This window comes from Halosegnis rubeus, assembly GCF_009184545.1.
Classification (GTDB): Archaea; Halobacteriota; Halobacteria; order Halobacteriales; family Haloarculaceae; genus Halosegnis; species Halosegnis rubeus.
Genome location: NZ_QJOW01000001.1, coordinates 608,142 through 662,347, shown reverse-complemented (window position 1 = coordinate 662,347; position 54,206 = coordinate 608,142). Strand labels below are relative to the sequence as shown.

Annotated in this window: 58 protein-coding genes and 1 pseudogene (2 of these 59 cut by a window edge); 32 read left to right on the top strand and 27 right to left on the bottom strand. The window is 67.0% G+C overall.

The features are described from left to right. On the bottom strand, positions 1–391 hold the start of the coding sequence (locus DMP03_RS03525) for an ATP-binding cassette domain-containing protein (RefSeq protein WP_152119328.1). Its footprint begins 566 nt before the window's first position; the window shows 391 of its 957 coding nt (coding positions 1–391); its start codon is at positions 389–391; its stop codon lies beyond the left edge, outside the window. A 38-nt stretch (positions 392–429) separates the two neighbouring features. Further along, positions 430–843: an Lrp/AsnC family transcriptional regulator gene (locus DMP03_RS03520; protein WP_075936683.1), complete on the bottom strand. Its 414-nt coding sequence runs from the start codon at positions 841–843 to the stop codon at positions 430–432. Between the two features lie 101 nt (positions 844–944). Here DMP03_RS03520 and carA point away from each other — a divergent pair, with 101 nt between their 5' ends. Then, positions 945–2,003 carry a glutamine-hydrolyzing carbamoyl-phosphate synthase small subunit gene (gene carA, locus DMP03_RS03515; protein WP_152119327.1) on the top strand — a complete coding sequence of 353 codons (1,059 nt, stop codon included), beginning with the start codon at positions 945–947 and terminating at the stop codon, positions 2,001–2,003. A 58-nt stretch (positions 2,004–2,061) separates the two neighbouring features. Here carA and DMP03_RS03510 read toward each other — a convergent pair whose 3' ends face one another. Continuing rightward, on the bottom strand, positions 2,062–2,517 hold the full coding sequence (locus DMP03_RS03510) for a hypothetical protein (RefSeq protein ID WP_152119326.1): 456 nt from the start codon (positions 2,515–2,517) through the stop codon (positions 2,062–2,064). A gap of 132 nt (positions 2,518–2,649) precedes the next feature. Continuing rightward, positions 2,650–3,672, bottom strand: a complete 1,023-nt coding sequence (locus tag DMP03_RS03505; RefSeq protein WP_152119325.1) for a helix-turn-helix transcriptional regulator — start codon at positions 3,670–3,672, stop codon at positions 2,650–2,652. A 194-nt stretch (positions 3,673–3,866) separates the two neighbouring features. Here DMP03_RS03505 and DMP03_RS03500 point away from each other — a divergent pair, with 194 nt between their 5' ends. The 3 genes and pseudogenes from DMP03_RS03500 to DMP03_RS14875 all read left to right on the top strand — a co-directional run. After that, positions 3,867–5,711, top strand: a complete 1,845-nt coding sequence (locus DMP03_RS03500) for a hypothetical protein (protein ID WP_152119324.1) — start codon at positions 3,867–3,869, stop codon at positions 5,709–5,711. Beyond that, positions 5,708–6,259: a DUF7345 domain-containing protein gene (locus DMP03_RS03495; protein WP_152119323.1), complete on the top strand. Its 552-nt coding sequence runs from the start codon at positions 5,708–5,710 to the stop codon at positions 6,257–6,259. Before DMP03_RS03500 ends, DMP03_RS03495 begins: the two co-directional genes overlap by 4 nt. Positions 6,260–6,334: 75 nt before the next feature. Next, a pseudogene (locus DMP03_RS14875) lies at positions 6,335–6,409 on the top strand (PGF-CTERM sorting domain-containing protein); the annotation flags it as partial. A 20-nt stretch (positions 6,410–6,429) separates the two neighbouring features. On the opposite strand, the gene carB reads toward DMP03_RS14875, so the two are convergent. The 6 genes from carB to DMP03_RS03460 form a co-directional block, all read right to left on the bottom strand. After that, entirely contained in the window at positions 6,430–9,720 is a 3,291-nt protein-coding gene (carB, locus tag DMP03_RS03485; protein WP_152119322.1) for a carbamoyl-phosphate synthase large subunit, read from the bottom strand. Between the two features lie 131 nt (positions 9,721–9,851). Continuing rightward, entirely contained in the window at positions 9,852–10,079 is a 228-nt protein-coding gene (locus DMP03_RS03480) for a hypothetical protein (RefSeq protein ID WP_152119321.1), read from the bottom strand. A gap of 110 nt (positions 10,080–10,189) precedes the next feature. After that, entirely contained in the window at positions 10,190–10,720 is a 531-nt protein-coding gene (locus DMP03_RS03475; protein WP_152119320.1) for a DUF5815 family protein, read from the bottom strand. 37 nt (positions 10,721–10,757) lie between these two features. Next, on the bottom strand, positions 10,758–11,591 hold the full coding sequence (locus DMP03_RS03470; protein WP_152119319.1) for a hypothetical protein: 834 nt from the start codon (positions 11,589–11,591) through the stop codon (positions 10,758–10,760). Next, positions 11,592–12,011 carry a DUF7124 domain-containing protein gene (locus DMP03_RS03465; protein WP_152119318.1) on the bottom strand — a complete coding sequence of 140 codons (420 nt, stop codon included), beginning with the start codon at positions 12,009–12,011 and terminating at the stop codon, positions 11,592–11,594. A gap of 52 nt (positions 12,012–12,063) precedes the next feature. Beyond that, on the bottom strand, positions 12,064–13,320 hold the full coding sequence (locus tag DMP03_RS03460) for an NAD(P)/FAD-dependent oxidoreductase (protein ID WP_152119317.1): 1,257 nt from the start codon (positions 13,318–13,320) through the stop codon (positions 12,064–12,066). Between the two features lie 81 nt (positions 13,321–13,401). On the opposite strand from DMP03_RS03460, the gene DMP03_RS03455 reads away from it, so the two are divergent. After that, positions 13,402–14,592 (top strand): threonine synthase, encoded by a 1,191-nt coding sequence (locus tag DMP03_RS03455; protein ID WP_152119316.1) that lies wholly within the window; start codon positions 13,402–13,404, stop codon positions 14,590–14,592. On the opposite strand, the gene DMP03_RS03450 is transcribed toward DMP03_RS03455, so the two are convergent. Further along, positions 14,589–15,551 (bottom strand): transcription initiation factor IIB, encoded by a 963-nt coding sequence (locus DMP03_RS03450; RefSeq protein WP_123124202.1) that lies wholly within the window; start codon positions 15,549–15,551, stop codon positions 14,589–14,591. The two genes, DMP03_RS03455 and DMP03_RS03450, sit on opposite strands and share 4 nt — an antisense overlap. 219 nt (positions 15,552–15,770) lie before the next feature. Here DMP03_RS03450 and DMP03_RS03445 point away from each other — a divergent pair, with 219 nt between their 5' ends. Next, entirely contained in the window at positions 15,771–16,277 is a 507-nt protein-coding gene (locus DMP03_RS03445; RefSeq protein WP_152119315.1) for a DUF84 family protein, read from the top strand. Here DMP03_RS03445 and DMP03_RS03440 read toward each other — a convergent pair. Continuing rightward, positions 16,261–18,099: a flippase-like domain-containing protein gene (locus tag DMP03_RS03440; RefSeq protein WP_152119314.1), complete on the bottom strand. Its 1,839-nt coding sequence runs from the start codon at positions 18,097–18,099 to the stop codon at positions 16,261–16,263. The two genes, DMP03_RS03445 and DMP03_RS03440, sit on opposite strands and share 17 nt — an antisense overlap. A 251-nt stretch (positions 18,100–18,350) precedes the next feature. Here DMP03_RS03440 and dapA point away from each other — a divergent pair, with 251 nt between their 5' ends. From dapA to DMP03_RS03400, 8 genes are all read left to right on the top strand, one after another. After that, complete coding sequence (gene dapA / locus DMP03_RS03435; protein ID WP_152119313.1) at positions 18,351–19,241, top strand: 4-hydroxy-tetrahydrodipicolinate synthase; 891 nt, start codon at positions 18,351–18,353, stop codon at positions 19,239–19,241. Next, entirely contained in the window at positions 19,238–19,972 is a 735-nt protein-coding gene (gene dapB / locus DMP03_RS03430) for a 4-hydroxy-tetrahydrodipicolinate reductase (RefSeq protein ID WP_152119312.1), read from the top strand. The genes dapA and dapB overlap by 4 nt, the downstream gene beginning before the upstream one ends. Continuing rightward, positions 19,969–20,802, top strand: a complete 834-nt coding sequence (locus tag DMP03_RS03425) for a 2,3,4,5-tetrahydropyridine-2,6-dicarboxylate N-succinyltransferase (RefSeq protein WP_152119311.1) — start codon at positions 19,969–19,971, stop codon at positions 20,800–20,802. Before dapB ends, DMP03_RS03425 begins: the two co-directional genes overlap by 4 nt. After that, positions 20,799–22,019: a diaminopimelate decarboxylase gene (lysA, locus tag DMP03_RS03420; protein WP_152119310.1), complete on the top strand. Its 1,221-nt coding sequence runs from the start codon at positions 20,799–20,801 to the stop codon at positions 22,017–22,019. The genes DMP03_RS03425 and lysA overlap by 4 nt, the downstream gene beginning before the upstream one ends. A gap of 38 nt (positions 22,020–22,057) precedes the next feature. Continuing rightward, the gene (locus tag DMP03_RS03415) at positions 22,058–23,137 is read left to right on the top strand and encodes an endonuclease/exonuclease/phosphatase family protein (RefSeq protein ID WP_152119309.1); all 1,080 of its coding nucleotides are present in this window, start codon (positions 22,058–22,060) and stop codon (positions 23,135–23,137) included. 39 nt (positions 23,138–23,176) lie between these two features. Beyond that, entirely contained in the window at positions 23,177–23,683 is a 507-nt protein-coding gene (locus DMP03_RS03410; protein ID WP_152119308.1) for a PUA domain-containing protein, read from the top strand. Between the two features lie 151 nt (positions 23,684–23,834). Then, positions 23,835–24,233 (top strand): nascent polypeptide-associated complex protein, encoded by a 399-nt coding sequence (locus tag DMP03_RS03405; protein ID WP_152119307.1) that lies wholly within the window; start codon positions 23,835–23,837, stop codon positions 24,231–24,233. Next, positions 24,230–24,955: a methyltransferase domain-containing protein gene (locus DMP03_RS03400; RefSeq protein ID WP_152119306.1), complete on the top strand. Its 726-nt coding sequence runs from the start codon at positions 24,230–24,232 to the stop codon at positions 24,953–24,955. Before DMP03_RS03405 ends, DMP03_RS03400 begins: the two co-directional genes overlap by 4 nt. Here the strand turns inward: DMP03_RS03400 and DMP03_RS03395 are convergent. Further along, positions 24,948–25,484, bottom strand: coding sequence for a hypothetical protein (locus DMP03_RS03395; protein ID WP_152119305.1), 537 nt, complete (start codon positions 25,482–25,484; stop codon positions 24,948–24,950). The two genes, DMP03_RS03400 and DMP03_RS03395, sit on opposite strands and share 8 nt — an antisense overlap. A 40-nt stretch (positions 25,485–25,524) precedes the next feature. Then, positions 25,525–25,854: an RPA12/RPB9/RPC11 RNA polymerase family protein gene (locus tag DMP03_RS03390; protein ID WP_152119304.1), complete on the bottom strand. Its 330-nt coding sequence runs from the start codon at positions 25,852–25,854 to the stop codon at positions 25,525–25,527. A 96-nt stretch (positions 25,855–25,950) separates the two neighbouring features. On the opposite strand from DMP03_RS03390, the gene DMP03_RS03385 reads away from it, so the two are divergent. Then, the gene (locus DMP03_RS03385; RefSeq protein WP_152119303.1) at positions 25,951–26,994 is read left to right on the top strand and encodes a hypothetical protein; all 1,044 of its coding nucleotides are present in this window, start codon (positions 25,951–25,953) and stop codon (positions 26,992–26,994) included. Positions 26,995–27,020: 26 nt separating this feature from the next. Further along, a complete protein-coding gene (locus DMP03_RS03380; RefSeq protein ID WP_152119302.1) occupies positions 27,021–28,316 on the top strand; it encodes an MFS transporter in 1,296 nt (431 codons plus the stop codon). Between the two features lie 9 nt (positions 28,317–28,325). Here DMP03_RS03380 and DMP03_RS03375 read toward each other — a convergent pair whose 3' ends face one another. Then, positions 28,326–29,093, bottom strand: a complete 768-nt coding sequence (locus DMP03_RS03375; protein WP_152119301.1) for an enoyl-CoA hydratase-related protein — start codon at positions 29,091–29,093, stop codon at positions 28,326–28,328. A 90-nt stretch (positions 29,094–29,183) separates the two neighbouring features. Here DMP03_RS03375 and mfnA point away from each other — a divergent pair, with 90 nt between their 5' ends. From mfnA to DMP03_RS03340, 7 genes are read left to right on the top strand one after another with little or no spacing between them, the layout of a single operon-like run. Beyond that, on the top strand, positions 29,184–30,242 hold the full coding sequence (mfnA, locus tag DMP03_RS03370) for a tyrosine decarboxylase MfnA (RefSeq protein WP_152119300.1): 1,059 nt from the start codon (positions 29,184–29,186) through the stop codon (positions 30,240–30,242). A gap of 41 nt (positions 30,243–30,283) precedes the next feature. After that, positions 30,284–30,826 carry a YqaA family protein gene (locus tag DMP03_RS03365; protein ID WP_152119299.1) on the top strand — a complete coding sequence of 181 codons (543 nt, stop codon included), beginning with the start codon at positions 30,284–30,286 and terminating at the stop codon, positions 30,824–30,826. A gap of 48 nt (positions 30,827–30,874) precedes the next feature. Continuing rightward, positions 30,875–32,986: a methionine--tRNA ligase gene (gene metG / locus DMP03_RS03360; RefSeq protein WP_152119298.1), complete on the top strand. Its 2,112-nt coding sequence runs from the start codon at positions 30,875–30,877 to the stop codon at positions 32,984–32,986. Positions 32,987–33,023: 37 nt separating this feature from the next. After that, positions 33,024–33,272 (top strand): DUF7312 domain-containing protein, encoded by a 249-nt coding sequence (locus DMP03_RS03355; RefSeq protein WP_152119297.1) that lies wholly within the window; start codon positions 33,024–33,026, stop codon positions 33,270–33,272. Positions 33,273–33,309: 37 nt separating this feature from the next. Further along, positions 33,310–33,957, top strand: a complete 648-nt coding sequence (locus tag DMP03_RS03350) for an NfeD family protein (protein ID WP_152119296.1) — start codon at positions 33,310–33,312, stop codon at positions 33,955–33,957. A gap of 50 nt (positions 33,958–34,007) precedes the next feature. Further along, positions 34,008–35,171, top strand: coding sequence for an SPFH domain-containing protein (locus DMP03_RS03345; protein WP_152119295.1), 1,164 nt, complete (start codon positions 34,008–34,010; stop codon positions 35,169–35,171). A gap of 37 nt (positions 35,172–35,208) precedes the next feature. After that, the gene (locus DMP03_RS03340; RefSeq protein WP_152119294.1) at positions 35,209–35,826 is read left to right on the top strand and encodes a winged helix-turn-helix transcriptional regulator; all 618 of its coding nucleotides are present in this window, start codon (positions 35,209–35,211) and stop codon (positions 35,824–35,826) included. Here the strand turns inward: DMP03_RS03340 and DMP03_RS03335 are convergent. The 4 genes from DMP03_RS03335 to DMP03_RS03320 all read right to left on the bottom strand — a co-directional run bounded on the left by DMP03_RS03335 (position 35,816) and on the right by DMP03_RS03320 (position 37,754). Next, complete coding sequence (locus tag DMP03_RS03335; RefSeq protein ID WP_152119293.1) at positions 35,816–36,061, bottom strand: DUF7123 family protein; 246 nt, start codon at positions 36,059–36,061, stop codon at positions 35,816–35,818. The two genes, DMP03_RS03340 and DMP03_RS03335, sit on opposite strands and share 11 nt — an antisense overlap. 163 nt (positions 36,062–36,224) lie before the next feature. Next, positions 36,225–36,632 carry a TRAM domain-containing protein gene (locus DMP03_RS03330; protein ID WP_152119292.1) on the bottom strand — a complete coding sequence of 136 codons (408 nt, stop codon included), beginning with the start codon at positions 36,630–36,632 and terminating at the stop codon, positions 36,225–36,227. Between the two features lie 38 nt (positions 36,633–36,670). Next, a complete protein-coding gene (locus DMP03_RS03325) occupies positions 36,671–37,315 on the bottom strand; it encodes a YkgJ family cysteine cluster protein (RefSeq protein WP_152119291.1) in 645 nt (214 codons plus the stop codon). 37 nt (positions 37,316–37,352) lie between these two features. Next, positions 37,353–37,754, bottom strand: a complete 402-nt coding sequence (locus tag DMP03_RS03320; protein ID WP_152119290.1) for a pyridoxamine 5'-phosphate oxidase family protein — start codon at positions 37,752–37,754, stop codon at positions 37,353–37,355. A gap of 165 nt (positions 37,755–37,919) precedes the next feature. Here DMP03_RS03320 and DMP03_RS03315 point away from each other — a divergent pair, with 165 nt between their 5' ends. The 5 genes from DMP03_RS03315 to DMP03_RS03295 are packed head-to-tail and all read left to right on the top strand — an operon-like array spanning position 37,920 to position 40,970. Then, positions 37,920–38,192, top strand: coding sequence for a MarR family transcriptional regulator (locus DMP03_RS03315; RefSeq protein ID WP_075936722.1), 273 nt, complete (start codon positions 37,920–37,922; stop codon positions 38,190–38,192). A 24-nt stretch (positions 38,193–38,216) separates the two neighbouring features. Further along, on the top strand, positions 38,217–38,978 hold the full coding sequence (locus tag DMP03_RS03310) for an MBL fold metallo-hydrolase (protein ID WP_152119289.1): 762 nt from the start codon (positions 38,217–38,219) through the stop codon (positions 38,976–38,978). A gap of 45 nt (positions 38,979–39,023) precedes the next feature. Next, on the top strand, positions 39,024–39,935 hold the full coding sequence (locus DMP03_RS03305; RefSeq protein WP_152119288.1) for an RsmB/NOP family class I SAM-dependent RNA methyltransferase: 912 nt from the start codon (positions 39,024–39,026) through the stop codon (positions 39,933–39,935). Further along, positions 39,932–40,438, top strand: coding sequence for a DUF7122 family protein (locus DMP03_RS03300; protein WP_152119287.1), 507 nt, complete (start codon positions 39,932–39,934; stop codon positions 40,436–40,438). Before DMP03_RS03305 ends, DMP03_RS03300 begins: the two co-directional genes overlap by 4 nt. A 37-nt stretch (positions 40,439–40,475) precedes the next feature. Further along, on the top strand, positions 40,476–40,970 hold the full coding sequence (locus DMP03_RS03295; RefSeq protein WP_152119286.1) for a hypothetical protein: 495 nt from the start codon (positions 40,476–40,478) through the stop codon (positions 40,968–40,970). Here the strand turns inward: DMP03_RS03295 and DMP03_RS03290 are convergent. Together DMP03_RS03290 and DMP03_RS03285 are read right to left on the bottom strand one after the other, a co-directional pair. Then, positions 40,967–42,472 carry a DUF790 family protein gene (locus DMP03_RS03290; protein ID WP_152119285.1) on the bottom strand — a complete coding sequence of 502 codons (1,506 nt, stop codon included), beginning with the start codon at positions 42,470–42,472 and terminating at the stop codon, positions 40,967–40,969. The genes DMP03_RS03295 and DMP03_RS03290 overlap by 4 nt on opposite strands. Continuing rightward, positions 42,472–43,809: a DEAD/DEAH box helicase family protein gene (locus tag DMP03_RS03285; protein ID WP_152119284.1), complete on the bottom strand. Its 1,338-nt coding sequence runs from the start codon at positions 43,807–43,809 to the stop codon at positions 42,472–42,474. The genes DMP03_RS03290 and DMP03_RS03285 overlap by 1 nt, the downstream gene beginning before the upstream one ends. Positions 43,810–43,893: 84 nt before the next feature. On the opposite strand from DMP03_RS03285, the gene DMP03_RS03280 reads away from it, so the two are divergent. Further along, complete coding sequence (locus DMP03_RS03280) at positions 43,894–44,946, top strand: glycosyltransferase (protein ID WP_152119283.1); 1,053 nt, start codon at positions 43,894–43,896, stop codon at positions 44,944–44,946. Here DMP03_RS03280 and cynS read toward each other — a convergent pair whose 3' ends face one another. Beyond that, the gene (gene cynS / locus DMP03_RS03275; protein WP_197739281.1) at positions 44,947–45,396 is read right to left on the bottom strand and encodes a cyanase; all 450 of its coding nucleotides are present in this window, start codon (positions 45,394–45,396) and stop codon (positions 44,947–44,949) included. A gap of 89 nt (positions 45,397–45,485) precedes the next feature. Between cynS and DMP03_RS03270 the strand changes: the two genes are divergently transcribed. Both DMP03_RS03270 and DMP03_RS03265 read left to right on the top strand, forming a co-directional pair. After that, positions 45,486–46,733, top strand: a complete 1,248-nt coding sequence (locus DMP03_RS03270; RefSeq protein WP_152119281.1) for an NAD(P)/FAD-dependent oxidoreductase — start codon at positions 45,486–45,488, stop codon at positions 46,731–46,733. A gap of 30 nt (positions 46,734–46,763) precedes the next feature. Further along, complete coding sequence (locus DMP03_RS03265) at positions 46,764–47,063, top strand: hypothetical protein (RefSeq protein ID WP_152119280.1); 300 nt, start codon at positions 46,764–46,766, stop codon at positions 47,061–47,063. Here DMP03_RS03265 and folP read toward each other — a convergent pair. The 3 genes from folP to purH form a co-directional block, all read right to left on the bottom strand. After that, the gene (gene folP / locus DMP03_RS03260; RefSeq protein ID WP_152119279.1) at positions 47,051–49,450 is read right to left on the bottom strand and encodes a dihydropteroate synthase; all 2,400 of its coding nucleotides are present in this window, start codon (positions 49,448–49,450) and stop codon (positions 47,051–47,053) included. The two genes, DMP03_RS03265 and folP, sit on opposite strands and share 13 nt — an antisense overlap. A gap of 608 nt (positions 49,451–50,058) precedes the next feature. Beyond that, positions 50,059–50,379 carry a hypothetical protein gene (locus DMP03_RS03255; protein ID WP_152119278.1) on the bottom strand — a complete coding sequence of 107 codons (321 nt, stop codon included), beginning with the start codon at positions 50,377–50,379 and terminating at the stop codon, positions 50,059–50,061. A 31-nt stretch (positions 50,380–50,410) separates the two neighbouring features. After that, a complete protein-coding gene (gene purH / locus DMP03_RS03250; protein ID WP_152119277.1) occupies positions 50,411–51,988 on the bottom strand; it encodes a bifunctional phosphoribosylaminoimidazolecarboxamide formyltransferase/IMP cyclohydrolase in 1,578 nt (525 codons plus the stop codon). A 168-nt stretch (positions 51,989–52,156) separates the two neighbouring features. Here purH and purB point away from each other — a divergent pair, with 168 nt between their 5' ends. Further along, positions 52,157–53,536: an adenylosuccinate lyase gene (gene purB / locus DMP03_RS03245; protein ID WP_152119276.1), complete on the top strand. Its 1,380-nt coding sequence runs from the start codon at positions 52,157–52,159 to the stop codon at positions 53,534–53,536. A 29-nt stretch (positions 53,537–53,565) separates the two neighbouring features. Here purB and DMP03_RS03240 read toward each other — a convergent pair whose 3' ends face one another. After that, positions 53,566–54,063, bottom strand: a complete 498-nt coding sequence (locus DMP03_RS03240; protein ID WP_152119275.1) for a LabA-like NYN domain-containing protein — start codon at positions 54,061–54,063, stop codon at positions 53,566–53,568. Positions 54,064–54,100: 37 nt separating this feature from the next. Continuing rightward, positions 54,101–54,206: the 3' portion of a radical SAM protein gene (locus DMP03_RS03235; RefSeq protein ID WP_152119274.1), read on the bottom strand. Its footprint extends 1,598 nt past the window's final position; the window shows 106 of its 1,704 coding nt (coding positions 1,599–1,704); its start codon lies beyond the right edge, outside the window — the gene reads right to left on this strand; its stop codon occupies positions 54,101–54,103.

Genomic DNA, 54,206 nt, shown 5'->3' with positions numbered 1-54,206 from the left:
GGTCGTCAGCCACGTCGGCGAGTTCGACGAGATCGAGCAGGTCACCGATGCGCTCGCGGCGCTCTTCCCGGGAAAGCCCGTACATCCGGGCGTGAAATGCCAGATTCTCCGCCGCGGTTAGCTCCTCGTCCAACGCCGGCTCCTGGAACACGACGCCGATGCTGTCACGGACCGCGTCGCGCTCGCTTCGAATGTCGTAGCCGTTCACGGTCGCCTCCCCGTCGGTCGGCGTCGAAAGGGTGCACAACATGCCGATGAGCGTCGACTTGCCGGCACCGTTCGGTCCCAGCATGCCGAACACCTCCCCCGATTCCACGGTGACGGAGAGGTCGTCGACGGCCACGGTCTCGCCGTAGCGCTTACTCAACCCCGTCGTTCGTATCGCACTCATGACTGACTGAACGTTCAGTACCCGATTAACGGTGTCGGTCAGCCGAGCCGTTCGTTGAGGATGAGCCGCGTCTTCGTCGAGACCACGTCGTCGAGTTCCCGCGCCTTGGTGATGAGTTGGTTCAAGGCGCTGGTGTCGGTCGCGTCGACGACGAGGACGATATCCTCGTCGCCTGACACCTGCCAGACGTAATCGACGGCGTCCCAGTCGGCCATCGACTCCGAGACGGCGCGGGTGTCCACGTCGACGGCGACCCCGACCTCGACCATCGCCTTCACGTTGCCCGTTCGGGTGGCGACGGTGAATCGCTCGATAGCGCCCTCTTCCAGCATACGCTCGACGCGGTTGCGGACCGTCCCCTCGGAGGTGCCGACCCGCTCTGCAATCTCGGTGTAGGGCGTGCGTGCGTCTCGCCGCAGGATGTTCAGTATCGACCGGTCGAGGTCGTCCATTGAGGTGTGAGAGTTCGACCGGCAACACTTGATGGTTGCGAATTTCGTAGCTTCGCTTCGAACCGAACGATTAACAACGGTGCGAGAGTACGAGTCTCGTAATGGAAACGGCATACGTCGCACTGGAGAGCGGCCGTGTGGTGGAAGCCCGCAGCCGCGCACCGGGGACCACCCGCGGAGAGCTCGTCTTCACGACCGCCTACACCGGCTACGAGGAGTCGCTGACCGACCCCTCCTACGAGGAGCAGGTGCTCACCTTCTCGTACCCGCTCATCGGGAACTACGGCGTCCGCGAGGAGCGGTTCGAGTCCGACCGCGTCCACCCGCGTGCGGTCGTCGCGCGCGAACTCACCGACGACGTGGCCGAGTGGCTCACCGAGGAGGACGTGCCAGCAATCGACCACCTCGACACCCGCGACCTCGTCACCGGAATCCGCGAGGAGGGGGCGATGAAGTGTGGTATCGCCGCCGGACCTGACGCCACCGAGGCGGCCGCCCGCGAGGAGCTGTCGGCGTGCAAGGGGATGAGCGAACACACCGACATCGGCCAACAGGTCTCCGTCGCAAAGCGACACACGCACAATCCGAACGGAGACGGCCCTCACGTCGCGCTGGTCGACTGTGGCGCGAAAGGCTCCATCACGTCCTCGCTCGTGGAGCGTGACGCCGTCGTCGACGTGCTCCCGTACGACGCGACCGCCGCCGACGTGGAGCATCTCGACCCCGACATCCTGTTCATCTCGAACGGGCCGGGCGACCCGGAGAACTTCACCGCCGCCCACGCGCTCGTCGAGGAGTTCGTCGGCGAGGTGCCACTCGCGGGCATCTGTCTCGGCCAGCAGGTCATCGCGGGCGCGCTCGACGGCGAGACCGAGAAGATGGACTTCGGTCACCGCGGCGTCAATCAGCCGGTGCGTGACCTCCGGTCCGGACGCGTCGTCATGACGACCCAGAATCACGGCTACACCGTCTCCGAACCCGGCCAGCTCGAAGTGACGCAGGTGAACGTCAACGACGACACCCCCGAGGGGCTGGAGAGTGACGAGCTCGACGTGCTCACCCGCCAGTACCACCCCGAGGCGAATCCCGGTCCGAACGACTCGCTGGACTTCTTCGACGACGTGCTCGCGCTCGCCAAGGACGCCGAGCTGGCGGCGTAATCACTGTCGTCGGTCAGCACACGGAACGCGACGCAGGAAATCGCTTCTCAGGGGGCCGTTACTGAATCGAAAGCGTGCCCGTCGCCGACTGCTCGTCGTTGAGCGTCAGGTCGACCTCGTACTCGCCCGCCTCGTCGGGATTGTCGACGGCGGGGTACTCGACGACGACGACGTCTCCCTGCTGGAGTTCGTACCCGGTGTCGAGACCGATGTTGAACGAGTACGCGTTGTTGTTTGCACCGCTCACGTTCGATTCGTCGAACGACTCGTTGACGGTCCCATCGCCCGTCGTGTCGACGCCGAGCGACAGCTCCTCGTGTTGTGCCGACTGAAGCGTAAAGTGCTCGCGCGGATACTCGGCCGCGATCGAGGTCCACTCGGAGCCGGCGACGCTCTCACCGACGGTCATCCGTAGGGACTGACGGGAAGTCACACCGGCAGAGGGGTCCTCCGCGGCGACCGTCTCGTTTCCGCCGCCGCCGGGGCTCTCGCTGGTTCCGGAGCAACCCGCCACCGCTGCGGTCGCTGCCGCGGTCGCCGTAATGACGATTTCCGTCAATTCATACGCCACCGTTTCATAACGGGCGACACAAAAGGTCGGTGGGGGAGACATCGAGTGCGTCGCGACCGGCCGGCAGAGTCGCGGTCACTCCGTCTTGGAGAGCGAGACGACGTTCTCGCGTCCGATGCGAAGCTTCTCGACCCGCCCGTCGTCGGCCAGCTGCGAGACCACGCGAGAGGTCTTCGAGGCCGACCACTCGAACGCCTCCGCGATGTCTCCCTGTTTCAGCCGGCCGCCGTTGTCCGCGAGCAGTTGCTCGACCCGCTCACCGTCCGTGAGGGTCGGGTCCGACGCTGCCGTCGTCGTTTCCGCCCCGTTCGGTACTGGACCGGAACCGGGACCAGCGTCCGGCCGATCGGTCCCCGGCGGCTCGGCCCCAGTACTCCCGTCCCGACCGCGGTACAGATACACGCCGAGCGCTGCGGCGACGAGAGCGAGCAGACCGCCCAGCGCTGCGAGCGGTAGCCCGCCACCGCCGTCCGCCGTCCCCGTCGTCGTTTCCGCTGGGGCCGGTTCGAGCCGGAGCGCCGGGCGACCGTCACTGAAATCGCGCTGGCCACGCCACCGAACCGTGTCGCCGTCGCGGCTGTCGGGGGTCGGCTCGACCTCCGCGAGCGTGTACTCCGGCGGCGTCGTAACGACGAGCGTGTCGTTCTCGGCGATGAAGAAGCCCCCCGCGAACACGTCACCGACGGCGAGGACGTCCCGGTCGGCGGCTGCAAACTGCGTCCACGTGAACGAGTAGGTGACGACTCCCCACCGACGGGGGAGTTGGCGGATGTCCGTCGCGGCCGTGACGTTCCGTGCGCGCATCTCCCGGTCGGTCGCGGTCGCGCTCGACGCGACGACACCCTCGATGCGGGTTCGGAACGGCGAGACGTACTCGGAGGTGTTGGCTCTGAACCGCGACTGGAACTCCTCGTACGCGCGCAGCTCCTCTTCGGTTTCGAGCCGCGTTCGAACAGTGACCGTCCACTCGGCGTCGCCGTCCGGCTGGACCGCGATGCGCGTGACGGTGTTGTCGGCATCGGGCGTCTGCTGGACGCCCCCGACGACGATGGTGCTGGCCACGAGCAGCAGGGTTGCCACGACGACCAGCCGTCTCATAGCCGAGCTACTAACGTCCGAGATAAATATCTTGAGACGTGTGCAAGCAATTGAAATTCAGTTGATATATTTGGGAAATCAACACCGGGCGACGGGGTACAACCGTCTGCAAACGTCTGCAAACGTTCGAAATCGACCGCAAACTACCGCCAGCGTCGACCCGGTTGATATGGGTAGCGCTACTTGGGGGAGATATGGTTCGCAAACTGACCGCGACACTGTTCGCGATGCTCATGCTCACCGCAGGGGCCGCGGGCGGTGTGGGGGCAGTGACCCCGTCGGACGCATCGACCACAGACCAACTGACCGAGCTGCAACAGGACGACAACAGCAGCGTCAACGTCACGACCGGCCAGCAGCTCTCGACCGTGCTGGCGGTGACGAGCGACGACGTACAGAGCGAGGTCGAAGAGACCGAATTCGAGGTGGAGTACGACAACGCGAGCGAGGAGGCGCGTGCACGAGCGCTCGCTAACCGAGCAGCCGCGCTCGAAGAGCGGACAAACCGCATCACCGACGCCTACGAGACAGCCACCGAGGCCTACGAGGACGGCGAGTTGACGAAATCCGAGTACGCACAGCGCATCGCGACGCTGAACTCTCGAGCGTCGAACCTGCTCGCCTCCTACGACGCACTGTCGGAGCGCTCGAACGCGTTCTCGGCGCTTGAACTCCGCGCGGCGGGGTTCAACGAGTCGGCGCTCGACGGCGCGGTCGATAGCCTCGACAGCGTCAGCGGCACGGGCGCGTCGGCGCTGCTCCAGCAGTTCACCGGCGAGCGCGAGGGCGAAGTCGAAATCGAGTCGGCGAACGGACTCACCATTGAGGTGGAAAGCGAGGACGGCGAACAGTCGCGTGAGCTCAATCGTCCGGGCGACGAGTCCGCGAACCTGACCGTCAACCAGAGCACAGCACTCGATACCGCACGCGACGCGCTCCCGACGGTCGAGAAGCAGTGGCGGCTCGTGAACAGCCGGATCGACAGCGAGGACGGCAACTACGAGTTCCGCTTCCACGTGAACACGAACACGACCGTCGGACAGGCCAGCGCGACCGTCGACGGCTCCGCGGGCACGGTCGTGGAACTGGAATCGACCACGCGACAGAAGGGTCCGGCCAACGCGGACGAGGCGAGCGAGAACAACCCCGGACGCGGCCCGCCGGAGGAAGCCGGCGAACGCGGTGACGACGAAGACGACACCGAACAAGAAGACGAAGAGCGTGAACTCGCACTCGTCGTCGCCGAGGGCGACATCGCACCGAACAGCACCATCACCGTCCGCGCGCTCGCAGACGGCGAGGCGGCGTCGAACGTGACGGTGACGCTCAACGGTGAGCCGGTCGGCACGACCGGTGCGGACGGCACCGTGTCGGTGACGCTGCCCGAGAGCGGCGAGGTCGAACTCGAAGCCGGCGAGGGTGAACTCGAGTTCGAACTCGGCGAGGACGACGACGAGGTGTACCGGAACCTGACTGCGGACGCGACGCTCGAGGGTGACACGGTCACCGCGACGGTCCAGTACGAAGGGAGCGGTGTGGCCGGCGCGTCCGTCTACGCGAACGACGAGCAGGTCGGCACGACCGACGCGAACGGGACCGTCTCGTTCGCCGTTCCGAACGGTACGGAGTCGTTCGAAGTGGAAATCGTGAAAGGCGAGTTCGAGGCGGAGTTCGAGTACGAACTCACCGACGGGACGCTCTCGATGACGGAGAGTCCACACGCCGGTGACAACGGTGACCGTGGCCGTAGCGACGAGGCCCCCGGTCACAGCGACGACGACGCAGACGACGAGGGTGACGAGGACGACCGCGGTGAAGGCGACGATAATCGAAGCGAGCGCGCGCCGGAGCGCGATGACGACGACGGTGAGCGCGGCCCGCCGGACCACGCGAACGCCGGCGATGAAGACGAAGCGGACGACGAAGCCGAGACCGAGGAAGATGACGACGAAGACGACGATGACGATGACAAGGCGGACGAAGACGACGACGAAGTGGACGACGAGGAGACGGACACGGCGAGCCAGACGGAACAGTGAACCGTGACACCACAGTCGGAACGGCACTACGGCGAGCCGGTATCGCCGCGCTGGTCATCGCAGTCGTCGCGAGCGGAGCCGGTACCGCGACAGCGGCTGATTCACACCCCGGTGAGGCGTTCGTCGTCGACCTCGCGGCCGACGGCGACGCCGAGGTGACCCTCCGGCTGACGTTCGACCTGACGACCGACAGCGAGCGCGAGGCGTTCGAGACGCTGCGGGCAAACCAGACGAACGTAAACGAGATGCGTGACTCGTTCGCGAGCCGGCTCGACGGCGTCGCGTCGTCGGCCGCAGCGGAGACGGGTCGACAGATGGAGATAACGGACCCGACCGCGACCGTGCGGACGGAGTCGGACACCGGCGTGGTCGAACTCTCCGCGACGTGGACGAATCTCGCGGCGGTCGACGGCGAGCAGTTGACGCTCGCAGAGCCGTTCGCCAGCGACTACAGTCCCGACCGACAGTTCGTCGTCACGGCACCCGACGGCTACCGGCTGTCGGCGATGCCGACCCCTGACGCTGACGTGGCCGGTACCCTCCGCTAGAGTGCGAACACGTCACTCGACGGACTCGAGGTCACGGCGAGTCCGAGCGGTCCGGATGGAACGACCGCCGCCGGACAGCCCGGCTTCACCGCCGTCGGTGCGGTGGCCGGACTCCTCGGCGCCGGACTGCTCGCGCGGCGAGCGAACTGAGACTCAGCCCCAGGCTACGGTCACAACGTCCCCCAATCGCGACGCTCTGTCGGACGCTCCGACAGGGCGAGCACGTCGAGCGGTTCGTCTTTCGTCTCGATGGCTTCCATCGCGGCGCGGGTGCTCGGCACCGTGGAGAAGTACGTAATCTCTTCTTCGACCGCAGTTTCGAGCAGGTCGCGGTCGCGCGAGCAGATCAAATCGAGTTCGCCGCGCTGGACCGCACTCGCGAGGTCGTCGTAGTCGTCGGGCGTAGTCACCTCGAAGTTGCGGACGAGACGCTCCTCGATGTCCGAGAGGTCTTCGTTCTTCTGTGAGAGGCCGCGCAGCGTCTCGATGTCGAGCAGCGCGGTCCCCTCGGTCGGAATCGGCTTGCCGGTGGCGTCCTGCGCCTTCAGATACGCCTTGCCGAACGAGCGGGCGGTTCCCATCACTTCGCCGGTGGACTTCATCTCGGGACCGAGACGCGGGTCAGAGCCGGGCAGGCGGTCGAACGGCAGGACGACCTCCTTCACGGAGACGTGTTCCGGCACCTGCTCGTGGACGCCGAGGTCGGCGAGCGACGCTCCGGCCATCACCTTCGCCGCCAGCTTCGCAATCGGGACGCCGGTCGCCTTCGAGACGAACGGGACCGTACGCGAGGAGCGCGGGTTCGCCTCAAGCACGTACACCTCGCCGTCGCGGACCGCGAGCTGGACGTTCAGCAGGCCGACGGTGTCGAGCGCGGTTGCGATGTCTTCGGTCACTTCGCGCACGCGCTCAAGGGTCTCGGCCGACAGGGAACGGGGCGGAATCATGCACGCGGAGTCGCCAGAGTGGACACCCGCAGCTTCGACGTGCTCCATCACGCCGCCGATGAGCACGTCCTCGCCGTCGGCGACCGCGTCGACATCGAGTTCCACAGCGTCGGCGAGGAACTCGTCGACGAGAATCGGCTTGTCCGGGGAGACGCGCACCGCCTCTTCGATGTACTCCTTCAGCTCCGCGTCGGAGTAGACCACGTCCATCGCGCGGCCGCCGAGCACGTACGACGGGCGCACGAGCACCGGGTAGCCGAGGTCGTCGGCGAGGTCCAAGGCTTCGTCCTCGGAGGTCGCCGTGCCGCCTTCCGGCTGTGCGATGCCCATCTCGTCCATCAGGACGTTGAAGCGGTCGCGGTCCTCCGCGAGGTCCATCGCCTCGGTGCTCGTGCCGAGAATCTCACAGTCGAGACCGCGGCGGTCGAGTTCGCGTTCGAGCGGCTCGCCGACGTTCACGGAGGTCTGACCGCCAAACTGCACCATCACGCCGTCGGCGTTCGTCGCCTCCACGGCGTCGGCGACCTCTTCTGCCGTGACCGGCTCGAAGAACAGTCCGTCGGAGGTGTCGTAGTCAGTCGACACCGTCTCTGGATTGTTGTTGACGACGTGGGCATCGAGTCCCTGCTCGCGGAGGGCACGCACCGCGTGCACGGCACAGTAGTCGAACTCGACACCCTGCCCGATGCGAATCGGACCGCCGCCGACCACGACGACGCTCTCGGCGTCGGTGTCGACTTTCACCTCGTCGCGGGCGATTTCCGAGAGCGGCTCGCGCGCCGAGTAGTAGTACGGCGTCGAGGCAGCGAACTCGCCGGCGCAGGTGTCCACCTGCTTGAAGCGGCGGTCGATCGCCGTCTCCTCGACGGTCTCGACCTTCGCGCCGGCACCGGCACCGTCGGCCGCCACCTCGTCCGGCTCGTCGCCGGTCTCGACGTGGAGGGCCGCCGGTAGCCACGAGGCGTGGGTGTCGTTGAACTCTCCGCCGGCCAGCGCCGTCGCCTCCTGGTTCGTGAAGCCGATGGCGGTCGCGGCGTCGGTGTCGCCTTCCATCGCCTGCTTCGCCGCTGTTGTGACGTTGCCGAAGCGCTCGACGTACCACTCGTGGATGTCGGTCAGCTCGACGAGTTCGTCGGTGTCGTAGCCGCGATAGAACGCCTCGAACAGCGCGTACGGACGGTCTGGCGTCGGCTTGGTCAGATACTCGGCTTCGAGCGTCTCGTCATCGACGGTCGCGAAATCGACCGCCGGGTCGTACTCCGAGGAGCGCAACGCCTTCAGCAGCGACTCCTCGAAGGTGCGGCCGATGGACATCGCCTCGCCGGTCGATTTCATCGCCGTCGACAGCTCGAACTCCACGTCGCCGAACTTGTCGATGGGCCAGCGGGGCACCTTCGTGACGACGTAATCGATCGCCGGCTCGAAGGCGGCGGTCGTCTCGCCGGTGATCTCGTTGTCGATTTCGTGGAGGCGCTTCCCGAGCGCGACCTTCGCGGTGACGCGGGCAATCGGGTAGCCGGTCGCCTTCGATGCGAGCGCGGACGAACGGGAGACGCGGGGGTTCACCTCGACGACGCGGTACTCGCCACCGGGGGTGCCGTCGTCGTGCCACGCGAACTGGATGTTACAGCCGCCCTGAATCCCGAGCTCGCGGATGACGCCGAGCGCGGCGTCGCGCATCTCCTGGTGGCCCTCGTCGGGGATGACCTGCGAGGGCGTGACGACCGTCGACTCCCCGGTGTGGATACCCATCGGGTCGATGTTCTCCATGTTGCAGATGATGATACACGAGTCGTCGGCGTCGCGCATCACCTCGTACTCCAGTTCTACCCATCCCGAGATGGACTCGGTGATGAGCACCTCGGAGTTGCGAGAGAGACGCAGTCCCTTGCGAACGCGCTCGTACAGCTCGTCGATGTCGTCGACGACGCCGGAGCCGGAGCCGCCGAGGGTGTAGGTGGTGCGGGAGATGACCGGTAGCCCGCCGACGGCTTCGACCGCCTCGTCGACGCGGTCTTGGAGGCCCTCGGTCGTGAGGTCGGTGACGGACTCGCCCTCGTCCATCTCGATGGTCGTCGACTGCGGGACCGGCTGGCCGATGGCCTCCATGCGCTGGCGGAAGAGGTCGCGGTCTTCCGTCGCGTAGATGGTGTCGAGCGGCGTGCCCATGACCTCCACATCGTACTCGTCGAGGACGCCCTCCTCGGCGAGTTCGGCGGTGACGTTCAGCCCGGTCTGGCCGCCGAGCCCCGCGATGACGCCGTCGGGCTGTTCGGTCGCGATGATCTCCGAGATGGCGTCGACGGTGATGGGTTCGACGTACACCTTATCTGCCATCTCGGAGTCGGTCATGATGGTGGCCGGATTCGAGTTGACGAGGACGACCCGCGCGCCCTCCTCCTGGAGTGCGCGACACGCCTGCGCACCGGAGTAGTCGAACTCGGCGGCCTGTCCAATCTGGATCGGTCCACTGCCGATGAGGAGGATGGTCCTGTCCTCGGTCTCGTCGCTCATTACGACGAGGGAGTTCGTACATCGTAATAAGCCCGGCGAAGTACTACGAAATTCGCAATCACATTCCGCGTTTCGTACTCGAAAAGCGCGAGACCCCCGGCTCTCGGTCACTGCGGGGACAAAAACGACACTCAGCAGTTGGTGAACCGGTAGCGGTACGGCTGGTCGCGGACGACCTCGACTCCCGCATCGCGTTGGGCCTCTCGACCGAGCACGGTCGCCACGCGGTGGGCGCTGTCGAACTCCTCGCCGTTGGCCTCCAGTAACGCGAGGATCTCCTTTGCCGTCAGCGGCTCGTCGGCGTCGCTCTCGGCGACGATACAGCGAATCTGGTCGAACTCACCCCGGCGTATGCGCATGTGTGCACATCACACGCTAACGGCTTATACCCCTGTCAGACAGGCGTCTGACGACCGTTACGTGAAATCCGGAGACGAAACGGGCACGGACTGTCTGTCGGCGTCGGACGCTACGCGGGCGAGTCGTGCTCGCTTGCGAACTCGCGGTCCCGGCGATACGCCTCCACGAACGCGTCCACGTCGAACTCGTGCATCTGGTCTTCGAAGTTCGAAATCGCGCTCTCGTCGTCGGCGTGGCTGATAGCGTGTTCCATCAGCTCCACAACGAGTTCGACGACGACGGCGTGGAGCCGCCGGGAGTCGAAGTCGGTGACCCACACCATCGCGTAGCCCACCTCGCCGTCGTCGCTCACGTCGGCGGCGACGACCTTCTCGGGAAACTCCTCTAAGACGACGCCCATCAGGTGCGTCATGGAAAAGGCCGCGCCCGAACTCGTCTCGATTGCGCCACGGAGCACGTCGGCGAGCGACTCCGGCACGAACCGCGAGAGCGGATGCACGTCAACCACGACCGCGTGGGTCGCCCCGCAGTCGCACTCGAACTCACGCAGTCCCATGTCGAGGTCGTAGACGGGCTTGTCCTCGCCACACGGCAGCTCCAACACCTCGCCGCGACCGCCGGGTACGCGTGGCTCAGCCATTGTCCGCGTTCCGACCGCCCGACGTAAAAGCTCTCTCTTACTCCGGCTCCGGGAGGTCGTCCGGGCCGAGCGGCGCGTCGTACGGGTCCGCGTCGTCGTCCTCCGTCTCCTCGTCGGTCGACTCGGCGTCCGGTTCGCCGTCTCGCAAGGCCAGATAGGTCCGCCCGACGACGCCCGCCGAGAGGAGGACAGCCAGCCCGCTTGTCGCACCCATGACGACCACGCCGGCCGTCCCGGGGATGAGCGGGGCGAACGCGCGCGGCGTGGCGTACAGCGCGACGAGCATCAGCCCGACGCTCACCACCTCGAAGCGCCGACCCGAGGTGAGCTCCCACGAGTGCTCGAACGCCGCCAGCGGTCCGGTGTCGTCGATAACGATGCTCGCGTGGACGAACAGCAGCGACACCCCGATGAAGAGACCGGGGAGGATGAACAACACCAGTCCGACGACGGTCAAGAGTCGGACGACCGTTCCGGCGAGGAAGCCGAAGACGAGCGTCCGGCCGATGCGTCGCGGCGCGGCCTGTCGGGGCGACTCGCCCGCGACGACGCGGAGCACGACGATGGTCCCGAACTCGGCGAGCAGCGCGGCGACGAACAGCAGTGCAACGCCCGCACCGTAGGAGATGTCGACGGCGAGTGGTGTCGCGAATTCGGTCAGTTCCGGCAGTTGGCTCCGGTCGATGCCGGCGTCGGCGTAGGCGGCGTATATCGAGTCGAGCAGGTCCTGTTGTTGCGTGATAGCCTGTAGAATCGAGTCGCGCGCCACGAGCGTCGTGACGCCGACCGCCGCGAGGAAGGCCGCGAGCACGGCTCCACCGCGGTCGCGGAGTTCACGGACGGCTTCGGTGAGTGCGGTCGGTCCGTCCATCTACGGCCAGTCGTCGCGGTCGTCGTCACCTTCGCGGGCTTTGCGCGTCGCCTCCGGGTCGCCGAGCTCCCACTCGGCGGCCTCGGCGGCCTGCTCGATAGGGACGAACTCCCAGCCGACCTCGGCAGCTACGTCCTCGTCTTCCCCGGGTGGGGCGATGAGGACGTGGCGGTCGGTATCGAACTGTCGTTTGACGTTCTCCAGCGACTCCGCCTTGCCGCGGGGGCCGGAGAAGAAGTCCTGTCGGATGCGGTTTTTGCGCGTGAAGTTGGTCACCACGTAGGTGGGTTTGTCACTGACGACGCCGACGTACTCACTCCACGTCCGAGCGTCCGCGAACACCGATTCGGGGTCCGCGAGCCGTTTGAGTGCCGACAGCTCGAACGCGAGTGTCATGTCCGTAGAGCCTCCACCTTGCATACCCGGACGCCGGTCCGCGCGAGAGAAAACGCTTCGGTCTGTGGCTGGCGGGCTACGCGAAGCCGACAGCGAGGTCAGCGGCCACCCGTCCGGATTCGAGCGACCCCTGAATCGAACACCAGCGCGTGTAATCGCCCGCGAGAACGACGTTCCCGTCGGGTGAATCCGGCGCGGGCAGCCCCGCCCGGTAGCCCGGCGGCTGTGGGAACTGTGCGAACTTGACGCGGTCGGTGTGGCGAAGCTCGAACTCGTCGAAGCGCGTCTCCGGATACCACGACGCCATCGCCTCGCGCACCTGCGTGGCCAGTTCCTCGTCTGATTCGTCGCGCTCGCCGATGAAGTTCGCGACGAATAACTGTGTATCGTCGGGCGTGTAGGCGGGCTGTGCGTCCGTCGTCGGCGAGACCGTGTTCGGCTGGCCGTCGGCCATGTTCAGAATGATGCGCCGTCCGGTCCTGAGCTTCCGGTGGGCGGGGAAGGTGAAGTGTTGGGTCACACACGACTTGGCACCGTCGGGCGTCGAGACGCCGGTCAGGTCTCCCGCCGCGTGCGGGTCGGTCGCGACGACCACGCCATCGGAGTCGACTGTCTCCGAGCCGACCGTGACCGTCGCGCCCGAGTCGTCGGCCTGCACCGCCTCGACACCGCGACCGAGTTCGATGCGCGCGCCGGCCTCGCGGGCGCGTGCGGCCAACTGCTCGGGGATAGCTCCCATCCCGTCGGCTGGAAGCCCGACTTTCCCGTCGGAGAGCGCCTTGTACGTGTATTGGAAGACGTTCGTCGCGGTCTGGAGCGAGCGGTCGAGCGTGATACCGCCGTAGAAAGGGGCGACGAACCGCTCGATGTAGGCGTCCGAGAAACCGAACTCGCGGAGGTACTCGGCGATGGTCTGGTCGTCGCGGTCGAGCAGGTCGGCGTAGTCGTCGCGTGCGAGCGCGCGCTGGAGACGGAGGGTGTTCAGCTTGTCCCGGAAGCGCACGTCGCGGTTGAGCGCAGAGTCGACGAGCGTGGAGGGGGCTCGCAGCGGGTCGGCGAGCGTCGACCGGTGGTTGTCGCGAGAGAGAGTCGCCCCCGGCAAGAACGAGCCGACGTCGAGCGCGTCCACGTCGAGTTCCCGCTGGACGGCGGGATAGCCGGTGAAGAGGACCTGATAGCCGCGGTCGAAGGTGTAGCCGTCCGCGCGGGTCGAGCGGACGCGACCGCCGACCGTCTCGCGCTCCTCGAAGACCGTGACCTCGTGGCCGGCCTCGGCGAGTCGGGCGGCTGCCGTGAGTCCCGACAACCCTGCGCCGGCGACGGTGATATGCATACCCCGGATACGGGACCCCCGACGAAAAACCACCACCATCGAGAGGGATAGAGGTTAGTTCGCGCCGCGACTACGATAGGTATGGAGACGACGGACGCGTTCACGGGACTGCGGTGTACGGACTGCGAGACGCTGTTCGACGCGGCCGAGACGCCTGGTCGGTGTCCCGACTGCGGCGGCATCCTCGACCCCGAGTACGATTACGACGCGCTGGACGTGACCCCGGAGACCTTCTCCGGAGAGGGACGCGGGCTGTGGCGTTACGAGTCGCTGCTGCCGTTTCCCGAGTCAGTCGCCGTCACCCTCGACGAGGGGAACACCCCGCTCGTGGAAGCGCCGAACTTGGCCGAGGAACTCGGCGTCGGACAGATGTACATCAAAGACGAGGGGCGAAACCCGACGGGGACGTTCAAAGACCGAGGGCAGGCGATGGCCGTGACCGCGGCCGCCCAACACGACGCGGAGACAATCGCCCTCGCGACGGCGGGCAACGCCGGCCAAGCAGCGAGCGCCTACGCCGCCAATGCGGGCATGGACTCGGAGACGTTCATTCCGACGCGCGCCTCTTTCATCAACAAGGCTATGATCAACGTCCACGGCGGCGAGATGACGGTCGTCGAGGGGCGCATCGGCGACGCCGGCGCGGCCTACGACGACGCCATCGCCGACCACCCGGAGTGGCACTCGGTCAAGACGTTCGTGACGCCGTACCGCCACGAGGGGAAGAAGACGATGTTGTACGAGACCGTCGAGCAGCTGGACTGGGAGCTGCCCGACCACGTCGTCTACCCGACGGGTGGCGGCGTCGGGCTCGTCGGGATGCACAAGGCCGCGACCGAACTCCGGGAGTTGGGTCTCACCGACGACCTCCCGGCGATGTGGGCCGCCCAGTCGGAGGGGTGTGCGCCCATCGTGAAGGCGTTCGAATCCGGGGCGGACGAGCACGAACCGTGGGAACAGCCCGACACCATCTGTGGCGGCATCGAGATTCCGGACCCCGGCGCGAGCCCGCTCATCCTCGACGCGCTCGAAGAGTCGGGCGGCGGCGCGGTCGCCACCCCGGACGAGGAGATTCTGGAGGCCGCACTTACCGTCGCACAGAAGGAGGGCGTGGAGATGGGCGTCACCTGCTCGGCGGCGACGTCGGGCGCACAGACGCTTGCCCAAGAGGGTGAGTTCGGCGAGGACGACACCGTCGTCTTACTCAACACCGGCGCGGGGAGCAAGGACGCCGACGTGATTCGCTCACACCTGATGAGTAAGGGAATCTAGGCCATCGGGAGACCCTGCTCGGCCTCCAGCAGCTCGTGGTAGCGGTTTCGGATGGTGACCTCGGAGATGTCGGCGACCTCCGAGACGGCAGCCTGCGTCGTCTTTTCGTTCGTGAGCAGCGCGGCCGCGTACACCGCGGCGGCGGCGAGTCCGACCGGCGACTTGCCGGAGTGGACGCCCTGCTCTTTGGCGTTTTTCAGGAGCTGGCGCGCGCGGTTTTCGGCCTCGTCGGAGAGCCCGAGCGATGAGGCGAACCGGGGGACGTAGCTCTCGGGGTCGGCGGGGGCGACTTCGAGCCCGAGTTCGCGCACGACGTACCGATACGTTCGGGCGATTTCGTCCTTCTCGACCCGGGACACGTCGGCAATCTCGTCGAGGCTTCGGGGGACGCCGGCCTGTCGTGCGGCGGCGTAGACGGCCGAGGTGGAGACGCCCTCGATGGAGCGACCGGGCAAGAGATTCTCGTCGAGCGCGCGGCGATAGATAACGGAGGCGGTCTCGCGGACGTTCTCCGGCAGCCCGAGAGCGCTTGCCATGCGGTCGATTTCGCCGAGCGCCTGCTTCAGGTTCCGCTCCTTGGAGTCGCGCGTGCGGAACCGCTCGTTCCACTTCCGGAGCCGCTGCATCTTCTGGCGCTGGTTCGAAGACAGGGAGTTGCCGTACGCGTCCTGGTCGCGCCAGTCGATGTTGGTCGACAGTCCCTTGTCGTGCATCATGTTCGTCGTCGGCGCGCCGACGCGGGACTTCTTGTCCTTCTCGGCCGAATCGAACGCGCGCCACTCCGGCCCGCGGTCGATGTTGTCCTCGTCGACGACGAGCCCACAGTCCTCACAGACGGTCTCGTGGTCGCTGGTCGTGGTGACGTTGCCGCCACACTCGGGACAGCCGGTCTGGCTCTCGCTCGTTTCTTCGGTCTCGGTCTCATCCTCGGACGTGTGAATGCGAAGGTGGTCGCTCATGGATGGTAGCTGGCGGGGGCTACCGGACGTGCATACTCCAGACGGCCCGATAGCGAACGCTTGGCTTGACATTCACGAACCCAGTATAAGAGAGTTCTGGTCGCGTGTTGTAGACGCCGCGTAGCTGGCGAAAACAACGCCGTCGCTCCGACAAACGCCGCCTATTTATCAGGATAGTTGTGTGCAAACACACAACCGCACTCAGCGAACAGAGGAGGTATGCATATCGCAGTCGGCAGTGGGAATCCGGTGAAGCGCGACGCAGTCGCGACGGCACACGACGCGGCGACCGTCGAGGCGGTCGGCGTCGAGTCGGGCGTGAGCGAACAGCCTGTCGGGCTCGCCGAGACCATCGAGGGGGCGGAGACGCGCGCGGCGAACGCGCTCGCCGCGGTCGACGCCGACCTCGGTGTCGGACTGGAGGGCGGCGTCGCACGACTCCCGAACACGGACGGCCTCTGGCTCGTCATGTGGGCCGCAGCGGTCGACGGAGACGAGTGGGGTCGTGGGAGCGGGCCGTCGCTCCGGCTCCCCGACGCCATCGCCGCGCGCGTCGACGCGGGCGAGGAGCTCGGCCCGGTGATGGACGACGTACTGGGTGAAGACGACGTGGCCGAAAGTCAGGGCGCAGCCGGTGCACTCACGGGCGGCGTGACGGACCGGACAGAGGCGCTGCGGACGGCGACGGCAGGGGCACTCGGTCGCTTCCTCACTGCTCACTACTGACCGACTCTTCCACCTCGGCGGCTCCTTCGACGGCCTCGACGAGCGAGACGTTGAACACGAGTGTGGAGGCGATACCGCCGACCATCGTGACGATGTTCTTGACTGCGTGGTCGAGGACGGCGACCGCGATGGCAACCGCCGGGGTGATGTTGGCGGTGAAGCCGACGACGATGAGGGTGAACGCCCCCTCGTAGAGACCGATACCCCCCGGCGACAGGGGGACGATTTTTGCGAGGTTGCCGACGCTGACGGCGAAAAAGGAGACCGCGACGAGATACGGCGTCACCGGCACCTGGAACGCCGCGAGCACGACGATGGCCGTCACCACGTCGATACCCCACACGAGGAGACTCGACAGGCCGATGCGGGCGAAGGCGCTACGGTCGCCGGCGACCGCCTGTACGTCGCCGACGAACTGACCGATAGCCGTCGAGACGTAGTCGGCGTACGAGTCGTCGCTGATGGTGCTGACGAACCGGTGGACGAGGTCGGTGTCTCGGCGCGCGCTCGCGACGATGACGGCGACGCCGGCGATGGCCAGCACCCCGACCACGGCCGCCACCCGGAGCGCGGTTCTGGCCGCTGCACCCGGGGCGATGGATTGGCCGCCAATCTCGACGGTGCCGATGTCGGCCGCGATTGCCTCCGCCAGCCCGTCGGCACCGCCGGTGGCGAGCAGCCCGACGAGGACCGCGCCCGCGAGCACCGTAATCGCGAGCAGATCGAAGACGCGTTCGACAGCGAGCGAGGCGAAGCCGCTCGGATACGGAATCTTCCGGCGGGCTTTCACGACGTACGCGCGCACGGCGTCGCCCGCGCGGGCCGGGAAGACGAGGTTTCCGGTCTGTGAGATGAACACCGCTCCAGTCATGAACAGCAGGTCGCCGTCGTAGCCGAGTTCGCGCAAGATGTCGCGGTAGCGCTGTCCGCGCAGCGGCCACGAGAGGGCGTAGACGCCGGCAGCCAGCGCGACGAGCCGGTAGTCTGCGCCCCGGATAGCATCGAGAATCGCGTCGGGGTCGAGATACACCGTCATCAACGCGAGCGCGGCGAGGGTGAGCAGGATTCCCGCGACGAGTCCGGCTCGGCGGGTCGCCCGCGGCTTAATCGAGAACTCCCACCAGACGCGGAGAATTTGGCTCCCCATCCCGAACACGTCCCGGACGAGATCGACCTTCGTGTCGCCTTTCGGCGTCCACCGGACGGGAAACTCCTTGATGTCGTAGCCCGCCCGCTGTGCGCGCACGAGTACCTCGGTGTCCCAAAACCAGTGGTCGTCTTCGGTGTCCTCGAGCAGGTCGAACAACACCGCGCGGTCGAACGACTTGAACCCGCACTGGTGGTCGTGGAGGTCAGAGCGCAAGAACAGCTTGACGAGCGCGTTGTATCCGGTCGAAGCGAGCCCGCGTTCCGGTTCTCGGTCCTGCTTTTCTCCCGGGATTCGGCGAGAACCCGTCGCCACGTCGTACCCGTCCGTACGAACGGACTCGACCAGCTCCTCGAGGTGCGACATATCGGTCGCGAGGTCGGTATCGAAGTAGACGAGCGTCTCGCCCCCACTCTCCCGGAAGGCGCGTTCGAGTGCGCCGCCACGGCCCAGTCGCTCGTCTGAGTGGAAGTGTCGGACGCGGGAATCCTCGGCCGCGAGCCGGTCTGCGATGTCGGGGGTGGCGTCGTCACAGCCGTCCTCGGCGACGATGACCTCGAAGCTCCCGTCGGGGAGAAACGTCCCGAGGGTCTCGAGGGTCGTCCGGACGGTGTGTTCGATTGTCGCCTCCTCGTTGTACGCCGGGAGGACGACGCTCACCGCGACCTCGCTCATTACCGTCGGTTGTAAACAGGCGGGTATGAACCTTCTGGGAGCGAGAGACGTGCCGAGGACGCAAACGCTAACTGGTCGCGCACTCGCATCTCGTGTATGCATCCGTCTCCGGGTTCTGGACCTGTCGCCGCGACCCCCACCCGCGACGGTGACCGCTCGAAGTCGAAGCGCGTGCAGTTTTGACTCTCGGCGGGCTTACACCCCGTCGTTGGTCGCGCCGAGTATCGCCTTCGAGTACCTACCGAAACCCCATGACACACGACACATTCACCGGCGCGATGCCGGCACTCACGACCCCGTTCCACGAGGACGGCAGCATCGACTTCGAGACATTCAAACAGAACGTCCGACGCGTCGAGCGCGAGGGCGTCCACGGCGTCGTCCCCGTCGGCACCACCGGGGAGTCCGCGACGATGACCCACGACGAACACGTCGCCGTCATCGAGGCGGCCGTCGAGGCGGCCGACTCGATTCCCGTCGTCGCCGGCTCCGGCTCCAACAACACCGACGAGGCGCTCGACCTCTCCCGGCGTGCAGCCGAGGCCGGTGCCGACGGGCTTCTGCTCATCTCGCCGTATTACAACACGCCAGAGCCGGCGGGCATGGAAGACCACTTCCGCACCGTCGCCGACGAGGTCGACCTGCCACAGATTGTCTACAACGTTCCCGGGCGGACGGGCCGCAACATCGCCGTCGAGACGGCCGAATCGCTCGCGACCCACGAGAACGTCGTCGGCTACAAGGCCGCCTCCGGCGACCTCGGCCGCGTCGGCGAGGTCATCGAGCGCACCCGCGAGGAGAACTTCGCCGTGCTCTCGGGCGATGACGCGTTGACGCTCCCGATTATGTCGCTCGGCGGGAAGGGAGCCATCTCCGTCGCCGCGAATCTCGTCCCCGAGCGGACGAGCCGGCTGGTCGAGCACGCACTCGAAGATGAGTACGCGGCCGCCCGCGAGCTCCAGTTCGAGCTCGGGCCGCTGTTCCGGACCCTGTTCGTCGAGACGAATCCCATCCCCATCAAGGAGGCACAGGCGATGTGCGACCAGCAGCCGGTGAGGATGCGCCCACCGCTGTCGCGGCTCCGCGGGGAGAACCGCGAGGAGCTGCGGTCGGTCCTCGCCGACCTCGGGTTGGACGTATGAAGGTCGCCGTCGCCGGCGCGACCGGGCGCACCGGCAGCGAGTCCGTCGCCGAGCTCCGCGACCGCGACCACGACGTGCTCGCACTCTCGCGCGACCCGACGGGCGGGCAGCGCGACATCGGGGACCTTGCGACCGTCCTGACCGAGACCGACCCGGACGCACTCATTGACTTCACCGTGCCCGAGGCGACCGTCGAACACGCGGCCGTCGCGGCCGAGACGGCGGTCCCCCTCGTCGTCGGGACGACCGGTTTCGACGACGACGGCCTTGCCGCGCTTGCCGACGCCGCCCGCGAGATTCCCGTGCTCCGGGCGTCGAACTTCGCGAAGGGGGTCCACGCGCTGCGCGACATCGTGCAGGCGGGCGTCGAAGCCCTCCCCGAGTACGATATCGAACTGACGGAGACGCACCACAACGGGAAGCGCGACGCCCCCTCGGGGACCGCACTCACCCTGCTGGACGACATCGACGACGCCCGAGGGACAACACTCGACCGGACGCACGGCCGGGAGGGCGAACACGAACGCGCCCCAGCGGAGGTCGGCGTCCACGTTCGCCGCGCCGGCAACGTCCGGGGCGAACACGAGGTGCTGCTCGCCGGCAACGACGAAGTGGTGACGCTCACGCATCGCGCCGAGTCGCGCCGCGTCTTCGCGGCGGGCGCGGTCGATGCGGCCGAAGCACTCGCGGGCCGACCCGCCGGCGAGTACGACTTCCCAGACGTACTATGACACTCGAATCAGAGATTACGACGCTGTGGGACCGCTATCAGACCGACGCCGTGGACGCAGACTCCGCCGACACGGACGCCTACGACACGCTCGACGCCTTCCTCGACGCGTTAGAGTCGGGAGAGGTGCGCGCCGCCGAGAAGCGCGACGGCGAGTGGGAGGCGAATACGTGGGTCAAACGGGGGATTCTCCTCAACTTCGGGCTGCGGGCCATCCAGACCTTCGAGCACGGCGGCGTGGGCTACCACGACGTGCTCCCGCTGCGCGACACCAACGACCTCCCGACACGAGGAACGCGAAACACCCCGAGCGGGACCGTCATCCGTCGCGGTGCACACGTCGGCTCGGACGCCATCATGATGTCCCCGAGCTTCGTCAACGTCGGCGCACACGTCGGCGACGGCACGCTCGTGGACTCGTGTGACACGGTCGGCTCCTGTGCCCAGATCGGCGACGACGTGAAGCTCGGTGCGAACACGCTCATCGGCGGCGTCCTCGAACCAGTCGAGAGCGCGCCGGTCATCGTCGAGGACGGCGTCTCGCTCGGCGCGGGCTGTCGGGTCACCTCAGGCTTCGTCGTCGGAGAGAACTCCGTCGTCGGTGAGAACACGCTGCTCACGCCACGGATCCCGGTGTACGATCTCGTCGAGGAGGAGATTCTCTACGGCGAACTGCCGCCGGAGCGGCGCGCATTCATCCGATACGTCGAGTCCAGCGTCGGCGACCACGACCTCTTCGAGGGCGGAGCCTACAAGCCGGCGGTCGTTGCCACGCACGTCGAAGAACAGACCCTCGAAGCCACCCAGCGCGAGGACGCCCTCCGCGAATGAGCGACCTCGTCAAGCGGCTCGCGGACTGGGACCACGACCGCCTCGGACGGCTCGCCGCCGAGCACGACACCCCGCTGTACGTGCTCGACATCGACCGCGTGCAGGCCAACTACGAGCGGTTCGACGCCGCCTTCCCCGACGCACACGTCACGTACGCGGCGAAGGCACACACCGGACAGGCAGTCCTGTCGGCGCTACTTGAATCCGGTGCAGACATCGAGTGTGCAGCGTGGGGGGAACTCCAGCGCGCCGTCGACACCGGCGCGGACCCGAACACGCTCCAGTACACCGCCGTCAATCCGCCGGACCGCGACCTTGACCGTGCAGTCGAACTCGCCGCGGAGTATCCGGGGCTTACCATCACCGGCGGTGCTCGCGACACCTTCGACCGGCTCGAAGCACGCGGCTACGACGGCCGCGTCGCCATCCGCGTCAATCCGGGCATCGGGACCGGCCACCACGAGAAGGTCGCCACCGGCAAGGACGCGAAGTTCGGGATTCCCGAGGCGTACGTCGAGGAAGTGGCCGACGACGTGCGCGAGCGGTTCAACCTCGTCGGCATCCACGCCCACATCGGGAGCGGCGTGCTCACCGACGACGTAGAGGAACACGCACGGGCCGTCGGTAAGGTCGCAGACATCGCCCGCGCCGTCGGCGACGGCGGCTTGGAGTTCGTCGACGTGGGCGGCGGTTACGGCGTCCCGTACCACGAGAACGAACCGCCCCTCGACATCGAGGCCGTCGCTGACCAGGTCCGCGAGGCCGTCGGAGACCTCGACGCACAGCTCAAACTCGAACCCGGACGGTACGTCGTCGCCGATTCCGAACTCATCCTCACGGAAGTGAACACCGTGAAAGAGGCACCCGAATCGACCGTCGTCGGCGTGGACGCGTCGCTCGCGACCCTCATCCGCCCGGCGATGTTCGACTCGTATCACCCAATTCGCAACGTCACCGCGCCGGACCGAGAGCCGATACCGGTCTCCGTGGGTGGCCCCTGCTGTACGAGCGCCGACGTGTTCTGTACCGACCGCCCCATCGCCGAGCCGCGGCGCGAGGACCTGCTCGCTATCGGCAACGCCGGCGCGTACGGCTACGAGCTCGCAAGCCAGTTCCACTCGCAGCCGCGGCCGGCGGAGGTCGCTATCGAGGGCGGCGAGACCCGCGTCGTCCGCCGCCGCGAGACGCTGGACGACGTGACGCGCGTCGAACAGTAGCTCGGGCGATTTTTGCTGTCGGGGGCTGAGTAGTAACCGTGCAGTTCTCCAGACGGGACGCGCTCCGGGCCGGTGGTGGATTCGTGGCCGGAGCCGGCTACGCGACGACCGGCCCGCTGCTCGCGGCGTCGACGACGGTCGCGACCCAGAACCTCGGGCTCGGCGTTCCGCTGCTCGATTTGCTCACGCGGGAGCGACTCGACCCCGAACTCGTCGGAGAGCGATTCACGCAGCTGGCAGCGAGTCCCGTCCCCGAGCGGATGGCGGTCCTCGCCGCCGAACTGACGGCCGAGTCGCCGGCTATCGTCGGCGTACAGGAGGGCGCGCTCGTCGAACGCGACGGCGAACCGGTGTTCGACTTCCTCTCCCTGCTCGAACGGGAGTTCGAGGAAGCGGGCGGGAGCTATCGCCGGGCGGCCGTCTCACCGAACGCGGACATCACGCTCCCAGCAGCACACGACGGCGAACGGTTCGACGTGCGGTTTCACGATCGGGACGCGGTGTTCGTCCGCGAGGACGTGGCGGTCGAGGCCACCGACGCCGCACAGTTCGCTGTCAACGCGAGCCGGCGGCTCGACGGCCGACGACTGGTCGCGACGCGCGGCTTCTGTCGAGCGGACTGTCTGGTCGACGGCGTGCCGGTCGTCGGGGTGTCGACGCACCTCTCTGCAGCCGACCGGCGCATCCGCTACGTGCAGGCGCAGGCGCTCGCTAACCAACTGCCCGAGGAGCGAGCGCTCGTGCTGCTCGCCGACCTGAACAGCCGCCCGCTCGCCGAAGACCCGTCGGCGTACAACCTACTCGCCGGGGAACTCACCGACGCCGCGACCGCGACCGGCGAGCCGGCACTCACCTGCTGTCGCGAGCCGACACTCGACGGTGGCGGACTCGGCTTCCGGCTGGATTTCGTCCTGACGGGCGGGCCGGCACGGCCGCTCGGGACCCGGCTCACGGCTGTGGACGACGGCTTGCGCGTACAGACGGGGGACCGACGGTTGTGGCCGTCCGACCACGCCGGCGTCGTCGCTGACCTGCGCGTCGGCGTGGAGCCGGACCGGCTGGGTGACGTGGCACGGGCGCTGGTGGCGCGCGCGCTCGGAACGGACCCGTTCGCGTGAACGCGAAAGCCGTATCACCCGGACCGCGCATCTCGTGGTATGGACGCTACCGAACGCCGACAGCTCGCGACCGTCGCCGACCACCAGTTCGGCCGCGGTGCTGGCGCGGCGCTGTTTCCCGACGACGAGGAGCCGGAGGTGCGACGCACCACCTCGGGGCGACCCTCACAGATTCACGTCGGGCCGGACGCCGGCGGCCACGACGACCTCGGCCGACCGGCCGGCGAGCGGCTCGTCTCCTACGGCGACGACGGGCGGTTTCGGCTGGGGCTGGCCGGTGGTCGCCGACTGGTCGAGTCGCTCCCGTCGCCGACCGGCCGGATAGTCGTCGGCGACGAGTCCGAACCGTTCGTCCGCGAGGGAAAGAACGTGTTTGCGAAGTTCGTTCGGGCCGTCGGCAGCGAGATTCGACCTGGCGACGAGGTGGCTGTCGTCCACGAAGAGGGGCGACTGCTCGCGGTCGGGCGCGCAGAGCTTCCGGCGTCGGCTATCGAGACGTTCGATACCGGGATGGCGGTGAAGGTGAAGTCCGGAAATCGGGGCTAACAGGCCGGCGTCGCCTCGCGGGACTGCCGGCACGACCGCGAACCCCCGCGAGTGGGTGTCACGTCACGCCGGCCGTGGTGCGGCATCCGACTTGAACCCCGGGAGCCGGACAAAGGGAGCACTTTTCAGCGACGCGAGCCACCGGTCGTGTATGTTTGGAGGAGGCGGCGGCGGCATGAACCCGCGCAAGATGAAGCAGATGATGAACCAGATGGGTATCGACCTCACCGAAATCGACGCCAATGAGGTCATCATCCGCACCGACGACGAGGAGTACGTCTTCGAGGACGCGGAGGTCCAGAAGATGGACGCTCAGGGACAGGCGACGTATCAAGTCGTCGGCGAACCGGACGTTCGCCCGCGTGACGCCGATGCCACCGAGGCCGGCGACGCGTCCGCTGAGGAAGACAGCGACGAGAAGGAAGCCGCAATCCCCGAGTCCGACATCGAAATCGTCGCCGGGCGCACGGGCGTCACGTCGGAAGAGGCCCGCGAAGCGCTGGAGGCGACCGACGGCGACCTCGCGGCGGCCGTCGAACGGCTGGAGTGAGCTACCTGTTCGTCCGCGAGAACCGCGAGCTCCTGCTCGCGCCGGGCGACCGCCACGAGTCCGACCTCGGCGTGTTAGAGGTGCCCGAGGACGTGCAACCGGGCGACACCGTCGAGACGCACATCGGAGAGGCGTTCGAGGCTCGCGAGCCGCGTGGTCCGGACCTGTTCGACCACCTCGACCGCACCGGCGCACCGATGATGCCCCGCGATATTGGACTCATCCTCGGCGAGTTCGGGCTCGGTGACGGCGACCGTGTCCTCGACGCCGGGACCGGCACGGGCATCCTGTCCGTGTATCTCGCCCGCCACGGCATCGAGGTCGTGACCTACGAACGGGACGCCGACTTCGCCGACGTGGCTCGCGAGAACATGGAGACGGCGGGCGTCGCCGACCGCGTGGACGTGCGGACGGGCGACGTGACCGACGGCCTCGATTCGCTTTCCGGGTTCGATGGCCTGACGCTCGACACCGGTGACGCGGCGTCGGTTGTCGCGCAGGCCCCCGACCTACTCGTCCCCGGCGGCCCGGTCGCGGTGTACTCGCCGTTCATCGAGTCCTCGCGCGAGTGTGTCGAGACGGCCCGAGAGGTCGGTCTCGTCGGCGTGGAGACGGTCGAGACCATCCAGCGGGAGATGACGTTCGATAATCGCGGCTCGCGACCGTCGACGCGTGGGGTCGGCCACACCGGCTACCTCACCTTCGCGCGGACGCCTATCTGACGTTTCGGAGCAGGTTTAATAATTCCTCGCGGTAGTTTCGCTCGGTGTCGATGTTCGGGTAGCCGCCGCCGGCGACGAAGAACGTCTCATTTTGCCAGACGGCCAGCCAGCCGGTCGCGTCGAGCGTCCGGTCGCCGACGCGACACCGGCCACGAACGGTCGTCAGCTGTCCGGCGTGGCCGTCCGCGGTCCGAAAATCGTCGTCGGTCCGGTACTGCAGGTCGAGAAAGCCGCGCTCGCGGAGGTCGCCCAGAAACTGCGAGCGGGCACGCGTCCGAATCATCGGCTCGACGAGCCGGCTCGCCCCGCCCGGTAGTTCCGGCTGAAAGGCGAGTCGCGTTGCGAAGAAGAAACACAGCGGCTCGTCGATACCGAACTGCTCGCCGACGCTCGGCTCCTCGTACAGGCGCGTGTGGCCATCGACGGTGACTCGTGGCAACTCGAACAGGCGCTCACGCGTCCGGTCGGCGAGCCGCCACCCACCTCGTTCGAGTTCACCGTCGGGCACCGTGGGCCACTGGTCGCTCATACCGGAGCGAAGACCCACAGCTATGAAAAGCTACGTCCGGTCAGTTGTCGTCTTCGCGCCACTTCTTCCCGCACTCGACGCAGGTGAAGAATCGAGTCTCGGACTCGTCGGCGGCGCGAATCTGCTTCATCTCGTAGCGTGCGCGCTCACCGTCGCAGTCGTCGTTCGGACACCGCGCGTCTGTCGTCGGGCCGATCTCCGTGTCGTCGACCTCGGACATGTCGACGACCTCGTTGCCCTCTTGTCCTTCGGTCGTTGTCATCTCGCTCTCGCTTGCTGAATCGCGCAGCTCTTCGTGCCCGCAGGAGCGACACACCCACGTGTCGCCGTCGGCGTGCATCATCGAGCCACACTCGTCGCAGAACTGCATCGTACCCTGGTTGACTCGGGACGGAACTTAAACCCGGGGTTGTGGAGCCGCCAGGGCGGACGAAACACCTTACTTCGTGGCTACGGAGAGACGTGTGTGCCCTCCCGCCGTGATGTGCTCGCCGCCGGTGCCCTCGGCGTCACCGCCCTCGCCGGCTGTACGGCCCTCGACGACGGCCCGCCCCGTTCGGCCCGCTGGCACCACGACGCCAGTGCGGTGTTCGACACCGACAGCTACCTCTACGCGGGTCTGAACGTGCCGACGCTGCGCGCGAACAGCGACCGACTCCCGCCGGAACTCCAGTCGGGACTCGACCGCGCGCGAGAGTTCTCCGAGGCAATCGCGCTCGACGACGTGGACCGACTCCTCGCGACGGGGTACGGCCGGCCTGAGCGCGGACAGGCAGGTCTCACCCTCGTCGCGACGGGAAACTTCGACGCCGACGCCATCGACGCCGAGATACAGGACACCTTCCGCCCCGTCGAGGGTGGGCTCGTCACGCCCGAAGGGACGTACCGCGGCTACCAGTGTTACGCCTCCGCTCCCGCACTGGGGCGTAACTGGCCCCAGTTCCAGGGACCGGACCAGCCCGAGCCGCCGGACTTCACGTTCGGCGTCGGCTACGACTCGAACGCGCTCGTCGCGAGCGTCACGCTCGGACTCGATTTGGACGCGCTCGAGGGCGTCCACGCAGCTATCGACGCCCGGACGGGCAACGGAACGCGACTCACCGAGCGCGCTCCCGTCCGGCACTGCCTGTCGGTGACGGACGGCCACCCCCTCGTGGCCGGGGTCTCCGAGGCGGGGCTGGCGGTGCTCCAACAGGAGACGGCGGGAGACAGCGGGAATGCGCTCGCGCTGGCGAAGGGACTCGTCTTCAGTTATCGGTTCGACCCCGACAGACTGCGGGTGGCCGTCGTCTTCGACCCCGCGGACCTGCTGTCGCGCGACCGGCTCCGGTCGCTCCTCGACAATTTGTTTGCCGACGAAGACGAGGAGCGAGACCTCGATATCGAGCACGTTGGCGTCGCGCGCGACGGCCGGGTCATCTACGCCGACATCGCCGTCGGCCCGGAGGCAATCGGACGGCTCAACGACGGGACGGCGACGCCAACGCCGACGACAGGCGTCTGGATTTAAGACCGACTCGCCGCTATGTCGGGTGAATGGTTCTGAGGACAGACAACCGCGTGCTCGCGCTGGCCTTCGCCCGGATGGCAGACTCGCTCGGCAACTCCTTTCTCATTATCGTCCTCCCGCTGTACATCGCTTCAGGGGAGATATCGCTCGTCGGTCTCGACGGCTTCTCGACGGAGCTGCTCATCGGCGTCGTGCTCTCGCTGTTCGGTCTGCTCAACAGTTCGCTCCAGCCGTTCAGCGGCCGACTCTCCGACCGGACCGGCGCGCGGAAACGCTACATCCTCGCCGGGCTGGTCGTGCTCGCGGTCGGGAGCGCAATCTACCCGTTCGTCACCTCCTACTGGGCCGTACTCGGCGCGCGGGCGATGCAGGGTATCGGCGCGGCGCTGACGGTCCCCATCGTGCTCGCGCTGGTCAACGACTACAGCGACGACGCCGGCCGCGGCAACGACTTCGGGATCTTCAATACCTTCAGGCTCATCGGCTTCGGCTTCGGTCCAATCGTCGCCGGACTGCTCATCACGGGCGGGGTCGCCTCGGAGACGGTCGTCAGCTATGACCTGCTCGGGGCGACGGTGTCGGGCTTCGACGCCGCCTTTGCCGTGGCGGTCGTCGGTGCGCTCGTCGCGTTCGTCCTCGTCTCGGTTCTCGTCGATGACCCAGAGGACCTCGAAGGCTCCGCGAGCGAGGACCTCTCGATTCGAATCCGCACCGAAGACGGACTCGACCCCGTCTTCGTCGTCGGGATCGGCACGTTCTTGATGGCGACGGGAATCGGTATCTTCGCGACGCTCCAGGAGGTCATCAACGCACAACTCAACCAGACGCCGTTTCTCTTCTCAGTTCAGTTCGCGGCGGTCGTCATCGCGAACGTGCTCTTTCAGGTGCCAATCGGTCGGGCGTCCGACCGCTACGGCCGGCGACCCTTCCTCGTGTGGGGGTTCGTCCTCCTGATTCCCTCGCTCGCGTTACAGGGGCTGATTCCGTCACTCGCGGCCACACTCCCGGCGACCGTCGCCGGCGTCGGCACCGGCTCGCTGTTGATGCTCGCGTTTCGGCTCCTCCAGGGAATCTCGGTGGCTATGGTGTTTGCCCCCGGACTGGCCGTAGCGGGTGACCTCGCCCGCGAGGGGGAGTCCGGCACCACCTTGTCGGTCCTCACGACGGCGTTCGGCTTCGGCATCGCCGCCGGGCCGCTCGTGTCGGGCGTGCTCGTCCGATTCGGCTTCGCGTGGCCCTTCTTCGCGGTCGCGGCGCTCGCGGCCGTCGCGCTCGTGTTGACCTACTCAGAGGTGGAAGAGACCGCACCCGCCGTGACCTGACGCGATCTGCTACTCGAAGTCGGGGTCGCGGTCGTCGAGGAACGCCGCCATCCCCTCGCGCTGGTCGTCGGTGTCGAACAGCGACGCCCAGGTCCGGCGCTCGAAGTCGAGACCAGCAGCGAGGTCGGTCGTTCGGGCCTGGTTGAGTGATTCCTTGGCGGCCCTCATCGCGGTCGTCGGCTTCGCCGCGAGGTCGGCTGCCATCGCGGCGGCGTGGTCGTCTAAGTCGTCGTGGGCGATGACCTCGCCGACGAGTCCGAGGTTGTAGGCGTCGCTCGCGTCGATCCGCTCGCCGAACATGATGAGTCGACGCGCCGTCTCGTCGCCGACGAGTCGGGGGAGCCGCTGTGTGCCACCCCATCCCGGCGTGATACCGAGGTCGATCTCCGTGTGTCCGACGACGGCCCGCTCGCTCGCGACCCGGAAGTCACACGCCAAGGCGAGTTCACAGCCGCCGCCGATTGCGTAGCCGTTGATGGCCGCGATGACGGGCGCGGGGAACGATTCGACGGCCGACATCACGTCGTGACCGAGCCGGGAGTACGCCTCGGCCTCGGTCGTATTCATCTCGGCCATCTCCGCGATATCCGCGCCGGCGACGAAGGCGTCGTCACCAGCACCCGTGATGACGAGCGCTTGCGCCTCGCCGCGGGCCTCCTCCAGTGCCGCATCGAGCGCCTCCAGCGTGGCGGTGTCGAGCGCGTTCAGGTGCGCGGGCCGGTCGATAGTCAGCGTCGCTACGTCGCCGTCGAACGCCAGTGCGACTCGCTCGCTCATACCCGAGGGTCTCCGGCCCGGCAAATAAGTCCACCCACGCGATCAGCGAAGTAGAGTCATTAAAGTCGCTCGTCCGCCTCGTGTCGGTAGATGGAGTTGGGGATTCCGCAGTCGTTCTCGCGCGTGCTCTCTTCGATGTGTACGGAGCCACACCCGGCCGCCCGTGAGGCCGCAGAGCGGTTCATCGCCACCAACCCGGGCGACCCCGGAACCTACGACACCGTCGCCGACCTCGAATCGACGGTGGTCGACCGGCTCGGCGAGGTTGCCGGGCTCGATGAGCCGGCGGGTTACGTCGCTTCCGGCGGCACCGAGGCGAACGTTCAGGCGCTCCGGCTCGCCCGAAACCGCGCTGACACTCCCGACCCGAACGTCGTCGTCCCGGCCTCGGGGCACTTCTCGTTTACCAAGGCCGCCAACGTGCTCGGTGTCGAACTCCGGGTCGCCCCGCTCGACGGCTACACCGTCTCGCTGGAGGCAGTCGAGGAGCTACTCGACGCGGACACGGTCGCCGTCGTCGGCGTCGCCGGCTCGACCGAGTATGGGCGCGTGGACCCGATTCCCGCCCTCGCCGACCTCACCGCCGACGCGCCCGGCGACCCACTCCTCCACGTCGACGCCGCGTGGGGCGGGTTCGTCCTCCCGTTCACCGACTACGCGTGGGGCTTTGCCGACGCCGCCGTCGACACGCTCACCATCGACCCGCACAAGATGGGGCAGGCGGTCGTACCGGCCGGCGGGCTGCTGGCGCGCGAGGAGTCGCTGCTCGCCGAGCTCGCCGTCGACACGCCGTATCTCGAATCTACCAGCCAGATCACGCTCACGGGGACGCGCTCGGGAGCGGGCGTCGCGAGCGCGGTCGCGGCGCTCGACGCGCTGTGGCCGGACGGCTACCGCGAGCAGTACGAGACCTCACAGGCGAACGCGGAGTGGCTCGCGGCGGAGCTTCGTTTGCGGGGCGACGAGGTCGTCTCGCCGACGCTCCCACTGGTCGCGGCCGACATCGGTACCGAGGCAATCGACGCAGTTCGCGACGCCGGGTGGCGGCTCTCGCGCACCGAACGGGGCGAGGCCCGGTTCGTGATGCAGCCGCACGTCACTCGCGAGACGCTGTGTGCGTTCCTCACAGACCTCGATAGACTCCGGTAGAGAGCGATACGCTTAGGCAGGCCCCGGGCAAGTGATTCGATGTGTCACTGATCCCGTTGGTTTTCGGCTTCGACTTCTCGCCGCTCGTGGAGTTCGTCGAGTCGTCGAGCGGTCTCCTCTCGCTGCTCGCCGTAGCTGTCTACTCGTTTCTCATCGCCGTCGTCCTCCCGCTGCCGAGCGAGATTGTCCTCTTTGCGACGCCGAATCTCGGTCTCCCGCCGGCTGTCGAGTTGACCATTCTCATCCTCGTTTCCGGGCTGGGGAAAGCCGCCGGCTCGGTGTTCGCCTTCCGCGTCGGTCACGGCGTCAAGGAGTCCGGCCCCGTAATTCGCGCGCTCCGGCGCTCGCCGATCGACGTGGTCGCGTGGTCAGAACGCAAGACCGTCGAGGTCGCACAGGAGTACGGCTACATCGGGCTCGCGTTCGCACTCTCGATTCCCTTCTTCCCCGACACGATCTCCATTTACGCGTTCACCGTCTTAGAGGAGAACTACGCGAAGTTCGCCGCCGCCACCTTCGTCGGCAGCGTCGGCCGACTGCTCGTGTGGATTGCCTTCTTCGATACCCTCACCTCGGTGTTGTGAGAGTCCCGAATCGGGGGGGTTTAGGTCGCCCACGGGACTAGCAGAAGTATGACACGCGACGACTATCCCACCGACGAGCCGGCGGTGGTCACCTGCGGGCTGCCGTACGCCAACGGTGACCTCCACGTCGGCCACCTGCGCACGTACGTGAGCGGGGACGCGCTCGCTCGCGCGCTCGACAGTCTCGGTCAAGAGACGGCGTTCGTCTCCGGTTCGGACATGCACGGGACGCCCATCGCCGTTAACGCCGCCGAGGCCGGCGTCGACCCCGAGTCGTACGCCTACGAGTACCACGACCAGTACGAACGGACGTTCCCGAAGTTCAACGTCGAGTTCGACCACTACGGCGACACCCACGACGCGACCAACACCGAACTCACCCAGTCGTTCGTCCGGTCGTGGCTCGACAACGACCACGTCTTCGAGCGGGAGATTCAGGTGGCGTGGGACGCCGACGAGGACCAACCGCTCCCGGACCGCTACGTCGAGGGGACCTGCCCCTACTGCGGGGAGACGGCCCGCGGCGACGAGTGCGACGACGGCTGCCAGCGTCACCTCGAGCCGGGCGAAATCGAGGACCCGGTCTCGACCCTCACGGGAAATCCGGCCGAGTACCGCACCCGCGAGCACAAGTTCCTCCGGCTCGGCGACTTCCAGGAGTATCTGTCCGGATTTCTCGACCGACTCGAAGGAACCGACAACGCGCAAAATCAGCCCCGCGAGTGGGTTGAGGGCGAACTCGAGGACCTCTGTATCACCCGCGACATGGACTGGGGAATCGACTACCCCGGCGAAGGCGAGGAGGACCTCGTGCTCTACGTCTGGGTCGACGCCCCAATCGAGTACGTCGCCGCGACGAAACAGTACAGCGAGGAGTCCGACTTCGACTGGGAGGCCGCGTGGCAGTTCGACGGCGAGACGCGTCCCGGCGTACAGTGGGACGAGACGTGGAATGATGACGGCGGCGATCTCATCCACGTCATCGGCCAGGACATCATCCAACACCACACCGTCTTCTGGCCGGCGATGCTCCGCGGAGCGGGCTACAACGAACCCCGTGCCGTGATGGCCTGCGGGTTCGTCAACCTCGCGGGAGAGGCCTTCTCCACGAGCCGAAACCGTGCGGTGTGGGCCGACGACTACCTCGAAACCGGTCTCGACCCCGACCTGTTCCGGTACCAGGTCATCACCGGCTCGGAGTTCACCGCCGACGTGAACTTCTCGTGGGACGCGCTACAGGAGCGGACGAACAACGACCTCGTTGGCGTGCTCGGCAACTTCGCCTACCGGTCGCTGCTGTTCGCCGAGCGCAACTTCGACGGCACGCCCGACGCCGACGTGAGCGAGGACGTGCGCGAACACATCGACGGGGCAATCGGTGCCGTCCACGAGGCCGTCAACGACTACTCGGTGCGGGGGCTGGGCGAGGCACCCATCGACCTCGCGCGCTTCGGCAACGAGTACATCCAGCGCAACGAGCCGTGGAAGCTCACCGACGAGGACCCCGAGCGCGCGGCACAGGTCATCCGCGACTGCGTCCAGCTCGTGAAGGCGACGGCCGTGCTCATGGAGCCGGTGCTGCCGGGCAAGGCCGAGGAGCTGTGGGCGCAGTTGGGCGAGGACGGCAGCGTCCACGAGGCCGCCCTCTCGGACGCGCTTGAGGCCCCGCCAGCGGAGTTCGGTGAGCCGACGGAGCTGTTCGAGCAAATCGAAGACGACACCGTCGAGGAACTCAACGCCGACCTCGAATCGCGCGTCGAGGACGCGAGCGAGGAGAGCGAAGAGACGGACGACAGAGATGCAAGCGAGGGCGAAGATGGTGACCTCGAACCGATCGTCGAGAACACCATCGGCTTCGAGGAGTTCCAGGACCTCGACCTCCGTGTCGGCGAGATTCGAGCCGCGGAAGGTATCGAGGGGGCCGACGAGCTCGCGAAACTGGAGGTCGACATCGGCCACGAGGTCCGCCAGATCGTCGCCGGCATCAAACAGCTACACGACCTCGACGCGCTTCCGGGAACGAAGGTCGTCGTCGTCGCGAACATGGAGCCGGCCGAGCTGTTCGGCGTCGAGTCGAACGGGATGGTGCTCGCGGCGGGCGGGCAGGCGGACCTGTTGACGACTCACGACGACAGCGCCGTCGGTACGCGCGTCCGGTAGCCCGCGCACTTTTCTTATCGAGGGCAGTACTGCGGGTATGACCGACGACGAGCGCGAGTGGGACGACCCGCCCGGCGTGTGGGACGACGAGGAAGACGACGGAGCCGACGAAGCCGATGACGCCGGTGCGTTGAACGTCGCGACGGAAGGCGAGTCGTTCGTTCGGAGCGACGAGCGCGACCCGATAACGCCCGGCGACATCTCCGCCGAGCACGCGGCGTTCGTCCTGCTCGGAGCACTGTTCACGACGCTGGTGTTGGTGCGGCTCGCGAGCGGGGTGCTCTGAGGCGAACGCTTACGCGACCGGGGAGCCTATCGGCCCCATGGTCGATATCTTCGGGCTGCCCCTGTCGATGGTGTTGCTGTTGGTGGGGGCGGGGTTGATGTTGGCGGAGGCGCTCGCGCCGGGTGCCAACTTCATCGTGCTCGGCTCGGGGCTGACGGTGGCCGGACTCGTCGGCGTCCTGTTGAGTCCACTCATCGGCGGCGTGGCGATTATCCTCCTGATGACGCTCGTCTTTCTGCTGGCGAGCGGCGCGACCCTCGCCGGCTACCGACGGTTGGGCATCGGCACTGGTGGGTCGGGGAGCAAGACGACCGACTCCTCTTCGCTGCGAGGGAACACCGGGACGGTGACGGAACGGGTGACGAGCGACGGCGGCGAGGTCAAGCTCGACGACGGCGGCTTCAACCCCTACTACCGGGCGCGAGCGATGGACCGCCCGATCGAGGTCAGTACCGAAATCGTCGTGATGGACCCCGGCGGCGGAAACGTCGTCACCGTCGCGCCGGCCGGCGAGGACGACATCGACCGCGCGCTCAGAGAGGGCCGCGAACAGGGCCGAGCCACGAGTGCGACGGAGGAGACCGGGACGACCCGAGCCTCGGCATCGAACGGGGAGGCAAACTCCGACGGCGAATCAGAGTCCGACGGCGAGACGGACTCCGAGCGGGAGCCGGAATCGGCCTGAGCGACGGAACGGGGGGAATCCTTATGCGCTGTTTGGCCTAACATGAGACCATGCTGATAGCACTCCAAGCGGGCTTTGTGGGACCGGTCGTCGCGTTGGTCCTCCTCTCGCTCGCCATCATCACGGTGGCGTCGTCTGTCGTCATCGTGCAGGCGTACGAGAAGAAAGCGCTCACGCGGTTCGGTGAGTTCCAGAAGCTGCTCGAACCCGGGTTCAATCTGGTCGTGCCGTTCGTCTCCGCGACGTACGCGTTCGACATGCGGACACAGACGCTCGACGTGCCCCGACAGGAGGCAATCACCCGGGACAACTCCCCGGTGACGGCCGACGCCGTCGTCTACATCAAGGTGATGGACGCCAAGAAGGCGTTCCTCGAAGTCGACGACTACGAGCGGGCCGTCTCGAATCTCGCACAGACGACGCTGCGTGCCGTCATCGGCGACATGGAGTTAGACGACACGCTCAACAAGCGCCAAGAGATCAACGCGCGCATCCGGAAGGACCTCGACGAACCGACCGACGAGTGGGGTGTCCGCGTCGAGTCCGTCGAGGTACGAGAGGTGAACCCGAGCAAGGACGTCCAGCAGGCGATGGAGCAACAGACCTCCGCAGAGCGCCGCCGCCGTGCCATGATTCTGGAGGCACAGGGTGAGCGACGCTCTGCCGTCGAGGAGGCGGAGGGTGAAAAGCAGTCGAACATCATCCGCGCACAGGGTGAAAAGCAGAGCCAGATCCTGGAAGCACAGGGAGACGCCATCTCGACCGTGCTGCGCGCGAAGTCCGCCGAGTCGATGGGCGAGCGGGCGGTCATCGACAAGGGGATGGAGACGCTCGCCGAGATGGGGACCAGCGAGTCCACGACGTTCGTGCTCCCGCAGGAACTCACGTCGCTCGTCGGTCGCTACGGCAAGCACATGACCGGCTCGGACGTCCAACAGTCCGAGAGCGTACTCGACTCGATGGACTTCGACGAGGAGACCCGCGAGATGCTCGGACTCGACGACATCGAGGAGATTCTCGGCCGCATCGACGAGGACGCCGAGATGGATGTCCAACAGATGGAGGCCGAAGCGGAGGCCATCAAGGCCGGCGCGGACGACGCAGACATCAAGAGCGCCAACGACGTCATCGAGGAGATGGACTCCGACATGGACGCCGAGACGAAAGCGGAGATGCGCGAGGCGATGGGCGACGCCGAAACGGAACAGGAGTAGCCGAAGCCGTTTTACCTGTCACTGACTCACGCGGAGTATGGACGGGGTGGACGAGAGCAAGCGGGCGACGCTAAAGCGCTTTGGCGCAATTGGCGCAGTGTCGCCGTTCGCCCGCTTTGCCGGCGACAACGACGACGACGGGCAGGAGCGCTCGGACCGTCGTGAGGCCATCGTCGGCTATCTCGCCACCACCCCCGGTGCACACTTCTCGAAGCTACGCGACGGCCTCAAGCTCGGCACCGGCGAGGCGCAACACCATCTCCGGCGGCTCGAATCCGACGGGAGAGTCGAGTCCGAGAAGGACGGCGACTACCGGCGCTACTTCCCGAGCGGTCGCTTCTCGGCGTTCGAGAAGCGCGCACTCGGCTATCTTCGGCGCGATACGGCCAGGAAGCTCGTGCTCGCGCTGTTGGCGAATCCCGACGCGACGGGCGGGGACCTCGCGGCGGAGTTGGGCGTCTCGCGCCCGACCGTGAGCCGGTACGTCGGCGAACTCGAGTCGGCCGGCCTGCTCTCGCGCGAGGACGGCTACGCGCTCGTCGCGCCCGAGCGGCTGCTCGTGCTCGTGGTTCGGTACGCGGACTCCTTCGGGCCGGAGACGGTTGCGTTTGCGGCCGATGCGAGCGACCTGCTCTCGTATGACCCTACGTCGTGACCATCCAGGTCGTGCCCGACGAGTAGCCCCACTTCTCCACGTCGATACCGAAGTCGCCCTCACAGATCGCACTCATGTTGGTACCGACCTCTTTTGCCGACAGGTCAAGCTCCTCGCCGATTGCGCGTGACTTGAAATACGTCTCCGTGGCGGCCGCCTCGCGCAGATACGCGAGGATTCGCTGTTGTTTCTCGCTCAGGTCGGTCGCGGTCGCCGGGGTAGCTGTCGCGCTCATACCTCACCATACCACCAGCACATAAAATGCCGTTTGGTACAGCGTGTTAATTTCGGCGCTGTCTTGCGTTTTCAGGCACAAATACGGGACCACCGAGGTCGGTGGCGGGTGGGTGAGCCGCGTCGCTGGTAGAGGAGAGAAATCGGTGACGGAACGCGCGTGGCTACTCGATGACCTCGCCAACCGCGAAGTTGGACTTCACTTCCGTCACCTCGATTTTGACGCGCTCGCCGATGTCCGTGTCGGGGACGATGATGACGTAGCCGCGCTCGACGCGAGCGATGCCGTCGCCCTGCTTCCCGATATCTTCCACCTCAACGTAGCGAATCTCGCCCGGCTCGACGGGCGGGCGCGGTTCCCCACTTGCGGTTTCACCGGCGGTCTCGGCGCGGTCGCTCTCGACGCTTGCGGCGTCGTCCTCGCCGGCAGCGATGAGGGCGACGCGGTACGTCTCACCCGCTTCGATTTCACCGGTGTCGAGTTCGCGGCGCGGCACCTCGACCACGTATCGGTCGTCGTCGCTCTCGACATCGGCGCTGAACAGACAGAGGAGTTTCTCGGAGATCTCCATAGACGCGCGATACATCTCCCGGGGAGTTTAAAGCTCTTTCACTGCCCAGCAGGGGTGCCGTCCGGCCGCTTCGGTCCCTCGGAGTCGTAGACCACCACTTCACCGGCGTCCGTCGCGACGGGTTCGTAGTTGTCGCGCACGCCGATCGCCTCCTCCAGTTCGCGCACGGCCCGTTCCTTGAGCGCGGCGGCCAACTCCTCGGCTTCGGCTCGGGAGATATCGCGGCCGAGTCCCTCACACTCGTGGGCGCGGACCATTCCTTCCGAGTCGACGGCCTCGCCCATCGGCTGTGAGGTGCCGCCCAACGCGACGGAGAAGGGGTAGGTGTGACAGATGAGCGGCCGGTCGGCGTGGACCGTACAGCCCCCCGACTCGTCGCCGTCGTAGAAGACACAGTCGCCACAGGCGTCCGTCTGGAGCGCCCACTCGAACGTCTCGCCCTCGGGACCGTCCGGCCCGTCTTCCAGACCGTACGGCATCGGGCGGGCCACGTCGCGCCACTCGTCGTCGGTTAGCTCGCGCACTTCGTCGGGAAACACGGTAGCGGTGTGGTCGTCGTCGGGTTCGGCCGTACAGCAGGCTCCACAGTGGGTACACTCGAAGCCGATGGATTCGATTGCGTCGGCGAGACTCGCGGTGTCAAGCTCGCGGGCGCGGGCGAGTTCGGTTTCGAGTGAGTCCATATCCGGTGTTCGGCCCGCGGGGGGAGAAAGATTCCGCTCAGCCGGTGTGGGTGACCGAGTCGGGTGAGATGCGGACGAGGACGCGCTCGCCGTCCTCCTCGCCGTGGTGTGGGTACTCGTCGACGCCCATGTAACGGGCCGCGAGTTTGTCGATGTGGTCAACCGCGCCATCGGTCGTGAGTTCGGCCGTCCCGCGCACGGCGAGGTACCGATAGCCGTCTTCGGGGTCCGTCATGCTGACGGCAACGCGCGGGTCCTTGCGGATGTTCTTCTCCTTGCGGCGACCCCGCGCCGTGTTGACGAGGAGTTCGTCCGCGTCGGCGTCGTAATCTACCCAGACGGGTGTGGTCTGTGGTGCACCATCAGGCAACAACGTCGAGATGTGTGCGAAGGTCCGTTTCTCGAACAGGTCGTGGAACTCGGCGGGAATACTCGCCATACACGCCCGACCACGCCGTCGTAGGTAAGTATTGCACACAGTTTCGGTGTTGGCAAGATATGACAGCGTGCTATGTATAAGGGGCAATTATACACTTGGTGGTGTTTCGAGTGTTATGACCTGAATATAGGGAACACTTACCACCGTCCACAGGCAGCGGTTGGTATGAGCGCACTAACCGAGAAGTCCGTCGAAGAGAACCCACTGTCCGACCCCGAGTTCCGCGAGACCCTGCGCGAGCTCCCGCCGAGCGCGAAGCTCGTCGCAAAAGTGCTGGACGACGAGAGCCCGCTCTCGCAGGGCCAACTCGCCGAGGAGTCGCTGTTGCCCGACCGCACCGTCCGCTACGCCCTGAATCGTCTGGAAGAGGAGGGTCTCGTCGGCTCCCGCTACAGCTTCCACGACGCACGCAAGCAGGTCTACTTCCTCGCCAACTAAGTCCGGGCGACGCGTTCGGCCACCGTGCACGTCCATCGCGTCCCGGTGACGTTTCCGAACGTCCCGACCGGCTCCGTCAACGCCTATCTGCTCGCCGGCGAGTCGACGACTCTCGTCGACCCGCCCGAGCGCCACCCCGAACTCGACAGCCTCGTCGCCGACCACGACCTCGATTACGTGCTCGCAACACACCACCACTCCGACCACGCGGGCGGTATCGCCCACTACGCCCGCGAGTACGACGCGACCGTCGCCTGCCGTGCCGGTCGCGTTGCCGACTTCCGAGCGGCGACCGGCGTCGACCCCGACCGAACCTACCGCGAGGGAACCAGTCTCGCCGGCATACGCGTTGTCGACACGCCCGGCCACGCGCCCGAACACGTCGCGTTCGCCACGCCCGAGGGGTTAGTTGCCGGCGACCTCGCCATCGGAGAGGGTTCCGTCGCCGTCGCCGCCCCGGAGGGAGACATGCGCGCGTACGTCACCTCCCTGCGCCGGGTCTGGGCACGCGCCCCGGACCGTATCTATCCGGGCCACGGCCCGACCATCGAGGACGCGCGCGACACCTGTGAGCGACTCATCGCCCACCGACGCAAGCGCGAACGCCGAATTTTCGACGTAGTCACGGAAGGTGCCTACACCCTCGACGCCGTGACCGACGGCGCGTACACGAAGGACATCTCCGCCGTTCGCGAGCTCGCGGTGGCGACCGTCGAGGCCCACGTCGAGAAGTTGGCCGTCGAGGGTCGACTCCGGTGGGACGGCGAACAGGTCCGGCCGGCCTGAGTCGGGACTCGAAATCCCCAAGCCTCCGGGGTCGTTCGAGGCGGTATGGACGACCCGCTCGCCCGCTACGAGCCGCTCATCGACGACTACGAGCAGTTCCGGGCCACCTGCGCGGAGCCGCTCCCGCAGGTCGTCCGGGTGAACACCGTCAAGGCGACGACCGACCGGGCGACGGCGGCACTCGACGACGCCGGTATCGCCTACGAACAGGCCGACTGGTACGGTGAGCTGCTTCGCTTGGAGCTCGAAAAGCCCGGCAACACGTGGCCATACGTCCACGGCTGGCTCTACGGACAGGAGGAGGTCTCAGCGATTCCCGGTCTCGTCTGTGACCCGCAACCCGGCGAGCGCGTCCTCGATCCGTGTGCAGCACCCGGGTCGAAGACGACACACCTCGCCGCGCTGATGGACGACACCGGCTTGCTCGTCGCCAACGACTCGAATCTCGGGCGACTGTCGGCGCTCCGGTCGAACACCGAACGCTGCGGGCTGACCAACGTCGCCGTCGCGAAGTCCGACGCGCGGAACTTCTCGCTGAAACCCTTCGGCGGCGAGCAGTTCGACCGCGTGCTCGCCGACGTTCCCTGCTCGTGTGAGGGGACCGTCCGGAAGAACCCAGACATCTTCGACGAGTGGACGTTAGACCACGTCCACGGAATCGCGGGTATCCAGAAAGGCGTGCTCTCGCGGTCTATCGAGGTGACCGAACCCGGCGGCACGGTCGTCTACTCGACGTGTACCTTCGCGCCCGAGGAGAACGAGGCCGTCCTCGACCACGTGCTCGGGGAGCACGACGTGTCCCTCGTCGAGTACGACCTCCCGCTGGAGACGCGCCCCGGCGTGACCGAGTGGGACGGAGTGGAGTTCGACGGCTCAGTGCGGAAGGCCAAACGCGTCTACCCGCACCTGAACGACACGGGGGGCTTCTTCTGTGCGAAGCTGGAGGTGCACGCATGAGAGACAACGACGGCCACCAGTTCGGTCGGCTCCCCGCGACCGAGCGCGACCGCGAGGTCGAGGGTCGCCCGACCCGCGAAGCAGTCGTCGACTTCTGGCAAGAGCGCTACGGCATCCCGGCCGCGACGTGGGGCGACTACTCCTTCTGGGAGCGCGGCTCCGGCAAAATCTGGGCGTTTCACGGTGAGGTGCCCTCACCCGCCCGGATTCAGGGACTCGGCATGTCGGTGCTTCGGACCGACCACGAACACTGGAAGCCGACGACCAACGCGGCCCAACGGTTTGGCGGACTGGCGACCGACTGCGTCATCCACCTCGAAGAGGCGGAGGCGACGGCCTTCCTCGCGGGCCACGACCAGGAGATAGACCGCTGGGACGGTGACTGGGGGTATCTCGTCGTCACGCACGACATCGGAGGCGAGCAGGAACCGATCGGGACCGGACTGTATCTGTACGGCGAACTGCGCTCGCAGATACCGAAGGGTCGCCAGCGCGACCTGTAGTCCGCATACTGATACGGGTGGCCCACGACGTACGGGTATGGACCGGCAGTTCCTCGCAGTGACGGCGGCCTCCGTACTGTTGCTCGGCGGCGGCATCGGCGCGGGCGTCTATCTCGACTCGACCGGCACGTTCGACCAGCGTGCCGAAGCCGCGCCCGCAGTCACCTACTTCGAGGGCGGCAACGCCACCTGTCTGCCCGCGGACACAGACGCGCCGATGGTCACCATCAACAACGACACCGAGGGGAGTTACGTCTCCATCGACGGAGTGATACCGGTCGACCGGAATCGTGCCCGCGTCACGAACGCCACGCTCGAACAGCTCGACCGCACCACCTACGAGCTCACATACACGACCGCCTCTCGAACCCTCGACTGTCCCGAGGGTCGCGCGCCGACCGTCGATGCACAGACCGCGGTGCAACTCCCACACCCGGGCCCCGAGCTGTTCGGAGTGGAACTGCTCTACCCCGACGGCACGGAGTACCGCATCCGCAAGACCGGGGGCGACCCGAGCGTCGAGGAAATCTAGTCTTTCTTCTTGAGGACGCCGCCACCGAGCCCCTCCCACTCGACTCGGTAGCCGAGCCGCGACAGGACGGCACTCGTGTCCGAGAGGTCCTCTCCGGCAAGCGTCGACTCCACTGCGTCCAGCGACTGCCCGGCCTCGATTGTCTCCGCGACGGTGTCGAGCACGGCCGGCCGGACGAGCGTGCGCCCCACGATTTCGTGGTCGGGGAACGCCACCGAGTCGAGCGTCTGTTCGCTCACACCGTGCTCGTCGGCGAGGTCGGCGAGCGAAATCACGTCGTCGTCGGGCCGCAGTTCGTCGGGGAGTGACGCCCGCGCCTCAGTGAGTAGGTCAGCCTCGTACTCGCGGAGCGCGTCGACCACGTCCTTGACCCGGACCGTCCCCGAGTACGGTATCGCGCCGTCGGTGAGCGCCTCGACTTCTTCGCCGACGCCGAGTGATTCGTCGACGGCGACCAGGAAGGCCACGTCTTCGAGGTCGCCAAAGCGCGAGAGCTTCTTCGCGACGTATTCGGGCGTCCAGAATCCCATCACCTCGAAGAAGACGCGGAACTCGCCGTGGTTCCAGTCGAAGGCGAAATCCGGGATGACGACGTGTTCACCGGCGGCGAGTGGTTCGGGTTCACGCACCAGCGACCAGTCTAAATCGAGCGACTGGAACCGGGCGGCGAAGTCGGCTTCCACCCCCGAGTCGAAGGTCATCTCGGTCACCGGTTCGACGCCAGGGACCGACACGTCGGACTCGTCAAGTCGGAGCGTGCGCTCGGTGTTGCGGTCGTCGATAGTCGCCTCCAGCGTCCACTCGCTCGCGCTCGCGACCGTCCGGAGCAGGCGCGCGAATCGCGTCCCGTAGCGGCGCGACCGTCTGAACAGCGCGTCCGGGCCGGTGACGACGACCTCCCGACCCTGGTCGGTCCGGCGAATCTCGTACAGCAGACGGAGCCGTTTCACTGTCGAGACGAGCGTCGCCGGGTCCGACGACCGGACGCACACCTCCGTCGCGTCGAACAGCGCAGTCTGGGCGAGTGAGAGGTCATACTGTTCACACAGTGTCTCGGGTGTCCATCGAGAATCGAAGTTCACGAGCACCTGCTGCACCTCGCGGTCGGCGTACAGCGACTGCTCGATGCCGTCGGTCGGGACGCGCATCCGCTCGGCGGCGCGGTCGAGCGCTTCTCGCCGGTCGGCGTCGGTCGCGACACTCACCGACTCGGCACACTCGAAGACGAGACGCCGGGTTCGCTCGGGGTCGAGTGGCGCGCGCGTCTCGAAGGCGGTCTCCCGGTCAAGGAGCTTGGCGAACCCGCGCACGAGCTTGAACGCGAACTCGGCTTCAAGCTCGTCGAGCGCCGAATCGAGGTCGCCGCGCGTCTCCCCGACGTGACCCTGATACACCCCGAGCACGCGGGCCGCGAGGTCGCGCGCCTCGGCGTCGTCGCCGACGAACTGTGGGTGGTAGCCGCCGCCACGTCGCGAGACGCGAAGCAGCTCTTTCGTCAGCATTAGCGCCTCCGTGCCGCGACGCGTTCCTCGCTCGTTTCCTCGCTCACGACCTCATACAGCAGGGCGCGTCCGCCGTCTTCCTTCGGGCGGAGCACGCGACCCAACCGTTGGGTGAACTCTCGCTGGCTCCCCGACCCCGAGAGCACGACCGCGACGTTCGCGTCCGGCACGTCGACGCCCTCGTCGAGCACGTTCGCCGTCACGACCCGCGAGTAGTCGCCCTCGCGAAAGCGGTCGAGTATCTGGCTGCGCTCCGTCGTTCCGGTCTCGTTCGTGATCGCCGGCAGGAGGAACCGTTCGGAGAGGCGATACACGAGGTCGGTGTAGGCCGTGAAGACGATGATTCGGTCCTCGGCGTGGCGGTCGAGGATGTCGGAAAGCGTCTCCACCTTCGCGTCGGCGTTGGCGACGATTTCGCGAGCATGCTGTTTCGCCAACAGCGCTTCGCGTGCCTTGGGGTCGGTCCCGGAGCGCTTGACGAGTTCCTGATAGTCGCTGCCCGACCGAAGCTGGATGTCCGACTCGCGGAGGTAGTCGGTGAAGATGCCTTGCGCCTCGTCGTAGCGGGCGCGTTCTTCGGGACCGAGCGACACCTCGATGCGCTTGATGTCGTAGGGTGCGAGGTGGTCGCCCGCGAGGTCGTCCACCTCGAGGTCGTACACCAGCGGGCCGACCAATTCCTCAATCGCCTCGTGTGCGCCGTCGGGACGCTCGAAGGTGGCAGTCAGCCCGAGTCGTGCGGGGGCGGCCATCAGCCGCGCGATATCCCGATACCCTTCTCCGCCGAGGTGGTGTACCTCGTCGAAGACGAGTAGGCCGAACCGGTCGCCTAGCTCGTCAGCGCGGAGATACGCCGAGTCGTAGGTGGCGACGGTGACGGGTTCGACGCGCTGTTCACCGCCGCCCAGCTGTCCGACCGGTACGTCGAACTCGGCTTCGAGCTCGCCGCGCCACTGATTCAGCAGGTCGATCGTCGGGACGACGACCAGCGTCGGCGTCGCGAGTCGCTCGATTGCGCCGATTGCGATGACCGTCTTCCCGCTCCCAGTCGGGAGCTCGAGAACGCCGCGGCGGTCGCTCTCCTCCCACGCGTCCAGCGCGTCCCGCTGGTACTCGCGGAGGTCGTACGACGAGTGAAGCTCTGACACGTCGACGAGATCGAGCACGTCGTCGCGCACGTCCGCCGCGAGGGGGCGGAGCGCGTCCCGGAGCTGGGCGTACCGATACGCGGGAGCGCGTCCAGATTCCGAGCGGGGGTCGCGCTCGACTCCCGGCAGCGGGACGGACACCTCGCCGTCAACGCGAATCGTCCCCTCGTCGTACGTGAGCGACGCCATCGTCGGAAGGTCGACGCTTGCAGATAAAAATCCGCCGCGTCGGGCCGAGAGGTTTTTTATCCCCGCCGGCGGGAACCAGAGGTAATGCGGATTGCCGTCGTCGCCTTCGAGACCACACACCGGACAGCTAGGGCCGGCCTCAAACGTACGGAGGCGCTGGCGCGGGCGCTCTCCCGGCGCGGGCACGACGTGACCGTCTTCTGTACTCAGTGGTGGTACGGTCCCGACGCCGGTCCGTGGCGCGTGGACGACGACCTCAGATACCGCCGTATCGACATCGCGCCAGACCTCCCCTCCTCGGTCGTCCGCCTCCCGGTCCAGTTGGCGCGGTTCCGTCCGGACGTGATTCACGCCGCGCCTGCGCCGCCGGAGCTGTTACTTTCGGCTCGCGTCGGGGCGACGCTCTCGCGCGCCCCACTCGTCTGTGACTGGTACGGCGACGAGCAGTTCGACTCCCGGTTGCTCGGCCCGGCCCGACGCGCACCGAGCCACACCGTCGTCCCCTCCGACTACGTCGAGTCCGGCCTTCGCGAGGATGGTATCGCGGGCGAGCATCTCACGGTGCTCCGCGAGTTCTTAGAGTTCGAGGCAATCGAGGCAGTCGAGCCGGCCGGCGAGGAACACATCGTCGCGGGGCGGCGGCTCGATTCGGACGCGAATCTGGAGTCGCTGTTTCTCGGCTTGGCCGAACTCAGACGGGAAGACTGGTCCGCGACCGTCATCGGCGACGGGCCGGCACGCGGGGAGTTCGAGCAGGCGGCCGCCGACCTCCGAATCGGCGACCGCGTCGAGTTCGTCGGCGACGTTCCGCGCGAGGAGCGTATCGCCCACTACCGGAACGCTCACACCTTCGTCCACACGGCTCGCCGGGAGTCGTTCGCCACGGAACTCATGTGGGCGCTCGCGTGTGGCTGTACCGGCGTCGTAGAGTATCAAAGCGACTCGGCGGCCCACGAACTCGTGGAGCGGCGACCCCGCGGCTTCCGGGTCACGACCTCCGAGGAGATCGCCGGCGCGATTCAGGACTCTCGCGACCTCGACCACCGAACCATCGACGACGACTTCCGCGAGTTCGACCGCGAGCGGGTGCTCGAGTCCCTGCTCGCGCTGTATCGCGACCTCGGCGCGGGTCAGTAATCACCACTTCTTGTACGGGAGAAACTTCCCCTCGTAGGTGATTCGAACCCGGTCGCCGTCGTTGTGGTCGACCCTGTCGACGTGACACTCGAAGTCGATGGCCGACATGATGCCGTCACCGAACTCCTCGTGGACGCAGGCCTTGATGGCGTCGCCGTACACCTGCGGAATCTCGTAGAGCCGGTACAACATCGGGTCCGAGGGGATGGTCGCTTCCTCGTCACCCTTGTACGGTTCACGCTGGAGTGCAGCGACGACCGCTTCGTCCTCTATGTCGAGTCGGGTACACAGGGCGCGTGCTTCCGCCTCGCTCGCGCTCACGTCGCCGAAGACGAGCGAGGCCGTCCACACCTCGTCGCGGTCGATTGCGTCGGTGAGGTCGACGAAATCGAGGTCCTGTTCGTGTTTTGCCTGCTTCAGTCGCGCCGTGGCGTCGGCTCGCGAGAGCATACCCGTCATTCGCTCGGCGCGGGCATGAAAACCGGTGGCCGCACGCGTTCGCCACCACCTTTTCCGGCGAGAGACGCCTAACCTTTCACATGACAGAGCGTGTCCTCGTCCTTGGAGCCGGAGCCGGCGGGACGATGGTCGCGAACCGGCTCGACCGCGAACTCGGCGGGCTGGCCGAGGTAGTCGTCCTCGACCGGACGCCGACCCACCGCTACCAGCCGGCCTTCTATCTCCACCCGTTCGGTCACGCCGACATCGACGCGCACACACGGGACGTGCGCGACTATCTGCGTGCCGACGTGCGGTTTCGCGAGGCGACCGTGACGGGTATCGACCCCGGCGAACGGATGGTCGCGACGGGCGACGGGAGCGTCGAGTACGACCGGCTCGTCGTCGCACTTGGCCACGAGACCGTCGCCGGCCCGTGGGCGGGTGAGCCGCACGTCTACCCGTTCTACCGGCCCGAAGGCGCACGCGCACTCGAGGAGACGCTGAGTCGGTTGGTCGGCGGCACGGATGGAACCGACGCGGAGACTCCGGTAGCGGCCGACGGCGGCGTAGCGACCACGGGAGCCGAGCCGTCGCTCCCGACACCGACCGCGGAGCGCCCGCTCCGGGTCGTCGTTACCGAACCCGAGGGAAGCGTTTCCTGTAGCGGTGCGCCGGCGAAGGCCGCCCTGCTCGCCGAGGATTATCTCACGGCCCACGACGTTCCGTGTGCGGTGACGCTCGCCGGCCCCGACGACCACGTCTTCGGGACCGGCAAGAAGGCACGCTACGATGAGGAACTCGCCGACGTGTTCGATACTCGTGGTGTCACGTACGAGGGGGGCTTCGTCGTCGACGGAGTCGCCGACCAGCGGGTCGAAAGCGAGGACGGTCAAACCATCGAGTACGACCTCTATCTCCCCGTCTCGCCACAGCGGTGTCCGGCCGTGCTGACCGACGAGTCACCCCTGACTGCGGCGAGCGACGAGGGGTACGTGGCCGTCGACCCCGAGACGATGCGCCACCGCACGGCCGACCGGGTGTACGCGCTTGGCGACTGCACCGACGCGCCAACCTCGAAGACGGCCGCCGCCGCGCGCAAGCAGGCCGCCGCGCTCGCCGACAACCTCACCGCCGACGTGACGGGGCGGGCGTACGAGTCCCGCTACGACGGCTTCGCGGCCTGTCCGCTGCTCACCGAGGAGGGGAAAGCCATCCTCGCAGGGTACGACTACGACGGCGCGAAGTTTCCGGCCGTCGAGTCGCGCGTGAGTTGGCTGGCCGACGTGGAGGCGATTCCGCGACTCTACTGGCAGGTGTGGCTCCGCGGCTACCTGCTGGGCGTCTAGGCTTTTCTCCGCGGGGGTCGACGGACGCGTATGGGAGCTATTCCGCCCGAACTCGACCCCGAGACGCTGATGGACGCGTTCGACACCGAGGACCCGGCGACCGCCCGCGACAGCTATCTCGACACCTGTAGTGCGCTCCAGCAGGAACTCGCGCGCGTCCTCAAAGAAGAGGGCGGCGGGACGGTCCACGTCACGACCGCAGAGCTCACGAACCGCGTGTTCGCACCTCGGCGCGCCGTTCAGATCGGACTCACGAACATGGCAGCGGAGGAAGACAGCCCGCTCGAATCAGCGGTCGCGACCGACGAGTGGACGATTCACGAGCCCTGAGTGCGGGTCTCTTCCGCGACGCGGACGGCGGCGACGTTCCCCGCCACATCGTGGACGCGCACGATGTCGGCCCCGCGGTCGGCGGCGATAGCGCTGCCGGCGACGGTCGCCTCGTACCGGTCGCCGGTCTCTCGCTCGACACGCGCGAACAGCGATTTGTGTGAGTGACCCACCAAGACCGGGCAGCCGAGCGCGGCGAACTCACCCGTCCGGTCTAACAGCTCGAAGCTCTCGGTTGCCGACTTCCCGAAGCCGATACCGGGGTCGACGATGATCTGGTCACGTGAAAGACCGGCCCGCTCGGCGAGCAGGATGCGCTCGCGGAGCTGGGCAATCGTGTCACTCACCACGTCGTCGTACTCGACCGTCACGTCGGGGTCGACGGGGGCGTTGATGGAGTGCATCACGACGACCGGTACGTCGTACTCGGCGGCGACAAAGCGCATCCCCGGGTCGGCAAGCCCGGACACGTCGTTGATGATGTCAGCGCCGGCATCGAGGGCCGCGCGTGCGGTCTCGGCGCGTCGGGTGTCGACGGAAATGAGCGCGTCGAGGTCGCCGATGCGCTCGACGACCGGGACGAGCCGGTCGATCTCCTCGTCGACGGGGACCGGCTCTGCGCCCGGACGCGTCGACTCCCCGCCGATGTCGACGATGTCTGCACCCTCGGCAACGATTTCCTCGGCGCGCTCGACCGCAGCGTCGACGGCGTCGTACTCGCCGCCGTCGTGGAAGGAGTCGGGCGTGACGTTCAGAATTCCCATGACTGCGGTACGGTCGGTCCACGGGTAGTCGGCGTCGGTCTCGGGGTCGGCGACGGCGACGCGGTTGGCGAGCACGGGGTCGTCGGCGCGGAGTCGCGCATCGAGCGTCTCGAACTCCGCGGTCGTGCCGGACAGGACGACCGAGACCGGTTCGCGGGGCTGCGCGTCGAGTCCCGACACCGAACAGCTTCCGCCGACGGCTGCCATCGCGGTGTCGAGTCGCCGCGCCTGCGCCGGGCGAACGGTCAGTGTCCGCGTCTCGCGGACTATCTCGTCCGGGTGCTGGTCGGACGCTGGTACGTCCGCCCCGTCGAGGGCCGTGCGGGCGTCGTCGGCGTCGCGAACTTGCTTCGGCGTCGGTGTCGCGGTCCAGCGCTCTCTGGCCTCGGCGACGACGAACAGCGAGCCACAGACCACGACCGCATCCGACGAATCAGCAGCGTCGAGGGCGGTGTCGACGGCCGCGCCGACGGTGTCGAACGGCGTCGCGTCCGGGAACGACTCCGCCAACACCTCCGGGCGTTCGGCTCGCGTGAAGTCGGGACGACAGGTGTAGATTTCGTCACCAGTAGGGAGGGCAGCTGCCATGCCGGCGTGGTCCTTGTCGCTCATCGCGCCGACGACGAGGTGACAGTCGTCGTAGTCGAACGCCCCGAGCGTGTCGGTGAGCGTCTCGCAGCTACCGGGGTTGTGTGCGCCGTCGAGCACGACCAACGGCTCTCGGCCCATCAGCTCGAATCGGCCGGGCCAGTGGGCGCTCCGGAGTCCGCGCGCGAGGTCGTCGGTCGTCACGGGGACGTCGAGTTCCTCACCGACCTGTCGGGCGAGGGCGGCCGCGACGCCGGCGTTCTTTGCTTGGTGTGCGCCGAGCATCGCGAGTCGCGTCTCGACCGTCCAGTCGGGACCGGCGAGTGAGACTTTCCCTTCGATACCGACGCGGCCCTCATAACGCGTGGTCACGTCGCTTCCCGCCGCGCCGACGGTGTGGACGTTGCCGTCGGTGTGGTCGCGAACCGCGTCGAGCGCCTCGCCCGTGGTCGCGGTGACGAGGGGCCGGTCAGTCGCGACGTGGGCCTTGTCCCGTGCGATTTCTGCCTCGGTGTCGCCGAGCAGGTCGGCGTGTTCCAGCGTGACGCTCGCGACTGCGCTGGCGACCGGAGTCGTCGCGGAGGTGGCGTCGTGTTGCCCGCCGATACCGACTTCGAGGATTGCTACGTCGACTTCCTGTCTGTCGAACTCCCACAGCGCCATTCCCGTGACGGTCTCGAAGAAGGTCGGCGACTCTCCGGCGGCCCCGCGGTCGGTAACGTACGATTTCGCCGTTTCGACGTACTCGGCGAGCGCGCGTTTCGGCATCTTCCGGCCGTTGACCTGTACGCGTTCGCGCACGTCCGAGAGGTGCGGTGAGGTGTACAGCCCCACGTCGAGACCGGCCTCGCGGAGGACGCGGTCGAGCAGTGCGGCGGTCGAGCCTTTGCCGTTCGAGCCGGCGATCTGGACGACGACGTAGCTCTCGTCGGGCGAGTCGAGCGAATCGAGGAGGTGACGCGTGTGTTCGACGCCCGTGCGGGGGGAGTGTCGCCGGAGGTCGAACAGCCACGTCGCCGCCTCGTGATACTGCATACTCGTGGTCGTTCGGGCGCGTGTTTAGGCGTGTCGGAGACGGGCATCTGTGTCTGGATTATTTTCGTGTGACAGTGGGACTGTACGTGTTTGGCTTCGGTTTCGACAGTACCGCGCTGATGACTTCGATTCTGACAGTACCGCGACCACTCCGATTGCTTGGCCTCGGGGAAACCGCACCGCACCAACCGTTCCCCACGACGCACACGCTCGCACGGCGAGCGGTGCGTCAGGCCACCGCCCCGGTTGCTTAATCGAGTGACTCGAGGCGGTGGCGTGGTCCGAGCGCGCCCTGTGCGCGCGAGTCAGCGCGAGGTCGTCGCGAGGGCACCGAGCGACGGTTTGTCAGCGCTTGCTCTGACAGTGGACGAGTGAGTGAAACGAATGAGTCGGCTGGGGAGGCTCGTGGGTGGTTCGGGGGGCTGAAAGTGGCTGGTGTGTCGCGTTCACTCGGTCGGGTCCGTGGCCGCTATCGGGAACGAGCGACGCTCTCCCGGGCAGCCGGCGGTGCAACCGCCGGCAAGACCGCGACACGGCCGGACACACTCAGGCCATCCAAGCACCCCAGAAGAAGAGACCAGAGACAGTATCCAAAGCCAGACCCAGCCTCACCGGAGCAGCTTCACGACCTCACTCTCGGCGGCACGCTCTGACACCTCCCGGAGTCGTCGGGACTCGAACTCGTCGCTGGCGTGGCGGGCGAGCAGCAGGACCAGCCACGCGAACATTCCAATCCCGACGACGGCGAGCACGAGCAGCCCGACGAGATACGGAACGACGACGGAAAACACCATTCCGGGCGTCGGGTCGCCGGCGAATGTGCCCACGAGCCGGAGGAGACCGACGGCGGTCACGCTCAGGCCGGCGAGCAAGACGAACACCAGTCCCCCCGAGAGCCACCACAGCCGTCGGTCGTCGAGTACAGCCATACTGTCGGAAGGCACGAGCCAGCAAAAAGTGCTACTGGTGACGGAAGGTCCGGTTCCCGGTGAACGCCATCGCCATCCCGTGCTCGTCGGCGGCCTCAATGACGTCCTCGTCGTTGACCGACCCACCGGGCTGGATGACGGCCTCGATGCCCGCCTCGGCGGCCTCTTCGATACCGTCCGGGAACGGGAAGAAGGCGTCAGACGCCATCACCGCGCCGTCGCTTCCCTTCCCCTCGGCGTGTTCGTCGGCCTTCATCGCGGCGAGTCGGACCGCGTCGACGCGGGAGACTTGGCCCATCCCGACCCCGACCGTCTCGGTGCCCGAGGCGAACAGGATTCCGTTCGACTTGACGTGTTTGAGCACACGCCACGCGAACAGCACCGTCTCGACCTCCTCGTCGGTCGGTTCGCGCTCGGTGACGAACTCGAGGTCCTCGCGCTCGGGTGCCCACGTGTCGCGCTCCTGCACGAGACGGCCACCGACGAGTGGCTTCTCGGTGAGTGCCGGACCGGTGTCCTCGTGGTCGAGGTCGCCGACGGCGAGCACGCGGAGGTTGTCCTTCTCACAGAGCACGTCGAGCGCGGCGTCGGTGTAGCGGGGCGCGACGACGACCTCCTTGAACGAGTCGACGACCTGCTCTGCGGTGGCGGCGTCACACTCGCGGTTGAGCGCGACGATACCGCCGAAGGCGCTCATCGGGTCGGTCGCAAGCGCGTCGGCGTACGCATCCGCGAGCGTGTCGGCCGTCGCACACCCCGCCGGGTTGGTGTGTTTGATGACCGCGGCCGCCGGCTCGTCGAACTCCGTGACCAGTCCAAGGGCGGCGTCGGCGTCGTTGTAGTTGTTGTACGAAAGGGCCTTTGCGCCCTCGTTGAGTTGGGGCGCGGTGACGACGTTCGCCTCCTCGACGGCGCGGTCGGCGTAGAGGGCGGCGTCCTGGTGTGGATTCTCGCCGTAGCGCAGGTCGGCGGCGAACTCCTCGGCGACGACCCGGCGTTCTGGGAACTCGCCGCCGTCGTCGCCCTCGACGGTCACCTCGCCGTCCGCGACGGTGACGCGGTCGTTCGCGAACCACCGGACGACGCGGGGATACGCCTTGAACTCACCCTCGTAGAGGACGCGTTGTTTCAGGCTCGCTTCGTCGTCGTCCTCGAAGACCGGTATCGGCTCTTGGGTGACGATTGGCCCGCCGTCGACCGTCTCGTCGACGACGTGGACCGTACAGCCGGTCATCCGGACGCCGGACTCGAGCACCTGCTCGTGGGCGTCGAAGCCGTCGAAGGAGGGGAGCAGACTCGGGTGGACGTTCAGCGTCGTCGGCACCGAATCGAGAAACGACTCGGTGAGCACGCGCATATAGCCGTCGAGGAGGAGCAAGTCGAACTCGTAGCCGTCGAGCGCGTCGAGCACCCGGCGTTCGTGGGCCTCTCGCGATTCGTCCGCGCCGCGATCGACGACCTCGGTCGGAATCGAGCGCTCGCTCGCACCGTCGAGCCCCGGCGCGTCGGCGTCGTTGCTCACGACGACGGAGAAGTCGACCTCATTGACGGTGTCAGCGACGTGGAGGAGATTCCGCCCGCGATTCGACAGCATGCCTGCGACGTTCATACTCGGAGTCGGTGACGGACGACGCAAAGACGTTGCGGTCCCGAGCCGGTCGCTATCCGCGTTCGTGCACAGTACTGCGGGTCTGAGCCGCCAATAAATAGACGAGTCAACACGGCCGTGTATCACGCAATCGACACGCCTTTGGCCGCGCCGTCTGGAGCGCGAATCATGACAGGTCGTTCGTCGCTCGCCGCCGTCTCGCCACTCGATGGCCGGTACGCCCGCTACACGGAGCCGTTGGTTCCGTACGCCAGCGAGCAGGCGCTCGTCCGCGCCCGCGTCCGCGTAGAGGTCGAGTACCTCATCACGCTCGCCGACACCGTCGACGAGGTCGACCTCTCCCAGGGGGAGCGCGACCGCCTCCGCGACTGCTACGAGTCGTTCGACGAGGACGACGCCGCGGTCGTCAAGCAGTTGGAGACGGAGGGGTGGAAGGAGTACGCCGCGACCAACCACGACGTGAAGGCGGTCGAGTACTTCATCCGCGAGCACGCCCCCGAGCCGGCCCACCCGTTCATCCACTTCGGGCTGACCAGCGAGGACGTGAACAACCTCGCCCAGCGACTGCTCGTGAAGCCCGCAATCGAGGAGGTGCTCGCTCCGAAGCTCCGAGAGCTTCGGGACACGCTGACGCAGATGGCACAGGAACATCGCGGGGTGGCGATGTTGGCCCACACCCACGGTCAGCCAGCGACGCCGACGACGTTCGGGAAAGAACTCGCCGTCTACGCCGCCAGACTCGGGCGCGCTGTCGCCGAACTCGACCGCGCCGCCGCGGACCTCACGGGCAAGCTCGCCGGCGCATCAGGGACCTACGCCGCTCACGAAGTCGCCTACCCCGATATCGACTGGCCGGCGTTCTCGGAGTCGTTCACCACCTCGCTCGGGCTCTCTCACCGGGCACTCTCGACGCAGGTGAACCCCTGTGGTGACCTCCAATCCGTCTTCGACGCGCTCCGGAATGCCAACAACGTCCTGCTCGACATGGACCGCGACATCTGGCTGTACGTCTCGAAGCGCTATCTCGGACAGGACACCGTCGCCGGCGAGACCGGTTCCTCGACGATGCCACACAAGGTGAACCCCATCGACTTCGAGAACAGCGAAGGAAACCTCTCGAAGGCGAATTCGGACCTCGTCTTCCTCGGCGACTACGTCACCACCTCACGGCTCCAGCGTGACCTCTCCGACTCGACTGTAAAGCGAAATATCGGGGCAGCGTTCGCCCACTGTCTCATCGGCTACGAGAAGGCGAGCCGCGGGCTGGCGAAGGTCACGCCCAACGAACAGGTGATGCGCGAGGAGCTCGAATCGACGCCAGAGATCATCGGGGAAGCCGTCCAGACGATTCTTCGACGCGAGGGCCACGACGACGCCTACGAGCGCGTGAAGGAGCTCACCCGGGGCCAGCGCGTCACGCTCGCCGATTTCCGGGCGCTGTTCGACGACCTCGACGTGAGCGAGTCGGTCCGGGCGGAGCTTCACGCGCTCGAGCCGACAAACTACGTCGGTGTCGCCGCGGACCTCGTAGACGACATCGACCGGTAGGGTGGTATTGCGAGAACCGGCGAGTGAAGCTACAGGAGGAACCGCTCTTTCTCCTCGCTCATGTCGACGAACGAGTCCGCGGCATCGAGCAGTTCATCAGCCGCGGAGTTGCCAAAGGAGAACACTTCGACGCGAACGCCCTGGTGACGGAGATGCGAGCAGAGCCGCGAGAAGTCGCCGTCACCGGAACAGAGCGCGACCACGTCGACGTGATCGCCCAGCGTAACCGCATCGAGAGAGATACCCACGTCCCAGTCGGCCTTCTTCGACCCGTCGGCGAACGTCTTGATGTCCTTGATCTTCGGCTCGAATCCGATCTCCTCAATAGCCTCGAAGAACTCCTCCTCGTTGGGGGAGTCCGCCCGGATGACGTACGCGATGGCGCGCACGAGCTCGCGGTCGGCGACTACGGTATCGAGCAGCGTCTCGTAGTCGATATTCCGGGAGTAGAGGCTGTGCGAGGAGTGATAGAGGTTCTGTGAGTCGGCCAGTACGGCGACTCGCTGTCCCTCGTGAAGTGGCGGCATACCATCTCTCCTTCCGGTGGTGCCGAAAACGTGTCGCTCAGTCGGCGCTGAAGAAATCGTCTGTCGGGGCCTCCGGCGCGAGAGCGTCGAGTTCCGAATGTGGCCGGTCCACAACGATATTCCCTGCAGTGCCGTCGCCGATG

What these genes read in the sequence shown, in the direction of transcription:
- DMP03_RS03520 (WP_075936683.1), bottom strand. Translation starts at nt 843, where the DNA reads ATGGACGACCTCGACCGGTCGATACTGAACATCCTGCGGCGAGACGCA.
- carA (WP_152119327.1), top strand. Translation starts at nt 945, where the DNA reads ATGGAAACGGCATACGTCGCACTGGAGAGCGGCCGTGTGGTGGAAGCC.
- DMP03_RS03505 (WP_152119325.1), bottom strand. Translation starts at nt 3,672, where the DNA reads ATGAGACGGCTGGTCGTCGTGGCAACCCTGCTGCTCGTGGCCAGCACC.
- DMP03_RS03500 (WP_152119324.1), top strand. Translation starts at nt 3,867, where the DNA reads ATGGTTCGCAAACTGACCGCGACACTGTTCGCGATGCTCATGCTCACC.
- carB (WP_152119322.1), bottom strand. Translation starts at nt 9,720, where the DNA reads ATGAGCGACGAGACCGAGGACAGGACCATCCTCCTCATCGGCAGTGGA.
- DMP03_RS03480 (WP_152119321.1), bottom strand. Translation starts at nt 10,079, where the DNA reads ATGCGCATACGCCGGGGTGAGTTCGACCAGATTCGCTGTATCGTCGCC.
- DMP03_RS03475 (WP_152119320.1), bottom strand. Translation starts at nt 10,720, where the DNA reads ATGGCTGAGCCACGCGTACCCGGCGGTCGCGGCGAGGTGTTGGAGCTG.
- DMP03_RS03470 (WP_152119319.1), bottom strand. Translation starts at nt 11,591, where the DNA reads ATGGACGGACCGACCGCACTCACCGAAGCCGTCCGTGAACTCCGCGAC.
- DMP03_RS03465 (WP_152119318.1), bottom strand. Translation starts at nt 12,011, where the DNA reads ATGCAAGGTGGAGGCTCTACGGACATGACACTCGCGTTCGAGCTGTCG.
- DMP03_RS03460 (WP_152119317.1), bottom strand. Translation starts at nt 13,320, where the DNA reads ATGCATATCACCGTCGCCGGCGCAGGGTTGTCGGGACTCACGGCAGCC.
- DMP03_RS03455 (WP_152119316.1), top strand. Translation starts at nt 13,402, where the DNA reads ATGGAGACGACGGACGCGTTCACGGGACTGCGGTGTACGGACTGCGAG.
- DMP03_RS03450 (WP_123124202.1), bottom strand. Translation starts at nt 15,551, where the DNA reads ATGAGCGACCACCTTCGCATTCACACGTCCGAGGATGAGACCGAGACC.
- DMP03_RS03445 (WP_152119315.1), top strand. Translation starts at nt 15,771, where the DNA reads ATGCATATCGCAGTCGGCAGTGGGAATCCGGTGAAGCGCGACGCAGTC.
- DMP03_RS03440 (WP_152119314.1), bottom strand. Translation starts at nt 18,099, where the DNA reads ATGAGCGAGGTCGCGGTGAGCGTCGTCCTCCCGGCGTACAACGAGGAG.
- dapA (WP_152119313.1), top strand. Translation starts at nt 18,351, where the DNA reads ATGACACACGACACATTCACCGGCGCGATGCCGGCACTCACGACCCCG.
- dapB (WP_152119312.1), top strand. Translation starts at nt 19,238, where the DNA reads ATGAAGGTCGCCGTCGCCGGCGCGACCGGGCGCACCGGCAGCGAGTCC.
- DMP03_RS03425 (WP_152119311.1), top strand. Translation starts at nt 19,969, where the DNA reads ATGACACTCGAATCAGAGATTACGACGCTGTGGGACCGCTATCAGACC.
- lysA (WP_152119310.1), top strand. Translation starts at nt 20,799, where the DNA reads ATGAGCGACCTCGTCAAGCGGCTCGCGGACTGGGACCACGACCGCCTC.
- DMP03_RS03410 (WP_152119308.1), top strand. Translation starts at nt 23,177, where the DNA reads ATGGACGCTACCGAACGCCGACAGCTCGCGACCGTCGCCGACCACCAG.
- DMP03_RS03405 (WP_152119307.1), top strand. Translation starts at nt 23,835, where the DNA reads ATGTTTGGAGGAGGCGGCGGCGGCATGAACCCGCGCAAGATGAAGCAG.
- DMP03_RS03395 (WP_152119305.1), bottom strand. Translation starts at nt 25,484, where the DNA reads ATGAGCGACCAGTGGCCCACGGTGCCCGACGGTGAACTCGAACGAGGT.
- DMP03_RS03390 (WP_152119304.1), bottom strand. Translation starts at nt 25,854, where the DNA reads ATGCAGTTCTGCGACGAGTGTGGCTCGATGATGCACGCCGACGGCGAC.
- DMP03_RS03380 (WP_152119302.1), top strand. Translation starts at nt 27,021, where the DNA reads ATGGTTCTGAGGACAGACAACCGCGTGCTCGCGCTGGCCTTCGCCCGG.
- DMP03_RS03375 (WP_152119301.1), bottom strand. Translation starts at nt 29,093, where the DNA reads ATGAGCGAGCGAGTCGCACTGGCGTTCGACGGCGACGTAGCGACGCTG.
- mfnA (WP_152119300.1), top strand. Translation starts at nt 29,184, where the DNA reads ATGGAGTTGGGGATTCCGCAGTCGTTCTCGCGCGTGCTCTCTTCGATG.
- metG (WP_152119298.1), top strand. Translation starts at nt 30,875, where the DNA reads ATGACACGCGACGACTATCCCACCGACGAGCCGGCGGTGGTCACCTGC.
- DMP03_RS03355 (WP_152119297.1), top strand. Translation starts at nt 33,024, where the DNA reads ATGACCGACGACGAGCGCGAGTGGGACGACCCGCCCGGCGTGTGGGAC.
- DMP03_RS03350 (WP_152119296.1), top strand. Translation starts at nt 33,310, where the DNA reads ATGGTCGATATCTTCGGGCTGCCCCTGTCGATGGTGTTGCTGTTGGTG.
- DMP03_RS03345 (WP_152119295.1), top strand. Translation starts at nt 34,008, where the DNA reads ATGCTGATAGCACTCCAAGCGGGCTTTGTGGGACCGGTCGTCGCGTTG.
- DMP03_RS03340 (WP_152119294.1), top strand. Translation starts at nt 35,209, where the DNA reads ATGGACGGGGTGGACGAGAGCAAGCGGGCGACGCTAAAGCGCTTTGGC.
- DMP03_RS03335 (WP_152119293.1), bottom strand. Translation starts at nt 36,061, where the DNA reads ATGAGCGCGACAGCTACCCCGGCGACCGCGACCGACCTGAGCGAGAAA.
- DMP03_RS03330 (WP_152119292.1), bottom strand. Translation starts at nt 36,632, where the DNA reads ATGGAGATCTCCGAGAAACTCCTCTGTCTGTTCAGCGCCGATGTCGAG.
- DMP03_RS03325 (WP_152119291.1), bottom strand. Translation starts at nt 37,315, where the DNA reads ATGGACTCACTCGAAACCGAACTCGCCCGCGCCCGCGAGCTTGACACC.
- DMP03_RS03320 (WP_152119290.1), bottom strand. Translation starts at nt 37,754, where the DNA reads ATGGCGAGTATTCCCGCCGAGTTCCACGACCTGTTCGAGAAACGGACC.
- DMP03_RS03315 (WP_075936722.1), top strand. Translation starts at nt 37,920, where the DNA reads ATGAGCGCACTAACCGAGAAGTCCGTCGAAGAGAACCCACTGTCCGAC.
- DMP03_RS03305 (WP_152119288.1), top strand. Translation starts at nt 39,024, where the DNA reads ATGGACGACCCGCTCGCCCGCTACGAGCCGCTCATCGACGACTACGAG.
- DMP03_RS03300 (WP_152119287.1), top strand. Translation starts at nt 39,932, where the DNA reads ATGAGAGACAACGACGGCCACCAGTTCGGTCGGCTCCCCGCGACCGAG.
- DMP03_RS03295 (WP_152119286.1), top strand. Translation starts at nt 40,476, where the DNA reads ATGGACCGGCAGTTCCTCGCAGTGACGGCGGCCTCCGTACTGTTGCTC.
- DMP03_RS03290 (WP_152119285.1), bottom strand. Translation starts at nt 42,472, where the DNA reads ATGCTGACGAAAGAGCTGCTTCGCGTCTCGCGACGTGGCGGCGGCTAC.
- DMP03_RS03285 (WP_152119284.1), bottom strand. Translation starts at nt 43,809, where the DNA reads ATGGCGTCGCTCACGTACGACGAGGGGACGATTCGCGTTGACGGCGAG.
- DMP03_RS03280 (WP_152119283.1), top strand. Translation starts at nt 43,894, where the DNA reads ATGCGGATTGCCGTCGTCGCCTTCGAGACCACACACCGGACAGCTAGG.
- cynS (WP_197739281.1), bottom strand. Translation starts at nt 45,396, where the DNA reads ATGCTCTCGCGAGCCGACGCCACGGCGCGACTGAAGCAGGCAAAACAC.
- DMP03_RS03270 (WP_152119281.1), top strand. Translation starts at nt 45,486, where the DNA reads ATGACAGAGCGTGTCCTCGTCCTTGGAGCCGGAGCCGGCGGGACGATG.
- DMP03_RS03265 (WP_152119280.1), top strand. Translation starts at nt 46,764, where the DNA reads ATGGGAGCTATTCCGCCCGAACTCGACCCCGAGACGCTGATGGACGCG.
- folP (WP_152119279.1), bottom strand. Translation starts at nt 49,450, where the DNA reads ATGCAGTATCACGAGGCGGCGACGTGGCTGTTCGACCTCCGGCGACAC.
- DMP03_RS03255 (WP_152119278.1), bottom strand. Translation starts at nt 50,379, where the DNA reads ATGGCTGTACTCGACGACCGACGGCTGTGGTGGCTCTCGGGGGGACTG.
- purH (WP_152119277.1), bottom strand. Translation starts at nt 51,988, where the DNA reads ATGAACGTCGCAGGCATGCTGTCGAATCGCGGGCGGAATCTCCTCCAC.
- purB (WP_152119276.1), top strand. Translation starts at nt 52,157, where the DNA reads ATGACAGGTCGTTCGTCGCTCGCCGCCGTCTCGCCACTCGATGGCCGG.
- DMP03_RS03240 (WP_152119275.1), bottom strand. Translation starts at nt 54,063, where the DNA reads ATGCCGCCACTTCACGAGGGACAGCGAGTCGCCGTACTGGCCGACTCA.